This is a genomic window from Xanthomonas sp. WHRI 10204 (genome assembly GCF_040202875.1).
Lineage (GTDB): Bacteria > Pseudomonadota > Gammaproteobacteria > Xanthomonadales > Xanthomonadaceae > Xanthomonas.
On sequence record NZ_JBEGDW010000001.1, the window covers coordinates 145715 to 203385 of the forward strand.

Annotated in this window: 48 protein-coding genes, 3 other RNA genes and 3 pseudogenes (2 of these 54 running past the window's edge); 30 read left to right on the forward strand and 24 right to left on the reverse strand. The window is 64.3% G+C overall.

From position 1 onward, the window contains the following. Together ABQZ00_RS00675 and ABQZ00_RS00680 are read left to right on the forward strand one after the other, a co-directional pair. Positions 1–1336 carry the 3' portion of an ABC transporter permease gene (locus ABQZ00_RS00675; RefSeq protein ID WP_323537866.1) on the forward strand. It extends 101 nt beyond the left edge of the window, so the window shows 1336 of its 1437 coding nt (coding positions 102–1437); its start codon lies beyond the left edge, outside the window; the stop codon is at positions 1334–1336. Continuing rightward, positions 1336–2613, forward strand: coding sequence for a DUF3526 domain-containing protein (locus ABQZ00_RS00680; RefSeq protein WP_323537865.1), 1278 nt, complete (start codon positions 1336–1338; stop codon positions 2611–2613). Before ABQZ00_RS00675 ends, ABQZ00_RS00680 begins: the two co-directional genes overlap by 1 nt. Before the next feature lie 360 nt (positions 2614–2973). Here the strand turns inward: ABQZ00_RS00680 and ABQZ00_RS00685 are convergent, their stop codons facing one another. Genes ABQZ00_RS00685 through ABQZ00_RS00700 form a run of 4 tightly spaced genes read right to left on the reverse strand, consistent with a single transcriptional unit; the run spans position 2974 to position 7694 of the window. Further along, a complete protein-coding gene (locus ABQZ00_RS00685; protein ID WP_323537864.1) occupies positions 2974–3630 on the reverse strand; it encodes a DUF2894 domain-containing protein in 657 nt (218 codons plus the stop codon). Further along, entirely contained in the window at positions 3627–4292 is a 666-nt protein-coding gene (locus tag ABQZ00_RS00690) for an OmpA family protein (protein ID WP_323537863.1), read from the reverse strand. The genes ABQZ00_RS00685 and ABQZ00_RS00690 overlap by 4 nt, the downstream gene beginning before the upstream one ends. Next, on the reverse strand, positions 4289–6946 hold the full coding sequence (locus ABQZ00_RS00695; RefSeq protein WP_323537862.1) for a DUF802 domain-containing protein: 2658 nt from the start codon (positions 6944–6946) through the stop codon (positions 4289–4291). Before ABQZ00_RS00695 ends, ABQZ00_RS00690 begins: the two co-directional genes overlap by 4 nt. Positions 6947–6956: 10 nt before the next feature. After that, on the reverse strand, positions 6957–7694 hold the full coding sequence (locus ABQZ00_RS00700) for a DUF3348 domain-containing protein (RefSeq protein WP_323537861.1): 738 nt from the start codon (positions 7692–7694) through the stop codon (positions 6957–6959). Between the two features lie 461 nt (positions 7695–8155). Here ABQZ00_RS00700 and paoC point away from each other — a divergent pair, with 461 nt between their 5' ends. From paoC to ABQZ00_RS00720, 4 genes are all read left to right on the forward strand, one after another. Beyond that, complete coding sequence (gene paoC / locus ABQZ00_RS00705; RefSeq protein WP_323537860.1) at positions 8156–10369, forward strand: aldehyde oxidoreductase molybdenum-binding subunit PaoC; 2214 nt, start codon at positions 8156–8158, stop codon at positions 10367–10369. A 227-nt stretch (positions 10370–10596) separates the two neighbouring features. Then, positions 10597–10672, forward strand: a non-coding RNA gene (locus ABQZ00_RS00710) — sX9 sRNA. Positions 10673–10994: 322 nt separating this feature from the next. Then, positions 10995–11207: a hypothetical protein gene (locus ABQZ00_RS00715; RefSeq protein ID WP_055847794.1), complete on the forward strand. Its 213-nt coding sequence runs from the start codon at positions 10995–10997 to the stop codon at positions 11205–11207. Between the two features lie 317 nt (positions 11208–11524). Further along, positions 11525–11842: a hypothetical protein gene (locus ABQZ00_RS00720; RefSeq protein WP_323537859.1), complete on the forward strand. Its 318-nt coding sequence runs from the start codon at positions 11525–11527 to the stop codon at positions 11840–11842. A 243-nt stretch (positions 11843–12085) separates the two neighbouring features. On the opposite strand, the gene ABQZ00_RS00725 is transcribed toward ABQZ00_RS00720, so the two are convergent. Beyond that, complete coding sequence (locus ABQZ00_RS00725) at positions 12086–12301, reverse strand: hypothetical protein (protein ID WP_055847800.1); 216 nt, start codon at positions 12299–12301, stop codon at positions 12086–12088. A 9-nt stretch (positions 12302–12310) separates the two neighbouring features. Then, positions 12311–12562 carry a YkgJ family cysteine cluster protein gene (locus ABQZ00_RS00730; protein WP_055847802.1) on the reverse strand — a complete coding sequence of 84 codons (252 nt, stop codon included), beginning with the start codon at positions 12560–12562 and terminating at the stop codon, positions 12311–12313. A 473-nt stretch (positions 12563–13035) separates the two neighbouring features. On the opposite strand from ABQZ00_RS00730, the gene ABQZ00_RS00735 reads away from it, so the two are divergent. Further along, positions 13036–13203, forward strand: a complete 168-nt coding sequence (locus ABQZ00_RS00735) for a hypothetical protein (protein WP_323537858.1) — start codon at positions 13036–13038, stop codon at positions 13201–13203. A gap of 116 nt (positions 13204–13319) precedes the next feature. On the opposite strand, the gene ABQZ00_RS00740 is transcribed toward ABQZ00_RS00735, so the two are convergent. After that, a complete protein-coding gene (locus tag ABQZ00_RS00740; RefSeq protein ID WP_115562983.1) occupies positions 13320–14483 on the reverse strand; it encodes a zinc-dependent alcohol dehydrogenase in 1164 nt (387 codons plus the stop codon). Positions 14484–14738: 255 nt separating this feature from the next. On the opposite strand from ABQZ00_RS00740, the gene ABQZ00_RS00745 reads away from it, so the two are divergent. Next, positions 14739–15371 carry a DUF4142 domain-containing protein gene (locus ABQZ00_RS00745; RefSeq protein ID WP_323537857.1) on the forward strand — a complete coding sequence of 211 codons (633 nt, stop codon included), beginning with the start codon at positions 14739–14741 and terminating at the stop codon, positions 15369–15371. Positions 15372–15887: 516 nt separating this feature from the next. Here the strand turns inward: ABQZ00_RS00745 and ABQZ00_RS00750 are convergent. Continuing rightward, positions 15888–16754, reverse strand: a complete 867-nt coding sequence (locus tag ABQZ00_RS00750) for a glucose 1-dehydrogenase (protein WP_323537856.1) — start codon at positions 16752–16754, stop codon at positions 15888–15890. Positions 16755–17003: 249 nt separating this feature from the next. Here ABQZ00_RS00750 and ABQZ00_RS00755 point away from each other — a divergent pair, with 249 nt between their 5' ends. Together ABQZ00_RS00755 and ABQZ00_RS00760 are read left to right on the forward strand one after the other, a co-directional pair. Then, a complete protein-coding gene (locus tag ABQZ00_RS00755; RefSeq protein ID WP_323537855.1) occupies positions 17004–17645 on the forward strand; it encodes a DUF6766 family protein in 642 nt (213 codons plus the stop codon). A 136-nt stretch (positions 17646–17781) separates the two neighbouring features. Next, positions 17782–17967, forward strand: a complete 186-nt coding sequence (locus ABQZ00_RS00760) for a hypothetical protein (protein ID WP_161961694.1) — start codon at positions 17782–17784, stop codon at positions 17965–17967. Positions 17968–18075: 108 nt separating this feature from the next. Here the strand turns inward: ABQZ00_RS00760 and cydB are convergent, their stop codons facing one another. The 3 genes from cydB to ABQZ00_RS00775 all read right to left on the reverse strand — a co-directional run bounded on the left by cydB (position 18076) and on the right by ABQZ00_RS00775 (position 21070). Continuing rightward, positions 18076–19092, reverse strand: coding sequence for a cytochrome d ubiquinol oxidase subunit II (cydB, locus tag ABQZ00_RS00765; RefSeq protein ID WP_323516748.1), 1017 nt, complete (start codon positions 19090–19092; stop codon positions 18076–18078). Beyond that, the gene (locus ABQZ00_RS00770; protein WP_323537854.1) at positions 19083–20492 is read right to left on the reverse strand and encodes a cytochrome ubiquinol oxidase subunit I; all 1410 of its coding nucleotides are present in this window, start codon (positions 20490–20492) and stop codon (positions 19083–19085) included. The genes cydB and ABQZ00_RS00770 overlap by 10 nt, the downstream gene beginning before the upstream one ends. A gap of 296 nt (positions 20493–20788) precedes the next feature. After that, complete coding sequence (locus ABQZ00_RS00775; RefSeq protein WP_323537853.1) at positions 20789–21070, reverse strand: hypothetical protein; 282 nt, start codon at positions 21068–21070, stop codon at positions 20789–20791. A gap of 537 nt (positions 21071–21607) precedes the next feature. Between ABQZ00_RS00775 and ABQZ00_RS00780 the strand changes: the two genes are divergently transcribed. After that, positions 21608–22888: a sigma-54-dependent transcriptional regulator gene (locus ABQZ00_RS00780; protein WP_115529002.1), complete on the forward strand. Its 1281-nt coding sequence runs from the start codon at positions 21608–21610 to the stop codon at positions 22886–22888. Further along, positions 22888–23136, forward strand: coding sequence for a hypothetical protein (locus ABQZ00_RS00785; RefSeq protein WP_503064231.1), 249 nt, complete (start codon positions 22888–22890; stop codon positions 23134–23136). Before ABQZ00_RS00780 ends, ABQZ00_RS00785 begins: the two co-directional genes overlap by 1 nt. A 574-nt stretch (positions 23137–23710) precedes the next feature. On the opposite strand, the gene ABQZ00_RS00790 is transcribed toward ABQZ00_RS00785, so the two are convergent. Further along, complete coding sequence (locus tag ABQZ00_RS00790; protein ID WP_323537852.1) at positions 23711–24217, reverse strand: YciE/YciF ferroxidase family protein; 507 nt, start codon at positions 24215–24217, stop codon at positions 23711–23713. Positions 24218–24727: 510 nt separating this feature from the next. Here ABQZ00_RS00790 and ABQZ00_RS00795 point away from each other — a divergent pair. Then, positions 24728–24923: pseudogene (locus ABQZ00_RS00795) on the forward strand (hypothetical protein). Between the two features lie 44 nt (positions 24924–24967). Here ABQZ00_RS00795 and ABQZ00_RS00800 read toward each other — a convergent pair. Continuing rightward, positions 24968–26176, reverse strand: coding sequence for an FAD-dependent oxidoreductase (locus ABQZ00_RS00800; protein ID WP_323537851.1), 1209 nt, complete (start codon positions 26174–26176; stop codon positions 24968–24970). Positions 26177–26515: 339 nt separating this feature from the next. On the opposite strand from ABQZ00_RS00800, the gene ABQZ00_RS00805 reads away from it, so the two are divergent. From ABQZ00_RS00805 to ABQZ00_RS00820, 4 genes are all read left to right on the forward strand, one after another. Further along, positions 26516–27808, forward strand: coding sequence for a sensor histidine kinase (locus ABQZ00_RS00805; RefSeq protein WP_323537850.1), 1293 nt, complete (start codon positions 26516–26518; stop codon positions 27806–27808). Next, a complete protein-coding gene (locus ABQZ00_RS00810) occupies positions 27805–28581 on the forward strand; it encodes a LytR/AlgR family response regulator transcription factor (RefSeq protein WP_323537849.1) in 777 nt (258 codons plus the stop codon). Before ABQZ00_RS00805 ends, ABQZ00_RS00810 begins: the two co-directional genes overlap by 4 nt. 45 nt (positions 28582–28626) lie before the next feature. Next, positions 28627–29010, forward strand: a complete 384-nt coding sequence (locus ABQZ00_RS00815; protein WP_115562972.1) for a hypothetical protein — start codon at positions 28627–28629, stop codon at positions 29008–29010. 187 nt (positions 29011–29197) lie between these two features. Then, entirely contained in the window at positions 29198–30793 is a 1596-nt protein-coding gene (locus ABQZ00_RS00820; protein ID WP_323537848.1) for an APC family permease, read from the forward strand. Positions 30794–31040: 247 nt separating this feature from the next. Here the strand turns inward: ABQZ00_RS00820 and ABQZ00_RS00825 are convergent. Then, positions 31041–31730, reverse strand: a pseudogene (locus ABQZ00_RS00825) (hypothetical protein). 507 nt (positions 31731–32237) lie between these two features. On the opposite strand from ABQZ00_RS00825, the gene ABQZ00_RS00830 reads away from it, so the two are divergent. Further along, the gene (locus tag ABQZ00_RS00830) at positions 32238–33158 is read left to right on the forward strand and encodes an oxygenase MpaB family protein (RefSeq protein ID WP_323537847.1); all 921 of its coding nucleotides are present in this window, start codon (positions 32238–32240) and stop codon (positions 33156–33158) included. Positions 33159–33772: 614 nt separating this feature from the next. On the opposite strand, the gene ABQZ00_RS00835 is transcribed toward ABQZ00_RS00830, so the two are convergent. From ABQZ00_RS00835 to ABQZ00_RS00855, 5 genes are all read right to left on the reverse strand, one after another. Beyond that, positions 33773–35842 (reverse strand): M13 family metallopeptidase, encoded by a 2070-nt coding sequence (locus ABQZ00_RS00835; RefSeq protein WP_323537929.1) that lies wholly within the window; start codon positions 35840–35842, stop codon positions 33773–33775. A gap of 149 nt (positions 35843–35991) precedes the next feature. Beyond that, entirely contained in the window at positions 35992–36687 is a 696-nt protein-coding gene (locus ABQZ00_RS00840) for a glycosyltransferase (RefSeq protein ID WP_323537846.1), read from the reverse strand. Between the two features lie 223 nt (positions 36688–36910). Further along, positions 36911–37906 carry an aldo/keto reductase gene (locus ABQZ00_RS00845; RefSeq protein ID WP_323537845.1) on the reverse strand — a complete coding sequence of 332 codons (996 nt, stop codon included), beginning with the start codon at positions 37904–37906 and terminating at the stop codon, positions 36911–36913. A gap of 632 nt (positions 37907–38538) precedes the next feature. Beyond that, entirely contained in the window at positions 38539–39108 is a 570-nt protein-coding gene (locus tag ABQZ00_RS00850) for a flavodoxin family protein (protein ID WP_323537844.1), read from the reverse strand. A 309-nt stretch (positions 39109–39417) separates the two neighbouring features. Beyond that, entirely contained in the window at positions 39418–40314 is an 897-nt protein-coding gene (locus ABQZ00_RS00855) for a LysR family transcriptional regulator (protein ID WP_055847865.1), read from the reverse strand. A 106-nt stretch (positions 40315–40420) separates the two neighbouring features. Between ABQZ00_RS00855 and ABQZ00_RS00860 the strand changes: the two are divergent. From ABQZ00_RS00860 to ABQZ00_RS00875, 4 genes and pseudogenes are all read left to right on the forward strand, one after another. Beyond that, positions 40421–40831, forward strand: a pseudogene (locus tag ABQZ00_RS00860) (DoxX family protein). Between the two features lie 39 nt (positions 40832–40870). Beyond that, complete coding sequence (locus tag ABQZ00_RS00865; protein ID WP_323537843.1) at positions 40871–41677, forward strand: DODA-type extradiol aromatic ring-opening family dioxygenase; 807 nt, start codon at positions 40871–40873, stop codon at positions 41675–41677. A 360-nt stretch (positions 41678–42037) separates the two neighbouring features. After that, positions 42038–43282, forward strand: a complete 1245-nt coding sequence (locus ABQZ00_RS00870; RefSeq protein WP_055847872.1) for a putative DNA modification/repair radical SAM protein — start codon at positions 42038–42040, stop codon at positions 43280–43282. Positions 43283–43605: 323 nt separating this feature from the next. Continuing rightward, the gene (locus ABQZ00_RS00875) at positions 43606–45045 is read left to right on the forward strand and encodes a UdgX family uracil-DNA binding protein (RefSeq protein ID WP_323537842.1); all 1440 of its coding nucleotides are present in this window, start codon (positions 43606–43608) and stop codon (positions 45043–45045) included. A 300-nt stretch (positions 45046–45345) separates the two neighbouring features. On the opposite strand, the gene ABQZ00_RS00880 is transcribed toward ABQZ00_RS00875, so the two are convergent. Further along, entirely contained in the window at positions 45346–45903 is a 558-nt protein-coding gene (locus tag ABQZ00_RS00880; protein ID WP_161963141.1) for a fasciclin domain-containing protein, read from the reverse strand. A 322-nt stretch (positions 45904–46225) separates the two neighbouring features. Here ABQZ00_RS00880 and ABQZ00_RS00885 point away from each other — a divergent pair. The 7 genes from ABQZ00_RS00885 to ABQZ00_RS00915 all read left to right on the forward strand — a co-directional run bounded on the left by ABQZ00_RS00885 (position 46226) and on the right by ABQZ00_RS00915 (position 53918). Continuing rightward, positions 46226–46301: non-coding RNA, sX9 sRNA (locus ABQZ00_RS00885), on the forward strand. 141 nt (positions 46302–46442) lie between these two features. Beyond that, a complete protein-coding gene (locus tag ABQZ00_RS00890) occupies positions 46443–47084 on the forward strand; it encodes a hypothetical protein (RefSeq protein WP_323537841.1) in 642 nt (213 codons plus the stop codon). A gap of 478 nt (positions 47085–47562) precedes the next feature. Next, a complete protein-coding gene (locus ABQZ00_RS00895; RefSeq protein WP_323537840.1) occupies positions 47563–49200 on the forward strand; it encodes a Na+/H+ antiporter in 1638 nt (545 codons plus the stop codon). Between the two features lie 364 nt (positions 49201–49564). Next, positions 49565–50509 (forward strand): ABC transporter ATP-binding protein, encoded by a 945-nt coding sequence (locus ABQZ00_RS00900; RefSeq protein WP_323537839.1) that lies wholly within the window; start codon positions 49565–49567, stop codon positions 50507–50509. After that, entirely contained in the window at positions 50506–51267 is a 762-nt protein-coding gene (locus tag ABQZ00_RS00905; protein WP_115513985.1) for an ABC transporter permease, read from the forward strand. Before ABQZ00_RS00900 ends, ABQZ00_RS00905 begins: the two co-directional genes overlap by 4 nt. 637 nt (positions 51268–51904) lie before the next feature. Then, positions 51905–52504 (forward strand): hypothetical protein, encoded by a 600-nt coding sequence (locus ABQZ00_RS00910; protein WP_238691842.1) that lies wholly within the window; start codon positions 51905–51907, stop codon positions 52502–52504. Beyond that, positions 52497–53918 (forward strand): XVIPCD domain-containing protein, encoded by a 1422-nt coding sequence (locus tag ABQZ00_RS00915; protein WP_323537838.1) that lies wholly within the window; start codon positions 52497–52499, stop codon positions 53916–53918. The genes ABQZ00_RS00910 and ABQZ00_RS00915 overlap by 8 nt, the downstream gene beginning before the upstream one ends. 355 nt (positions 53919–54273) lie before the next feature. Here ABQZ00_RS00915 and ABQZ00_RS00920 read toward each other — a convergent pair whose 3' ends face one another. Next, entirely contained in the window at positions 54274–54537 is a 264-nt protein-coding gene (locus ABQZ00_RS00920) for a DUF3297 family protein (protein WP_323537837.1), read from the reverse strand. Between the two features lie 164 nt (positions 54538–54701). On the opposite strand from ABQZ00_RS00920, the gene ABQZ00_RS00925 reads away from it, so the two are divergent. Beyond that, on the forward strand, positions 54702–55253 hold the full coding sequence (locus tag ABQZ00_RS00925; protein WP_055847893.1) for a DUF6630 family protein: 552 nt from the start codon (positions 54702–54704) through the stop codon (positions 55251–55253). Positions 55254–55257: 4 nt separating this feature from the next. Here the strand turns inward: ABQZ00_RS00925 and ABQZ00_RS00930 are convergent. The 3 genes from ABQZ00_RS00930 to ABQZ00_RS00940 all read right to left on the reverse strand — a co-directional run. Then, positions 55258–55333: non-coding RNA, sX9 sRNA (locus ABQZ00_RS00930), on the reverse strand. Between the two features lie 136 nt (positions 55334–55469). Beyond that, positions 55470–57374, reverse strand: coding sequence for a S8 family peptidase (locus ABQZ00_RS00935; protein WP_323537836.1), 1905 nt, complete (start codon positions 57372–57374; stop codon positions 55470–55472). Positions 57375–57436: 62 nt separating this feature from the next. Continuing rightward, positions 57437–57671, reverse strand: the end of a protein-coding gene (locus tag ABQZ00_RS00940; RefSeq protein ID WP_323537835.1) for a YadA family autotransporter adhesin. The gene runs 2213 nt beyond the window's last position; only the last 235 of its 2448 coding nucleotides appear in the window; its start codon lies off the right edge, out of view; its stop codon occupies positions 57437–57439.

The following is a 57671-nucleotide window of genomic DNA, read 5'->3' on the forward strand; positions in this document are numbered from 1 at the left end:
GGCGGCTTTGACCGCCGCGCATCACCAGCGTGAGGTCACCGAATTCCGTGCGCGTCAGCAACAGGCTGCGCAGCAGGCCTTCGACGCGCAGCCGGACCGTCACCCACATCGGGTGGTGCACTACGGTCATTTCATCTATCGCCCGTTGCCGGCCCTGGCCGCGTTCGATTCGGGCGTGGATGCCTTCACCGGCAACAGCATGTTTCTCGAAGGCCATCGTCAGAACACCGCCAACTTTGGCGATGTGCGTCAGAGCTCGCTGCTGGTGCGCTTCGGTCAACTGACACCGGCCTTCGTACTGCAGGTGCTGGCACCGTTGATGCTGGTGTTTCTGGGGTATGGCGCGGTGGCTCGCGAACAGGAGACCGGCACGCTGCGCGTGTTGCTGCTGCAGGGCGCCACGCGCCGGCAACTGCTCGGTGGCAAATATCTCGCGCTGGCCGCCGTGGCCGGCGTCTGTCTGTTGCCGGCCTTGGTCGGCCTGATACCGATCGCGTTGCTGCCGGGCCAGGCGGTGCTGGTCGCGCTGCTGGTGCTGGCCTATGGCGTGTATCTGCTGGTGTGGTGTGGCCTGGTGTTGGCGGTGTCGATGCTGTGCCGGCGCGGCCGCGATGCGCTGCTGGTGTCGCTGGCGCTGTGGGTGTGGCTGGCCCTGCTGGTGCCACGCGTGGCGCCGGATGTGGCCAGTGCAGCGTACCGGTTGCCCACGCGGTTGGAGACCGATGTGGCGATCCAGCGCGACCTGCGCACGCTCGGCGACAGCCACAACCCGGACGACCCGCACTTTGCGCAGTTCAAACAACAGGTGCTGGCGCGTTACGGCGTACAACGGGTGGAAGACCTGCCGGTCAATTACAAAGGGTTGCTGGCACTGGAAGGCGAGCGGCTCACCGCCAGCCTGTTCGAACGCTACGCGGCGCGCGATGCACGCATCCAGCAACAGCAGAATCTGCTGGTGCGCACGTTTGCCTTGCTGAGCCCGACGGTGGCGTTGCGCGAGGTCTCGATGACCCTGGCGGAAACGGATCTGCGCGCGCACGAACGCTTTCTCGCACAGGCCGAGCGGTACCGATACACGCTGGTACAACAGCTCAATCAGCTGCAGGCCGATGCGGTGAGCATGGCCGACGACACCGCGCAGGATGCCGGTGCCGATCAACGCAAGCGCATTGCGTCGGCGCATTGGCAGCGCATTCCGGTCTTTACCTTTACCCCGGCGTCCAATGCCGACGTCGTAGGCGTGGCAGCTGCGCCGCTGGGTCTGATTGCAGCGTGGATGCTGGCTGCCTTGTGCATATTGCTGGCCGCCGGACGGCGCGTGGGAGTGGCACGCTGATGGTGCTGTGGAAATACGAAGCGCTGTTGTTGCTACGCGCGCGCGCGGCCGTGGCCGGATTGCTGCTGCTCACCCTGCTGACGGTATGCAGCCTGCTCTCCGGGCAGCACGTCATCGATGCGCAACGCGCCAACATCGCACGCATCGAACCGCTGCAACAGGAAGACAGCGCGGCAGTGGAAGCGTATGTCGCGCGCTCCAACGATGCCGGCAGCGCGGCGTACTACAGTTTCCACCCGACCTGGGACACGCCATCGCCATTGGCCTTCGCCGCAGTGGGTATGCGCGATGTGTCGCCGTACATCTTGCGGATACGCGCGCTGGGTCTGGAAGCGCAGATCTACGATGGCGACAGCTATAACCCCGAGCTGGCGCTGGCCGGGCGTTTCGATTACGCCTTTGTACTGGTGTTTCTGTTGCCGCTGTTCGTGATTGCGTTGCTGTTCGATCTGCGCTCCGGCGAGCGCGAGGCCGGGCGTGCGCGCATGTTGGCCGCATTGCCAGGCGCGGGCACCGCCTTGCTGGTGCGCCGGGTGGTGGTGCGTGCGGTGGCGGTGCTGGCGTGTTTGTGCGTGCCGTTCGCGATCGCTGCAAGCTTCAATGCGGTGCCGTTGCTGCAGCAACTGGCAGTACTGGCGCTGACCTGCGCCTATCTGCTGTTCTGGGTGCTGCTGGCGGTGGTGGTGGGTCGCATCCGTTGGCGGCCGGCCGCGCATGCGACAGCGCTGGCCACCTGTTGGGTGGTGCTGGCGCTGGTGGCGCCGGCCTTGGCGCATGTGGCGATCAATCAGGCAGTGCCGGTCAATCAGGGCACCGAAATTGCGCGGCTGCAACGCGAGGCGGTGAACCATGCCTGGGATATTCCTCGCCAGGCCACGTTGCAGCGGTTCTACGCAGGCAATCCACAGTGGGCGGATTCGCCGCCGTTGACCGATGCGTTTCACTACAAGTGGTATTTCGCCTTCCACGAAAACGGCGATCAGCAGGTCGCCCCGCAGGTCGCCGCCTATCGTCAGGGCTTGCTGCGCCGCGAAGCGCTCGCGCGGCGCGTGGCCAGTGTGTTGCCGCCGGTGGCAATGCAGGCCGCGCTCACGCGCTTGGCGCACACCGATCTGCAGGCGCAACTGGCCTATCAGGATCGCATTCGCGCCTATCACCAGGCATTGCGTACGTTCTATTACGGGTATCTGTTCCGCGACCGGCCGTTTACACGCGACGACTTCCCGCGTGCGCCGCGTTTCGACGCTGCCGCCAAGCCGGCGCCGCAGGGCAGCTAGGCGCGGCTAACGAAACAATTGCGCTCCGCGCCAGGCGTGCGCGGTCGATGCCCGGTGTGGCTCGCGCAACTCGCAGGCTCCGGTTCCACGCGCGCCGTCCACACTCACCCAACGATGGCTCGATCAGTTTTTTACCCGCTCCCAGTAGTCGCCAGGACGTGCGCCTGCGTTGCGCGTCGTGGAAGGTATGCCGGGGCCTAACGATACAGCTCGATGCGATCTCTCGATCGATCGGGGTCTTCTATCAGCCGCGTAGACGATGCAGCGTCGGCGGCTCGATCACTATGCTTTGACGCTAGCGCCGCATGACGTGTGGTGGTCGGTAAATACCTTGCACAGTGAATGACGCAAGCACCGCAATCACCCAGTGCTGCGCCGCTTCGAGGTGCCACTACGGCTGCGCTTCTTGCCGGCGGCCAGCGGTGCGGCGGTTTCGTCGGCCAGCACGCCGCCGTGTTGCATCTGCTCCAGCCACGACAACGCATCGACATAGCCGAGGAAGTGCTGCAGATAGCCGGGCGAGCGTTCGCGCATCAGGGTGATGCAGCGATGCACCAGCACGCTGGAATTGAGCGGGCCGGCATCCTTGGGGGCGTCCTGCAGCGATTGACGCACCTGGCTGGCAGTACGCAACGTGGTCCAGGTGCGGCGGAAATCGTCCAGCGCCGGCAGCTCCGGAAACAGCTGCGTATCGGCGGCCGCGGTCTTTCTGCTGTCCACCTCCATCAACGCGGCGTGACCTGCCAGCTGGTCGGTCAGGGCACCGAGCGGGCTACGCTGCGTTGGCTGCGACGCAACGCTGGGCTTCGTGCCGCGCGCAGTTTTTTTGATGGTGGCCGCATACGCATCGACCAGGCCGGCAAGCGTTTGTTCCAGTACCGCACGCACTGCATCGGCCTGCGTTTCCGCACGCGTCGCCAGGGTCTGCATCAAATGGAAGCGCACCGGGTCCAGCCGATCGGTGCCCTGACTGCGCCACCGCTCCAGGCGCGCGCGTGCGGATGCCGGCGTGCTCATCGTGTAGCGGCGGCCTGCGTGGGCGCGGCGCGCTGCGCACCGGACGGGCGCGCGATCGGGGCGATCTCCACGCGGCGATTCTTGGCGCGGCGCGCCTCGTCGGCGTTGGAGTCCACCGGTTGCTGCGCGCCGAACGCCGCAGCGAACACCGATGCGGCCGGCACGCCTTCGGCGATCAGTGCACGGGTCACGGTGAGCGCGCGTTGCGCGGACAATTCCCAGTTGTCGGCATAGCGGCGATTGCCGCCCAGTACCGGGCGGTCGTCGGTAAAGCCGCTGACCATCAGCAGTTCCTCGCGCGTGCTCAGGTACTGCGCCAATGGCGCCGCAAGCGACTTCAACACTTCGCGTCCTTCCGGCTGCAGTTGATCGGAGTTGAACGCAAACAGCACGTTGCCGCGAATGCCGATGCGGCCATCGACCAGCGTGACGCGGCCGGCAGCCAGCGGTGCGGCCAGCGCCTGTTCCAGGGTCTTGCGGCGCTGCGCTTCGGCCTGGCGCTGTTTGACCTCCTGATCGAGACGGCTGGACAACTGCAGCTGCACGCCGATCACCCCGACCAGGATCAGCACGAACGCGCCCAGCAGCACCGACATCAGGTCGCCGAATGCGGCCCAGATCGGAGTGCCCGATTCGCCGTCGCTTTCGATCTCGTCGCTCATGCCGGCTCCGTTGCGCCGGCATCGCTGCGGCGGCCCTCAAGCTGGCGCAGTTCTTCGATGATCTGCTTCTGCGACAGCATGCTGAGGTCGACCACCTCACGCGCCTGCGCCACGTAATACGCCAGCTGGTCGTCGCTGCGCGCCAACGAAGCATCCAGTGCGGTGGCCACATGTTGCAGACGTTCGTTGAGCTCGCCGGTGGAGCTGCTGAACAACTGCACCGCCATGCCGAAGGCTTCGCCCAGGCTGGCCACTTCCACCGCGCTGCCGCTGACGTGCGCGGCCACCGCACCGAGCTTGCCGGTTTCGCTGCCGATCTGTTCGGTGAGTTGGCTACCCACGCGCTGCAGCAGATCGGCCGAGGTGGTGACCAGCGCATCGACGGCTTCGCGTTGTTCGGTGGAGGCGTGATTGACCGCATTGAGCAAGGTGTCCAGCGTGGCCAACAGGCGGCTGCGTTCTTCCAGCATGGCGGTGTCGCGCACCATGCTTTCCGACAGGTTCTGGCGCAGCTCGGCCACCACATCGGCCGCGGCCTTGGGCGCTTCGGAGGCGATCTGCATCAGGCGCGAGACCTCGGCAATCGTGGCGCTGGTTTGCGCCTGCGCCTGCGTGGACAGTTCGCTGGCGGTGCTGGCCAGGGTGTCGCAGATGGCCTGCTGTTGCTGGGTGACGCGCTCGCCGGTCTGTTCCCACTGCGTGGCCAAGGTGGCGCTCATCGCGGTGAAGCGCTCGCTCCACACTGCAAGACGCTGCGCATCGCGCGCTTCCAGCGCGGCCTGCAGCTCGGTGTGCGAGTGCTGCAAGGTGCCGACCAGGTCTGCGGCATGCGTATCGAAGCTGGCGGTTGCGGCGGCCAGCGCGTTCTGGTGCTGGGTGGCCAACGCGGCGCTGGCGTCTTGCTGTTGTGCCAGCGCGTCGCTCCAGGCAGTGGCGGTCTCGCTGCTGGACTGCTCCATGCGCTTGGACACCGCATCCACCAGCGCGGTCGAACGCGCATCGAAGGTGCTGGCGAACTGCGTCAGTGCGTTCTGCAAGTCGTGCGTGAGCGTGTGATTGGCGCGCTGCTGTTCGGCCACCGCAGCGATCCAGGTGGCTGCCGTGGCGGCGGTGCTGGTCTCAAAGCCGCTGGTCAACCCGTCCAGCTGCTGCTGCACCGCCTGCTGCACGCCGTGCTGCAAGGTGGTGGTCTGCTCGGCAAGCTGTTCCAGCGTAGCCTGCAACTGCGTGCCGAGCGACTGGGTGGTGCGTTGTTGTTCGGCAAGCACCGACGCCCAGGTGTCGGCATTGGCGGCGGTGCTGCGCGCAAAGCCGTCATCGAGTGCGCGCAACTGTTGCTGCACGGCGGAGCCGACGCTGTCCTGCAGGGCGGTGCTGCGTTGCTCGACCTGTGCCAGCATGGCCTGCATCTGCTCGACGAGCGCCTGCTGCGTACGCTCCTGCGCGGCCAGTGCCGCCTGCCAGTGCTCGGCCGCAGTGCGTGCGCTGTCCTTGAAGCCGGCGTCGAGGCCATGCAGTTGCTGCTGCACCGCTGTGCTCACGCCTTCCTGCAATGCAGTGGTGTGCTGGGCGATCTGCGTAAGCGTGGTCTGCAGCTGCGTGTCGAGCGCCAGCTGTGCGTGTTCCTGCGCGGCAAGCGCGGTGGTCCACTGTTGCGCGGCGCTGCTGGCACTACGATCGAATCCGCTGCTGATGCCGTCCAGCTGCTGTTGCACAGCCTGGGTAAGCTGCGCGTGCAGCGCGGCGGTGTCGCGCGCGATGCTGGCCATGGTGGTCTCCATCGCCGGCTGCAACGCCGCGCCAACCGCGCGCGCGCTGTCTGCAACGCCGGCCTGCAGCGATTGCTCCATCGAGGTGGCCAGCCGCGTGTAGGCGGCTTCGGTTCTGGCATGGAACTCGGCCTGCTGTGCGGCCAGACGTTCGTCGGCGGCAATGCTCTGCTGCTCGATGCTGCCCATCAATGCCTGCAGGCGATCGATCAATGCCGGCATCAACGCGCTTTGTTGCTGCTGCAGCTTGAACACTTCACCGCGCTGGTGCGCGTCCGAATGCGGATGCAATTCGGACGCGATCTTCAGATCCAGTCGCTGCACGGCCTGCAGCCGCTCGCGGCGGCACAGCGCCGACAACAGACCCAGCATGGCCGAGGTGGCAACACCGGCGATGGAGGTGCCGAAGGCGAATGCCAGGCCTTCCACCGGTGCCGCCAGCGACCCGCGAATGGCCTGCAGGTCGGTGGCGCTTTGCAGCGCAAACCCGGTGCCCTTGAGCGTGGCCATCATGCCGAGCAGGGTACCGAGCATGCCCAGCAACACCAGCAGACCGACCAGATACGACGTCAGCACCGGCGCCGGCAACGCCACACGCGCACCCTGGATGCGCAGACGCACCGCATTGCGCAGGCTCGGGTGCAGCTGCTCCAGCCACGCGTCCAGCGCCGACGGCGCGGCGGTGAGCCCGGTCACTGCGGTATCCAGCGTGGCGCTGGCCTGACGATAGCGATACAGCTCCAGCGCACCGGCGAGATAACACGCGCCGATCAGCGCCGCGACGCAGGCGCCCAACGGGTTGTTACCCAGATAGCCGAACCCGACCCAACAAACCGCCAACAGGCCGACAAGAAACACACACACGTGTACAAAATTTTTGAACATGACGTCCCAGTTAGCGGGTACGAAGCGCTGCAAGCAGGCCTTCGATCGGGTGAAAACGAACATCCAGTTCGGCGAGCAACACGCTCTGCATGTCTTTACGAAATACATCCAGCCAGCCATCGGACACCGCGCGCGGCGCGATCTCCTGATCGGTTGGCGCGCTGTGCGCGTACGCGGCCTCGCGCAGGCGGTCGAAATGCGTGCCCAGCAGGCCCGGCACGGTGTTCAACAAGGTCTGCTCGCGCGGGCTCAAGGTCAGCTCCATCACCGCATCCACTTCGGCCAGCCGTGCCATGTCGCTGGACACCAGCGCCAGCAGGTCGCGCAGCCGCCCACGCAGATCGCCGGTGGCGGTGCGCATGGCACGCTGCATCGCCAGGTAGTGCTGCCGGAACGGCGCGTAGTCGGGCACCGGCGGCGCTGCCTCCGTGTCCGTCGTAGCGCGCGCTTCGCTGCGCAACCGCGCGACCAGCGCATCCAGATCGGCCACGCTGCTGGTCGCCAGGCCAGCGCGCACGCGAGCGCAGGCGTCGGCATCGAGCGGACGCGGTTCGGGCAGGTCGTCGATGTCGGGCAGCTTGCCATCCAGCGCCTTGGACACGGCCACTGCGCGTGTCCAGTCGATCCACTGGCTCAGCCGGTCGGCCAGCGCATGGTTGGACTGGGCGACGCGGACATCGCTGAGGCGTGCGAGCAGGCGAATGAACGCCGGGCCCGAGAGGGGCGCCCGTGGAGCAGCTTTCGCCATTGTTCCGGTCAAAGACCGCGCATTTTACACGGGAATGACAGCGGGTCGGCCGGCGGCACCGGGCGTGCGCTGCGGTGGCTGGTGACGTTCATGGTTGGGCAGAACTGCGGTCAGGGTGGTATTCGGGAGTCGGGCTGTGGCGGCAGGTGACTGGCCGGAGCGTCGTCAGCGCAGACGCCCGCTGCAATCGGTCGAGCCGGCAGCATCAGGTGAGACGGTTGCGGCGCCTGCGCTTGCGCCGATTCATGAACGATATTCATGACCGCATGCCGCCTACATGGCATCGCGCGGCGCGCGGGTTTGCTACAACCACAGCAGAGCAGCCGGCGCCCGCCATGCAAGGCTGGCGTCGCGCGTCAGGCACTAGCCATCGCGTCCAGGCACTCGCCATCGCCGGATCTGGCGCCATCGCAGACCTGCCGCTGCGGCGCAGGCCGCCCGCACCCCTCAGGAGCATCCGCATGAAGTTCGACACTCCCGCAGGACCCAACCCCAGCGACCAACTCAAGGTGCTGGGCCAGCCGGTCGACCGCGTGGACGGGCCGCTCAAGGTGACCGGGCAGGCCCGCTACGCCTATGAATGGCACGACCAGCCCGGGCAGATGGCGTACGGCTACATCGTCGGCGCGGCGATCGGCAAGGGCCGTATCACCGAGATGGACACCGCCGCCGCACGGGCGGCGGCCGGGGTGATCGCCGTGCTCACCTACCAGAACGTGCCCACATTGGGCACCGGCGAGTTCTACGTGCAGCGGTTTCTGGCAGCGCCGCAGGTGGACCACTACCACCAGGCGGTGGCCGTGGTGGTGGCCGACACCTTCGAGCAGGCCCGTGCGGGTGCGGCGCTGGTGCGGGTGCGTTACGCGCGCGAGCGCGGGCAGTACGACCTGGCCGCCCAGCAGGCCAGCGCCCCGGTGGCGCCGCAGGCCCCGTTCGGTGGGCCGCCACAGACCGCACAAGGCGATTTCGCCGCCGCCTATGCCGCCGCGCCGTTCACCGTGGATGCCACCTACCGCACCCCCGACCAGGCACACGCGATGCTGGAACCGCACGCCACCATCGCGCGCTGGGAAGGCGAGCAGCTGATCTGCCACACCGCCATCCAGCAGATGAACTGGGGCACGCGCGATCTGGGCAAGGTACTGGGCGTGCCGAAGGAGCGCATCCGGCTGCTGTCGCCGTTCATTGGCGGTGGCTTCGGCGGCAAGGGCACGGCGCAGGCGGATCTGGTGCTGGCCGCGCTGGCCGCGCGTATCACTGCACGGCCGGTCAAGCTGGCCCTGCAGCGTCCGCTGATGTTCAACAGCACCATCCACCGGCCCGCCACCATCCAACGCCTGCGCCTGGGCGCCACCGCCGACGGCCGGCTGACCGCGATCGGGCATGAGAGCTGGTCGGGCAATCTGCGCGGCGGTCGCAGCGAGCCGGCCACCTTGTCCACCCGCGCGCTGTATGCCGGTGCCAACCGGATGACTGCGGTTCGGCTGGCGGTGCTGGATCTGGCCGAAGGCAACGCCATGCGCGCACCCGGCGAGGCGCCGGGGATGATGGCGCTGGAAGTGGCGATGGATGAACTGGCCGAGCGCGTGGGCATGGATCCGGTGCAGCTGCGCATCGTCAACGACACCCAGGTGGACCCGGAACAGCCGCAGCGCCCGTTCTCCACGCGGCCGTTCGTGGCCTGCATGCGCAGCGGCGCGCAACGCTTCGGCTGGTCGCAACGCAATCCCACCCCCGCCAGCGTGCGCGATGGCCGGTGGCTGATCGGCATGGGCATGGCCAGCGCCATTCGCGGCGCGCCGATCTCCAAGGCAGGCGCGCGTGCGCGACTGGATCGCAGTGGCACGCTGACCATCGAAACCGACATGACCGATATCGGCACCGGCAGTTACACCATCGTGGCGCAGACCGCGGCCGAACTGCTCGGCGTGCCGCTGCAGCAGGTGGTGGTGCGGCTGGGCGATTCGAGCTTTCCGGAAACGCCCGGTTCGGGCGGGCAGCAGGGCGCTGCCTCGGTCACTGCTGGCGTCTATGCCGCCTGCATGCAGCTGCGCGAGACAGTGGTGCAGCGCCTGGGCATTGCCGCAGACCAGGCCCGGTTTGCCGATTGCATGGTGCATGTGGGCGGCCGCGCCATCCCGCTGGCGCAGGCCGCCGAGCATGGCGAGCTGGTGGCCGAGGACGCCATGGAATACGGCACGCTCAAGCAGCAGTACGCGCAGCAGACCTTCGGCGCGCACTTTGCGCAGGTGGCGGTGGATGCCGACACCGGCGAAATCCGCGTACGCCGGCTGCTGGCGGTCTGCGCGGCCGGACGCATCCTCAATCCCAAGACCGCGCGCAGCCAGGTGATCGGCGGCATGGTGATGGGCGTGGGCGCGGCGTTGATGGAAGAAATGGCGGTGGATACGCGGCTGGGCCTGTTCGTCAATCACGACCTGGCCGGCTACGAAGTGCCGGTGCATGCGGATATTCCGCATCTGGAGGCGCATTTCATCGACGAGGTGGACCCCACCATGTCGCCATTGAAGGCCAAGGGCGTGGGCGAGTTGGGCTTGACCGGCGTGGCGCCGGCGCTGGCCAATGCGATCTACAACGCCACCGGTATCCGCGTGCGCGACTATCCGATCACGCTGGACAAGCTGCTGGCGCAGCTGCCGCGCAGAGCGGGGTAAGTGCAGAAGGAAAAAAGCGGTGTGGCGCCGGCCGATGTATGCACCGGCGCCAGTGCCGTCAGCGAGCACTCGCGCGTTGGGTTGGCGATGGAGGCGATGCATCAAGCCGCGGACGATGCATCCATGCGGTAGCTGCTATGCGTGCGATTGAGCGCACCTGACACTGCGCGCTGCTAACAAAACCAAGGTGCTCATCGCCAGGTGTGCGCGGCCGGTGCTCGATGCGCATGTGCCCTTCGTACACTGCGGTTCTGAGCACACCAGCCGCACCCACCTCACGACTGCTCGCGCCGTGGTGTAGTCGCTCTGATTGGAAGTTTTCCGCATCGATACCAATGCAGGTCGGGCAGCGCCAGATCACCTGCCATGTGCGTCTCTGACGACCGTGTGCCGGTGATCGCCCACTGACAAGCACGACCGTGCAGTTGAGCTGTGCATTGCTCTACGCAGCATAAAAACCGTGCCGTTGGGCGAGCCTGGGCGCGATAGACACACCGTTCCAGCTGCCTCTGTACCCGTCTCTCTAACCAATTCAGGTTGTCGCGCACCGTCGCCGAATTACTTCTGTTTTGTAAGGTGAACGGGTATAAGCTGCCGGCCGGGGAACACCCCAACGAGGAACGCAATGGACCACTCCGACATGCAAGTGTCCGATCTGCTGGTCTTGGAGCTGCAAGGGTTCCACGACGCCTATGGCAGTGGACCGGACTTCTGGGACGCCTATCAACGCATCATGGGCGTGGCGGCGCAGGCCGGCGGCAACATGATCAATCTGGCCAACGAAATGGCCTCACTGGCACAAGGGCTCGGCGCAATCGATCGCGCGCAGCTGCTGTAACTGCCTCTCGCGGTCTGGTGCTGGCGTGCGGCTGCCGCCACTGCACCGTGCACGTTGTGCCACCGTCGCATGCGTGAGGATCCGCGTGCTCACCTCATCTTTCTGTCGTTTTCACGCACGCCTGCTGTGCGCATTTTTACGGTTTGCACATCGATGGCACGTTCGTGATCTTCGCCGGTCACGCAGTGTCGGTCGGGGCGCTATCGCAATGCGCTGGGCAGTGGAGATGCGACGCGCCTGCGTTGCCCGCCAATGCAGCGGCGCCCCCAACCCCGTGCCGGATGCGGTGATCCGGCACCTCGTTGAGGAGCTAAGGTGTGAGCGAAACAGTCGAAGGCGTGCGTGTGCATCTGGTCGGTGGCCCGCACGATGGGCAGATGCTATGTGGCACGTCATTGCCGGGCGTGATGCTGCCGGCGGCGTATCGCATGACGCCCTGGCCGGGCGGCCAATCCGGCATTCATTGGCACCGTGAGCTCAATCTGGCTTGCGTGCATGGGGCGCTGGCGGCAGATGAAGTGTGTGCAGCGCTGGGTGCGCAATGGCGTCGCTATCTGGCGACACGGCGGCAGCAAGCCGCTGCAGGCAAGGGCGCCGACGTGGCCAACGGGTGCGCGAAGACGGCGCTGGCGTGATGACGGTGGCGCCGGCCGAGTGCGCTGCTTTCTGCGTAGGACACGCATTGTTGGCGACGCCGAGGACGCGTAGCGTGTTCGCTGTGGAGCGGTCGCGTGCATACGGCAGCCGGGCGCTAGACAAGGCGAGGTCGATTCACTGACTCAATGATTCGCGGGTCTGCATGTGGTGCGACATCCGCAGCGAATGCGCGGCGTCAAAGGCAAACGCAAGCGCAATGCCGTGCGCTTGGCGGGTGAGGCTTACTCCGCGTCGGCGGGCGCCTTGGCCGGTGTGACCACGGCGTTGTCTGGCGCGCCGCGCTTCTTCTCACGGCGCAGCGGCGTGTCGCCCAGGCGCTCAATCGCGCCACCGGATTGCTGAAACGCTTCCAGGTCGGCAGCCAGACGCTGTTCGGACAAACGCGGCTTGCCCGGTTGGTTGCTCACGGTCATCGACTGGCGGCGGGAGTTATTCATCGCGAATCCTCATGCGTTGTAGAGCGTCAAGGGGATGCCCCGCCGGCGCTGATCGTCGTAGGTGGCACGCACGTCGCGGCAGTACGGGCCGGACATGACAAAACGCCGACAGATCGCCGGGCGCGTTTCATAGATCGAGCAGCACATGCGCGCGGAATCGATCGCCACGCACCAACCTTCCTCATCGCGCGCCATCACGTGCCAGCCTTGCGGTGTCACGCTGGTCAGATGCTCGGGGATACGGTCGGTTGGATCGACCATGACGGTGAGCCGGCAACAGACGGCATCGCAGCGTTCGCAGAGATTCTTGATGGAAAAGGCCAGATTGAAGTGAAGGCGACACCGGGCTCCGGCCGCAGTTGCACCATACACCCTGCAAGCGGCCGGATGTGAACCGGCGCCCGCAGGGCCCGCTATGACCGCGCACCAAGCGACGTGCGGGCTGAGCGGCGCGTCTCGGCGAGTTGCCCGCCGGCAGCAACGCACGCCGGCGACTCGGCAAAGCGCGGATGCACCGAGATGACGGGCGGCATTGGCGCCTGGACGCGCCGCTTGATCGATGCAGGTGACTCGCTGTGCTGACCTTGGTCGTCACGGTCGCTGAGCAACTGGCCTGAAGAATAGGCCCGCGCCGCGTTGCCTTTGTCACGCCGGTGCGAAGACGGGTTTCACCCCTGCCATTGATGGCGCGCCGTAGCGTGGTGGTGTCCGTAGCACGCATCAGGAGCACTGCCATGAACACATCCAAGCAGCCTCCATCCGCGCACGACCAGCCCGCAGGTCACGACCAGGACCACAGCGCCAAGCAGAAGCAGGACGCGCTGCAGGACGAGGCGGTGGAAGAAACCTTCCCGGCCAGCGACCCGGTATCGCCGTTCGTGCCGGCCAAACCGCTGGACTGAGCGCGGCGATTACGACCACTCAGCTGCCGAGGAGTGATAAACGCTGGCGGCGATCACAACCAGGAAGGTCCGGTCACTGACCGGGCCTTCCTGGTTCATGTAGTTGGATGCGACGCTTACGGCGTCAGGACCACCTTGCGGCAGTCGTCCTGCTTCTTGTCGAACAACGCGTAGCCCTGCGCTGCATCGGCCAAAGGCATGCGGTGCGAAATGATGGCATTGGGCTTGAGCTCACCGTTGCCGATACGCTCCAGCAGGTACGGCATGTGTTTTTGCACGTGCGTCTGGCCCATCTTGAAGCTCAGCCCCTTGTCGAAGGCATCGCCCAGCATAAAAGCGTGAATGAATCCGGCATACACGCCGGGCACGCTGACCACGCCGCAGCGCCGCGTAGCCGCGATGCATTGGCGGATCGCCACGCCGCTGCTGCCTTCCAGCTTGAGGTTGGTGAGCGCGGTTTCGATTGCGCTGCCTTCGGCCTCAAAGCCCACCGCCTCGATGCTGGCATCCACGCCACGGCCGTCGGTCTGCGACACGATCACATCTGCCGGGTCGTCGATCTCGTCGAAGTTGATCGGGATCACGCCGTAGGCCTTGGATGCAAAGTCCAGACGGTACGCATGCCGGTCGACCATGAAGATGCGTTCTGCGCCCAGCATGCGGCAGCACGCCGCAGCCATCAGGCCCACCGGGCCGGCGCCGAAGATCGCCACCGTGGAGCCCTGCTTGACGCCCGCATCGACGACAGCCTGATACCCGGTGGGCAAGATGTCGGACAGGAACAACACCTGCTCATCATGCAGCGCATCCGGCACCACCAGCGGCCCGACGTTGGCCTTGGGCACGCGGACAAATTCGGCCTGCCCGCCAGACAAGCCGCCGTAGAGGTGGCTGAAACCAAACAAGGCCGCAGGCGGGCGCATGTCCTTGTGATTCAGCGCGGCGCCCTTGCCGGTATTGGTAGTTTCGCACGCAGAAAATTCTTGCAGCATGCAGTGGAAGCAGCGCCCACACGCCACCACGAACGGAATCACTACGCGGTCGCCTGGCGTGACTGCGGTAACGTCCGGGCCGACCTCTTCAACGATGCCCATGAACTCGTGGCCGAGAATATCGCCATGGCGCAGGTCCGGAATCTTGCCGCGGTACAGATGCAGATCCGAGCCGCAGATTGCCGTGGCGGTGACGCGCAAGATCAAATCATCGCGTTCGACCAAAACCGGATCCGGTACGGTTTCGACCCGCACATCGCGTGAGCCGTGGTAGTTGAGGGCAAGCATGTGGATCTCCTGAAGGCCGACGGGGCGCGGCAACGCAGAGCAGTGTTTGCATCCGGTCGTTAAGCCAGTCAGCACGGTGCGTGCGCACGGTGTGCACGCGCTTGCTCGACGACATCGCGTTGATGCGCATGTCACGTCTGGATAACCCGCGCGCTCGCAGGCTGATTTCACGCGCAGCACTGCGTTGCAACGCAACTGTGGTGATGCAACCCCGACAATTCATGATCGCCACGTGCGATCACTCAGGAGACAGGCATGGGACTTTTCAAGATGGTGACGGCCGGCGCTGTGGGTTATGTGGCATATAAAGCTTGGCAGCGTAGTCAGGGCCTCGCAGCAGACACGCAACTCGAGCAGGGCGCACGGGAGGATCGCCAAACCGCGCAATCTGCCATCGGGACCACGCCGCCGCACGGCGACCCGCTGCGTGCCAGTGTTGGTGATGCACGCGACCGCCAGCAGGCGCTGGGCGCGTTGGCCATCTTCAACGAGCAGGAGCGCACGCTAGCGCAGCTGGCCGTGGTCAAGGGCGTCGAAGGCGAACTGCTGGATTTCGCACGCAAGATGGATGAAGCGCATAGCGCTGCACTGACCGACCTCAGCCGTTTCGCACCAGACCGCAGCGGTCCGCTGGGGCAGGCCGCATCCGCGCGTTCGAAGAGCGCACGCGACCAGCTGCAAGCGTTGCACGGGCAGGCATTCGAAACCCAGTATCTGCAAACCGCTGTGCGCAGCCACGCGCAGGCACTGGAACTGCTGGACAAACAATTGAGCAGCGAGCCGGGATCCAGCGATCTGGGCAAGGAGCTGCAGCGCACGCGTGAAACCATCGCCGAGCATTTGGACCATGCCAAGGCACTCAGCGCGAAGCAGACCCAGCCGCACTGAGATCAGCTAGCAGTACTGCAGAGTAGCTAGGAAACGGCTGCGCCGCCGCCAGGTGGACGTGATCGCCACTCAGTGAGGCATGTACCACTCGTACAACCGATTCTGAAAGTATCTTCCACGCCCATCTGGCAGAAGTCCGTGACACTCTATTAGCCGATCTAGAGCCAGCAACATCGTGACGTTCGACCAGGGTCATAGGCGGGTGGTTTGTGGGTCAAGTGACCGTCGGACGCGAGTATTGAACTCCAAGGTGATCATCGCGCAGCGTAGATAAGACAGGCAGCCAAAGCTGCCTGTCTTTTTGACTGAAGCATAGTGAGCGACTGCGCCTTGTGGTCACCTGGCGCAACTGAAGCAGTGCGGTCTTGCATTGGATTGAATCGGTAAGCCGAACAATGTGCTTCTCATGCTGTCGCGCAGGTGCCGGCATGATTCGAAGCCAGCGGCAACCCTATCTCGGTCGAACAAACCCGCATCCCCTACGGGTGACGCGGGCGCGATCACATCACGCGCGCGTTAAAGCGTGACAGCGCCGCCGGAGATCGTCAGTAGCGTGCCCGAGGTGTAGCTGGCTGTGTCGGCTGCGAGCATGACGTAGGCCGAGGCCAGTTCCACCGGCTGCCCAGGACGTCCCATCGGTGTCTGCGCTCCGAAATTCTGCACAGATTCTTCGTCCATGCCGGCGGGAATGAATGGCGTCCAGATCGGGCCGGGCAGCACTGCGTTGACGCGAATCTTCTTCTCGGCAAGCACGCCGGCTAGGCCGATGGTGAGATTGGCCAAGGCACCCTTGGTGGCCGCGTAAGGCAGGATGTTGGGGGTCGGCTTCTTCGATTGCACCGATGCAGTGTTGATGATGGAACCACCATCTTTCATCAAGGGCACAGACAGCTGCACCAGGTTGAAGACCGCGTGTACGTTGGTGTCGAAGGTCTTGCGCCACTCGTCCAACGTAATGTCTTCGAAGTTTTGGAAATATTTCTGATAGCCGGCATTGTTGACCAGGATATCCAGACCGCCGAAGGTGCTGTTGACCTTGTCGATTAATGCGGCTGCCTGGCTAGGGTCGCTGATGTCGCATCCCACCAACAGCGCCTTGACGCCGGCTTTCTCGATCAGTGCTCCGATCTTGTCTGCATCTTCCTGCTCGTCGGGCAGAAATGCGATGGCCACATCGGCGCCTTCACGTGCATAGGCGATCGCAACGGCCGCACCGATGCCGCTGTCGCCACCTGTGATCAATGCACGCTTGCCCTTCAGCTGCCCATGGCCGACGTAACTGTCTTCGCCGTGGTCCGGGCGCGGGTTCATCTTTTCGGTGCGGCCCGGGAAGCTTTGCTGCTGGGGCTTGAATGGCGGGCGCGGGTAATTGGGTACGGGCATGATCGTCTCCTGACGGTGGATTCGCTGACGTGCAACGCGTGAGTGCTGCGCTGAAAGCCAGTGTGGGCATGCAAACGTAAACATCAGGACTAGGCGATGTCGGCAGCGCGTGTGCTGGCGACCCACGCGTGGGTGGCGCAGCTGTCTGTTCGGTTACGGTATTGCGTTGATCGGCGTGCGCGTCGTTGCGAACTTCATGTGTTCTTGCTCACTGCATTCGATACTGAGCGCATTGTCAGGAGATCCACCATGTTTTTGCGCCGTAACGGGCTGTCGTTGTGTCTGCTTGCGCTGACCTTGTTTTTCATCGGCTGCCAGATCTATGCCGGGCTCCACGCCTACAACACGGAGCTACGCGAGCATGGATTGCCGACGCTGCAGCTGGCTGCCTATCTGCACAGCCCGCACTTCATGTCTGCGTTGTTCGAGAATTGGGAAAGCGAATTTTTGCAGATGGGCATGTACGTGTTGCTGACGGTCAAGTTGCGTCAGGTGGGGTCCGCGGAATCGCGCCCTCTCGACCCCGATGAAGAGCACACGTCGATCAAGCCAGGCTCTGCGCCGTGGCCGGTACGTGCCGGTGGGCTGTGGCTGCGCCTGTACCAGCATTCGCTGGCGATCACGTTTGGCATCCTGGTCCTGATGAGTTTTGTGTTGCATCTGATCGGCAGCTGGCGGCTGGAGCTGCTGGAACGTGCACAGAAGGGCCTGTCACCGATCAGCATGCTCGACCATTTCACCGATGCCGGGTTCTGGTTCGAGTCGATGCAAAACTGGCAAAGCGAATTTCTAGCGGTGTTTTCACTGGTGGTCTTGACGATCTGGCTGCGCCAGAAGGACTCGCCACAATCCAAACCAGTCGAGGCGCCACATTCGCAAACCGGCGGATGATGGTGGTGGCAAGCCCGCTGCGCAGACACTAGACGGACCCGCTAGAGAGCACTTCACGCCATCACACAGCGTCGTTCACCGCACTGCAATGTGCCTTTGCCTAGCGTGACATCACACCGTGACGCAGGAGATGCAGATGGGGACCGAACCGAAAAAACCATGGGGCCCTGACGCCGATCAGAGCAAGCCATTTACGCCGCAGGAAAGGCGCAACGAAGATGCGGACTGGAAAGTGCACGACATGCCCGACGAGGACCGTGACGTGAACAAGGCCGACCCGGAGCACGATTACGAACGACCGGACGGATCGGAAAAGCGCTGAGATCTTCTCGCAATTCGATAGCACAGCGCCCGCAAATGCTGACGTTGTGCTATCTGCCGCGTTGCGATGTCATGCCCGCACTCCACGCCGCGCAGCGCTGGAGCAGGCTCAATGGTGATAGCCCACATCGGCGGCGATCTTGCCGCGGAACACGCGATACGACCACACCGTATACCCCAACACCAGCGGCAACAGCACGACCAGGCCAACCATCGGAAAGATCTGCGACGACGGTGGCGCGGCCGCCTGCCAGATGGTGTAGCTCGGCGGTACCAGATACGGCCACATGCCCAGCACCAGCCCGATAAAGCCCAGCACGAAGATCGCCAGCGTCAGCAAGAACGGCGAGGCATCGCTGCGTGAGCTGTCGCTGCTGCGCCACAGCGCCAGTGCCACTGCCGCGGTCACTACCGGAATGGGCGACAACCACCAGAAGTTGCCATCCGCAAACCAGCGCGCCATCACGTGCGAACTCAGGAACGGCAGCCACGCGCTGACCAGCACCAAAAAAGTCACCACCACACCGACCAGCGGCTTGGTCAGCTGACGCGCCAGGGTATGCGTGCGCCCCTCGGTCTTGAGGATCAGCCAGGTGCTGCCGAGCAGCGCATAGCCGAACACCAAGGCCGCACCGGTGAGCATGGTGAAGGGGCTGAACCAGCCGAATACCCCGCCGATATAGCGCCCATTCTCCAACGCCATGCCTTCCACCAGCGCGCCCAGAATGATGCCTTGCGCGAATGCAGTGAGGATCGAGCCCGCGATGAACGACAGCGTCCACAGCCGCCGCGAGCGCTGCGCCTTGAAGCGGAACTCGAAGGCCACACCGCGGAACACCAGCGCCATCACCATCAATAGCACCGGCAGATACAGCCCGGACAGGATCACCGCGTACGCGGCTGGAAATGCCGCGAACAAGCCTGCGCCACCGAGCACCAGCCAGGTCTCGTTGCCGTCCCAGATCGGCGCGGCAGTGTTCATCATCAGATCTACTTCCTGCTCGTCGCGTGCGAACGGCGCCAACATGCCCAACCCCAGCACAAAGCCATCGAGCACCACGTACATCAGCACGCCAAAGCCGATGACGCCAAACCACGCCACCGGTAACCAATAACTCAGTTCCACGGTGCGTTCTCCTGCTCCAACGCGGTGTCTGCTGCCGACAACGGACGTGCTGGGGTGTGTTCGCCACCGGCCACGTCCGGGCCGTCGTGACTGGGGTGCGGGCCGGCGCGGACCAGCTTGGTCAGATAGAAGATGCCGAAACCGAACACGAACGCGTAGCCCAGCACGTACACCAGCAGCGACACCGCCACGGTGGCGGTCGATTGCGGGCCCACCGCGTCGGCGGTGCGCAGCAGTCCATACACCACCCACGGCTGTCGCCCGATCTCGGTGACGAACCAGCCGGCGACCAGGGCGATGAAGCCGGCCGGAAGCATCACGTTCCAGGCCAGGATCAGCGCTTTTGCATGCAGCCGGCCGCGCCACCAGGCAATGGCGGAAATCCACGACAGCAACAGCATCGCCATGCCCAGGCCGACCATGATGCGAAACGCAAAGAACACCGGCGCCACCGGTGGCCGCTGATCGCGTGGCACCGAGGTCAGCGGGGTGATCTCGCCATCGGTGCTGTGGGTCAGGATCAGGCTGCCCAGACGCGGAATAGCGACTTCATAGTCGTTGCGCTCGGCCTCGGCATTGGGCATCGCAAACACCACCAACGGCACGCCTGCGCCGGCTTTTTCGTTATGCCAGTGCGCTTCCATCGCCGCCACCTTGAGCGGCTGATGTTCGAGCGTGTTGAGGCCGTGCTGGTCGCCGACCATCACCTGGATAGGCAGCACGATGGCCGCAAACGCCACCGACAGCCGCAACATGCGCGCCGCCTCGGTCAGATGCACGCCCTTGCGCAAGTAATACGCCGCCACACCGCCCACCACGAAGCAGGTGGTGATGAACGAGCCCAGCGCCATATGCGCAAGCCGATACGGAAACGATGGGTTGAAGATGATCTGCATCCAGCTCACCGGATGCACGATGCCGTTGACCATCGCGTAGCCCTGCGGCGTATGCAGCCAGCTGTTGGACGACAGGATCCAGAAGGTGGACACCAGCGTACCGATCGCCACCATGCAGGTCGCAAAGAAGTGCAGCTTCTCCGACACGCGACCCCAGCCGAACAGCATCACGCCAAGAAAGCTCGCTTCCAGAAAAAACGCGGTGAGCACTTCATAGCTCAGCAGCGGCCCGATCACGCTGCCGGCAATGCGGCTGAGCTCCGGCCAGTTGGCGCCGAACTGGAACGCCATCACGATGCCGCTGACCACGCCCATGCCGAAGGAGACGGCGAAGATGCGCAACCAGAAAAAGTACAGCCGCTTCCAGCCCTCGTCGTGCGTGCGTAGCCAACGCCATTCCAGAAAGCCCAGCAGATTCGCAAGGCCAATGGTGAAGGCGGGGAACAACACATGGAACGAAATGACGAAGGCGAACTGGATGCGGGACAACAACAGCGCTTCCACAGGGATCTCCCTAGTGCCGGACGAGCGTGGGTACGTTCACGGCGACACTGGCGTGGCAAAGATGATGGTCATTGGTGATCGTGATCGTGGGATCGGGGCTGACGTACAACGTCAGCATCTCGGGAAAGCGCTGCGCTATCGCGTTGCGCCTCGTCATGCTGCGGACCGCAAGCGTGTGCGCATACGGCACTAAAGGGTGATCCGGCGTAGCGAGCGCAACTGCAAGGTGGCAGTACCGCGTTGCCGCGCCCGTTATCCGCGTGCCTGCCGTAGGCTTGCCTGCAACGGCGCGCCGACTACGCGCTGCGTAAATGCCGCAGGCAGCGTGGTGCCAGCCAGTCGGCAAGGGCCGCATTGGTCGAACCCGGGGTCAGACACAGTGCGTCGCGCACTGCCTTGATCGCCTGATGTTCGGTCAGCTCCGGCTGCGCGTTGTAGGCATCGCAGACGGCGCGCACAGTGCTTTCGGGGATGCCATCGAAGGAGTGATAGCCAAGCTGGCCACGCCGATGCTGGTCCCGCCAATACGTCAATTCGTTTTGCACATCGGCGTGGCGATGTACCGACACTGCATGCATGAGACACCTCGCTCGGCTAGGTCAGGGAGCAATGTTTGCGCGTTGAAAGTACGTTGCTGTGAGGATGGCCTGCACGCCGTCTCCACACGGCACGCGCCGCAGTGGATCACGTCTCAGGCCACTACGTTCACTGGCCGACTGGTTTAATACAGCTGTCGGCATCAGGTCACGTCACTTCCGGCCACACCACCGGTTGCGATGCAACAGCACAAGCGAACTGATCTATTGAGTTCAGCCCGGCTGCGCACTCCAAGAATGCGCGGCAACCATGCTGGCAAACCTTGCACTGTTTGGCGTTTCGGCATGCCCGGCGCGGCGACCGACCCCGACCATGACGCTTGGCACTGGCAAATTCAGGCCCGGCCGTGCGTACTTCGCGTATGACGCGGCGAGCTCGACTTAGGGGGAAGGGTGCCGTTCGATCACGATGGTCGTGACTGCAGCGTGCAATCTCGTGGTGATACGCAGGCGCACTCTTCGCGCCGCCGTCACAATTCTCAACTGAACATGTACTAGTCATTGCGGACAGAAGCGCTCATGGACCGTCTTTCCTGCGCCATCATCGACGACGACGTGGAGTTCTGCGATCAGGTGGTGGAGTTAGCCACCGATAGCGGCTTCCGTGCCAAGGGCATTCACACTCTTGGCGAAGCCAGCCGTTGGTTGGACAGCAATTTCCCCGATCTACTGGTCGTGGACGTTGGCCTGCCCGACGGCAGCGGTTTCGATCTCATCGAACGGTTGGACCCGGACCACACACCGAAGATCGTGGTGGTGTCGGGCGATTACGCCTATGAAACCCAAGGCCGCGCGCAGCAGTTCGGCGTCAGCGAGTTCTTGACCAAGCCGTTCGCGCCGGAGCGCCTGGAGCGCGTGCTGGGTGGCCTGCGTGAGGCGCAGCAGGGCAATCTGGGCATCATTGGCAATAGCGACAGCATCGTGCTGTTGCGCAAGGACATCGTGCGCGTGGCGCCGACCGATTTGAATGTGCTGGTGACCGGCGAGACCGGCACCGGCAAGGATCTGGTCGCCCGTGCCATCCACCGGGTGTCCGGCCGTCGCGGTCGCTTCGTGCCGGTCAACTGCGGTGCGATTCCGGAAGAGTTGCTGGCCAGCCAGCTGTTCGGCCACGAGCGCGGCAGCTTCACCGGCGCCGACCGTCGTCACGCCGGATTCCTGGAACAGGCCGCCGATGGCACGCTATTTCTGGATGAGATCGGCGAAATGCCCAAGCGGTTGCAGGTCTATCTGCTGCGGGCGATCGAATCGCGCAGTTTCATGCGTATTGGTGGCAACGAAGAGATTGCGCTGGATGCCCGCGTGGTTGCGGCCACGCATCAGCATGTGCAGCGCGAGCACGCGGTGCTGCGCGAGGATTTGTTCTACCGCCTCAACGAGTACCCGATTCAGGTGCCGGCGCTGCGCGAACGCCGCGGCGATGCGCGGGTGCTGGGGCTGCGCGTGATTAACGAACTCAACGTCAAATACGGCAAGCGCAAGCTGCCGACCAAGTCGCTGCTGCGCTACCTGGCGTATCACACCTGGCCGGGCAACGTGCGCGAGCTGCGCTCGTTCATCCACTATCTGTATCTGCGCTCGGACGGCGATCTGCTGACTGCGCCGGATGTGGAGCAGACCGTACCGCAGGCCGACGAAGACGGGCTGCTGATTCCGGCCGGCTGGACCATGCGTCAGGCCGAGGACGCCATGATCGAATCGGCCCTGGCGCGTACGCGTTTCAACAAGAAGGCGGCGGCACGCGAGTTGGGGATCAGCGTGCGGACGCTGCACAACCGGTTGAGCGACAAGGACGCGTAGTGACGGACGCTGCATTGCAGGGACGGCAGCGTGAGCTGCTGCATCAATTGCGTAACCGTCTCAACGTGATGGGCTTTGCGTTGTACTCCTTGCGCAGCGACACCTCCAAGCCAATGGAGACGCTGCGTAACGCGCATCAGTCCGCGACTGAATTGCTCAACCAGCTGGGCGAGCAAGAGCGTGCCCAGCAGCTGGCCGACGACCCGCACCCCGAGGCATCGCCGACAGCGCCACCCGACGACAACTGATCGGTAGTGCTCGTCTGACTGGGTGTGCTGGGTCTGCGATCTGGTAATGGTTAGCAGTCGTGTCGATGCGGAGGCGCTGCGCGTGCAGATGCAAGTGCATCCAGAGGTACAAGCCCATCGATGCTTCAGCGGTGGCCCTACTCGTATAACCGCCCTTCGGAGTCGAAGGTTTCGCGTGGCGAGGTGGTGCTGTGTCAGGACATGGAAGCACCCTTCGTGCGGAAGCTCGCCTGTCCGCGCTATGCATTGGTAGATAGTGACTTTGTGCAGATACTGGAAACGAGCTGGGTATGGTCCACGGACGTTTGCAGTCAATCTCAAAGAGCTGAGTGACGCCGACCAAACGATTGAATCGTCCAGTAAAGAGTTTCTATCGCCAAACTGAAGAGCGATGGACGCCGAACGATCCGCGCCGTGACCGTGCTAAGCCGCCAAGTGGCGAACCCGGCCACGGCATGCGCGCTGAAAAGCGTGCGTGCCGTGGTACCGAGCGCGGGCCGATTCCACTGGCGGTACGGCGCTTTCCTTGATCCACAGCGCCGCCCCTGCCAATAGCGCCTCCCCGCATGGTCGATCAGGCCGCCTTGCTGGTCCTGGCTACTTTCTGGTTGCCGCCTTGTTCGGCAAGCAGGGTCAGCTTTTCGTCGGTGGCCTTTTCTTCTTCCAGCGTGGCCAGCAGCAGCGGCAGCGCATCGCTATAGCCGAGTTGCTTGGCCATTGCCGCAATGGTGCCGTACGAAGCGATCTCGTAATGCTCCACTTTCTGTGCGCCACCGATCAGCGCGGCGTCGCGCACGGGGCCGGCTTCGATTTCATCGATCACCTCGCGGCTTTCTTCCACCAGGCCTTCCATCGCCGCGCACTTGATGCGCTTGAGCTTGATGCCCAGCACCTCGACCACCTGGTCAATGCGCTCGATCTGACCCTGGGTTTCTTCCAGATGGGTTTCGAACGCGTCTTTCAATTTTGGCTCGGTCGCAGCACGTGCCAAACGCGGTAGCGATTTGGTGAGTTGTTTTTCGGCGCTATAGATGTCCGACAGCTCGTGGATGAAAAGTTCTTCGATCGTCTTGATTGCCATGGGTGGCTCCCGTTGTTGGTCAGAGGTTTGAAATGTCGCGTTCGCCGCCTGGCGGTAACGCGGTTTGGTTGCTCGCGTTCGACAAACGCGAGCACGATGGTTTTCAGATACATGATTAGCCAGTCGGCCAAGGCGTCTGGCCTCAGGCCATATCGCGTGATCGCTAAGCTAGTCTTGCGAGTGTTAGCGCGATTGGTGGAAACGGTGATCCCGATGCGATGGCGGCCTGTGCCGTAACGAGTGCGTGCACGCATCGCTCACGTGGGCGCGCGTTAGAGCACGCCAAGAGCTGGCGGACAGGTGTTTCTACGTGAGCGTGCGTGCATCGCGGTCGCCTGCATCGGGCTGTACAGATGCGACGCGGCATTACTACGAATGCCGTCTTACTGAGATAACGACAGGCCATGCGCAGGCAACATATCGGCGATGGCATGCATGTGGGTGGCGTGTGTGCATGCGGCATAGACGGATGCGCTACAACGCAGTTCACACGCCTGCACGAGATGTCCTATGACCCCGCTGGATAAACCGTTACGTCGTGAGCTACAGATCGGCGACCAGGCATATACGTTGATCATCGACCCCGACGGGTTGAAGCTGGTCGAGAAAAGAAAAACGCAAGGGCGTGCGCTTGCGCTGGGACGCGCTGATCAATGGCGATGCCGCACTGGCCATCGCCTTGAATGCCTCACTCGGCGATGGGTGAGGCGTTCAAGGCGCCGTGCATAGCACCGCGACGACCCGCTTGGCTCAGGTCGTCGGAAACAACTGCGCCAGCGTGCGTACTGCCGCTTCGGTTGCGGCCCGGTCGGGAGTTGCATCGGCATTATTGAAGTCGTTGGCGCCCTGCGCCTGTACCAGCAGCCCGTCGCGACGCGGCACCACATTGAGATTGTGGCCGCGCCAGACCAGACCGTAGGTGACCTCCGGCTGCGGGATCAGCCGTGCGGTCTGGCCACGCACCGGAATCACACTGTCGTCGCCCAGCAGTGCACGCGCGCCGTAACCGGTGGCGTTGATCACGATTTTTTCGCGCAGGTCGGCAAACTGACGCGGATCGTCGAAGCTGCGCGTGTAAAGCTCGCCGCCCGCCTGCAGAAAATCCTGCAGCAACAGCCGCGCATATGCGCTGATGTTGAAGGTCAGCTGGCTGTAGCGCCGCACGAACGGCACCGGGAACGGGTGGTTGCCGGCAGTCAGTGCTTGCGAGCGCGGGCCAAGGTCGTGCAGCAGCGTGCGCTCCAGTGGCGGGTAGTCTGGTTCGTGCGCCTCGGCCGAGGTGACCGGTTGATCGAACGGCACATCCGACAAGGCATAGCCATCGCGCCATTCGATCGGCTCGCCGGGCAGGCCGAGCAGGGTCTGATATCGGCGAAACGAGATCCGCGCCATCTCTTCCCAGCGCGTCTTGAAATCGGCTGTGGCGTGCTCGCTGGTGCAGACGCGCGAATCCGGCGACCACACGCCGGTGGCATAGAACGAGCGCACGTCCGGCAGCCGCTCGCGGGCATAAATGCGCACGCGCAGGCCGGCGCGTTGCGCTGCCACCGCCGTGGTCAGCCCAATCGCGCCACAGCCGATCACTGCCAGCTCGCGCACGTTTGCATCGGCCGCGCGCACCAGTCGCAATGTGTGTTCGGCCGCGCCCCACGACAACGACCAACCGCTGCCGCCGTGCCCGTAGTTGTGCACCACCGTCTTGCGCCCGATGCGTTCTGCCTCGATGCGCGGACCCTGCGCACGGAACGGCCGCGTGCAGCCGTCGATGGCGATGATGCGATCGACCGATGCGCGCATCGGCGTCAGTGCGGGCGTGGCAGCAAAGGGAATCGGCAATGCATCGGGCGGCGGCAGCGGTGTGGACGGCGCAATGGCCGCCTTGCCGGTGGCGGCCCAACTGCCGGTCGAAGCGGCCGCAAGCGCAAGGCCTGCGCTGTGCAGAAAATGACGGCGGTGCATGCGACTCCTGCGCGGTGGTGTGGAGGGTGGTCGACCGACTGCGATGTAAGACGCGCCGGCGTCCCGCAGCAACACAGCGGGGCCACCCGATGGCAACGCACGCCGACCTGGCACGACAGCGTGCTAGGCCGCATGCCTTACGGCAACCAGGCAAGCGGTCTGTTGCTTGCCTGTGTCGAGCATACCGCGCAGGCCTTGGCCTGCCGACCAGCCAGGTCGGGTTTCGTCCTGCGATCCCGGCACTTGAGGTGGCGCTGACGGCCATTCGTCGCCCAGGGCTTTCGCAGCGGCACGTGCCGGCTATGCTCGCTCCCGTCCCATCTCCGACGAGTCCCTGCCGTGTCTGCCAGCGTCTTTCTGATCGTGCGTATCGTATTCGCCTGGGCTGCCGCGCTGGTGGTGGCGGGCAGCATGTGGGCGCAGCTGTTCGGCTCTACCGGCGCGTTCTTCGGCCTGATCTGCATGGTGCTGTTGACGCTGGCATTGATGAGCGCGATTACCCATGTGCGGCGCGTCCGCCTGATCGCCGGACGGTTGGACCACGACACCTTGTCCACGCGGCAGCGCCGCCAGATCGAAGTGCCGCTGGAGGCGCAGGCCAGCTTTGCGGTCGTGGAAGAGGCGGTGCGTGCGCTGCCTCGCGTGCAGGATGTCGAATGCGCGCCGGGCAGCCTGCTGATCCGTGCCAAGATCCGCCGCTTCGACCCATACGCAGGCCGCAAGCCTTCGCGCTGGAATCTGTTTGCGCGCTTTGCCATCACCCACAACCAGGTGCTGGTGACGATTGCGCCGGGGCAGGGCACCAGCAGCGTCACCGTGTTGTGCGAGCCCGATGCCGGCGCCTGGGTGGACCTGTTTGCGGTGGACGAAGGCAGTAACTTCGAGAACGCCGAAGCGATGAATCGCGCGGTGGTGCGCCGGGTCGGCGAGCAGCGTCGCGACGAGCAGGCCGCCGCCGAGCAATCGGTGATGGAAAAGGAACTGGCCGTGGCGCGCTTGAACCTGCTGCATGCGCAGGTGGAGCCGCACTTTCTCTACAACACGCTGGCCAGCGCGCAGGTATTGGCGCGCACCGACCCGCCGCGCGCCGACATCATGATCGGCCACTTGATCCAGTACCTGCGCCGCTCGCTGCCCAGCGCGGACGATGCCACTTCCACATTGGGCGAAGAACTCGAACGTACCCAGGCCTACCTGGAAATCCTGCGCATCCGCATGGGCACGCGGCTGGCGCTGCAGGTGGAAGTGCCATACGAGCTGCGCGCCCTGCAGGTGCCGTCGATGATGTTGCAGACGCTGGTGGAAAACGCCATCAAACATGGACTGGAACCCAAGTCCGGCGGCGGTACCGTGTGGATCCTGGCGCGCCGCCTGGACGAGCACCAGGCCACGCTGACCGTGGCCGACGATGGCCAGGGGTTCAACACCCATAGCCACGGCACCGGCATCGGGCTGAAGAATCTGCGCGAGCGGCTGCAGCTGATCTACGCCGGCACCGCCAGCTTTGCCATCGTGTCCAATTTCCCCAGCGGCGTGGCGGCCACGCTCACGCTGCCCTTGCCGGCGCAACCGGCCGCGCCGCGCCCGCCGCCGCTGCCTGACGCCGCCACGACCGAGCAGGTGCAGGCGTGAGCGCGCTACGTGCGGTGATTGCCGAAGACGAAGCGCTGCTGCGGCAATCCTTGCTCGCGCTGCTGGCCGAGGTGTGTCCGCAACTGCAGGTGGTTGGTGAATGCGAAGACGGCGCCAGCGCGCTGGAGACCATCGCCACTCAGCAGCCGGATGTTGTGTTTCTGGATATCCGCATGCCCGGCCTCACCGGCATCGAGGTGGCACGCGCGATGCGCGAGGTCAGCCCGCGCACGCAGGTGGTGTTCGTCACCGCCTACGATCAGTACGCCATCGATGCGTTCGAACACGGCGCGGTGGACTACCTGCTCAAGCCGATCAACCGCGAACGCCTGCAGGCCACCTGGCAACGCGTGCAGCAACGCGCCGCCGCCGGGCAGCCGGACGGCAGCCTGCTGGAAGCGCTCTTGCAGCGCCTGTCGGCACGCCCAGCAACGCCCGGCGTCGCGCCACCACTGGCCTGGCTCACTGCCACCAGCGGCCGCGAGACGCGTTTGATCGCACTGGATGAGGTGGCGTATTTCCAGGCCGATCAGAAATACACCACGGTGATGACGGCCGGCGCTGAGGCGCTGCTGCGCACCCCGCTGCGCGAGTTGCTCGATGTGCTCGACCCGCAGGTGTTCAAGCAGATCCACCGCTCCACCATCGTCAACATGAAGGCGGTGGCTTCGGTAGTGCGCGATGACACCGGCAAGGGCCGGCTGGCGCTGCGCGGGCGCAGCGAAACGCTCACCGTCAGCCAGCCGTTCATGACCCTGTTCCGCGGCATGTAATCCCCCGTCTCCCCCATACCGCATCGACAAGAAAGGATTGCTTCCATGCGCCTGATCGCCTCCCTGGTGTATTGCCTGCTCGCCCTGGCCGGCTGCCACGAACGCAACGGCACCACTTCGATCACCCGCGCCACCAGCGATGGCCGCGACGTGCTTTTCAGCAAGACCTTGGTCACCGACGCCGAGACCAATGTGCATTGCCTGGCCAGCAGCAGCGGCCAGTGCCATTACCTGATCTATGAAGAGCAGTGCCCGGCTGCCACGACCGCCGCCACGGCCAGCGGCGGCACACCGGCGCCGGTGTGTGCGCGCAAGACGCTGGACAGCTTTGCGCTGCTGCCCGGGCAGGTCCGCGCGCTACGCGGTCTTCCGGCGGCAGCCCACACCTGCGTGGACCGCAACGTGCCCGCTGCCGAGTGCCACGGGTAAGCCGCAGCACGTGGCAGCGCGGCAGTGTTGCGTAGTGCAAGCAACAGCTGCGAAGGGCGCACGGATGCGCGCGCCGTCGCATCGCTGTGTCGCGTAGAGCCTGAATACGCACTGACGACAAGCGGCCGCTTCTGCGATCATTGTCGGCTTGTTGCCGGTTTGCGGCGCCCTCACTGCCAGGCTTTTCATGTCCGAACATTCGTTGCGCCGCGACGTCGGCCCTTTTGCGCTCATGCTCACCGGGCTGGGCTCGATCATTGGTTCCGGCTGGTTGTTCGGCGCCTGGCGCGCGGCTGGGCTGGCCGGTCCGGGCGCCGTCTGGGCCTGGATTCTGGGTGCGGCGATCATCACCACCATCGCGCTGTCCTACGCCGAACTGGGCGCGATGTTCCCCGAATCCGGCGGCATGGTGCGTTACAGCCATTACTCGCACGGCTCGTTGGTGGGCTTCATCGCCGGCTGGGCGAACTGGATCGCGATCGTTTCGGTCATCCCGGTCGAAGCCGAAGCCTCGGTGCAGTACATGGCCTCCTGGCCGTGGGCCTGGGCGCAGGGTCTGTATGTGCAGGCACCTGGCGGAGCTGGCGAGTTGTCGGTGCCCGGGCTGCTGATTTCGGCGGTGCTGGTGCTGGTGTATTTCTTCCTCAATTTCTGGAGCGTCAAGCTGTTTGCGCGCTCCAACACCTTGATCACCGTGTTCAAGCTGGTGGTGCCGGCGGCGACCGGCGTGGCCTTGATCGCCAGCGGCTTCCACAGCGAAAACTTCAGCGTCGGCATCCATGGCGATGCCCACGTGATCGACCTGGCGGCAGTGCTCACTGCGGTAGCCACCGCAGGCATCGTCTTCAGCTTCAACGGCTTCCAGAGCCCGGTGAATCTGGCCGGCGAGGCACGTAATCCGGGCCGCAGCATTCCGTTCGCGGTGCTCGGTTCGATCGCGCTGGCCACGGTGGTCTACGTGATCCTGCAGGTGGCCTATATCGGCGCGGTGCCGCCGGATCTGCTGGCCAAGGCCGGCTGGCACGGTATCGATTTCCGCTCGCCGTTCGCCGAGCTGGCCATCATCGTCAACCTGCATTGGCTGGCGATGCTGCTGTACATCGATGCGTTCGTCAGCCCCAGCGGCACCGGCATCACCTACACCGCCACCACCGCGCGCATGGTGTACGGCATGGAAAAGAACGGCACCATGCCGGCCGCGCTTGGCAAGCTGCACCCGGTGTGGGGCGTGCCACGCATGGCGATGTTCTTCAACCTGGCGGTGTCGTTCGTGTTCCTGTTCTTCTTCCGCGGCTGGGGCACGCTGGCGGCGGTGATCTCGGTGGCGACGATCATTTCCTATCTCACCGGGCCGATCAGTGCGATGGCGCTGCGTCGCCACGCGCCGGAACTGCATCGCCCGCTGCGCATCGCTGCTTTGCCGGTGCTGGCCGGCGTCGCGTTCGTGATGGCGACCGAGCTGCTGTACTGGGCGCGCTGGCCGCTGACCGGCGAGATCATCCTGCTGATGGTCGTGGCGCTGCCGGTGTACTGCTACTACCAGGCCAAGCAGGGCTGGCCGGATCTGCGCCGCAATCTCAAGGGCGCGGCCTGGATGATCTGCTACCTGCCGATCATTGCGCTGCTGTCCTGGGCCGGCAGCAGCGATTTCGGCGGCCATGGCTACCTCAGCTACGGTAGCGACCTGGCGGTGGTCGCCGCAGTCGGTGTGGTGTTCTACATCTGGGGCGTCCGCAGCGGCTGGCGCACCCCGTCGGTGGAACAGGCGGTGGCGCGGGCTTGAGTTGGCGTGTCAGCGGATGCGGGTTGGAGACCGCTGCGCCCAGCAGACCGTGCAGATGGAGCTTGATCGTAGCGGGGTTCCCGCCTACGATGGCGTTGCAAGCAGATCGCACTGGAACATTCGCCGCGATCCAATGACATAAAAAACGGCCGGTGCACTGCGCACCGGCCGTTCTTGTTTGGAGTAGTCACCGTCTACTTACGACGTGCTGCAGCGACATCCATCGCTGCAGCGGTGCGCTGGTCGCTTAGGCGTTGACGACCAACCGTGGCGCGCCATCGAAGCGGTCCAGGTCGCGCAGCAATTCGGTGTAGCGACGCAGGCGGCCCATCTCACGCATGTTGACGATGTCCTCGTGGCGCAGTTCGCGCTTGGAGGTCACTTCCTGCTTGTAGTGCAGCACTTCCGGGTAGCGACGCGTCATGTCCAGCGCGTCGGCAACGCACTCGACCGAGTCTGCATCCGGCGCCACCCGCGCGCGGCTGTTGAAGGCGCGCAACCAGCGTTCGAAACCGGCGCTGTGATCGAACAGATCGGCGATGTACCACATGATGAACAGGATCGACGCCCACGAGGTAAAGATGATCACCACGCGGCTGAAGGTCAGGTGGTAGTCGTTCTGCCACAGCTGATGCGTGATCACGCCCAGCAACACCAGCGAAATCGCCTGCCAGCCGATGATCGAGGCGATCACCCATTGTTTCTTGGCCACCTTGAGCAGATCGAGCTCTTCGTCGAGCTGCGTGTCGGTCTTGTCGCGCCAGTAGACGACCTGCTCGTCGAAGGAGCGTCGATGGAGTGCGTTGTCCTGCAATAGCAGGCCTAAACCCTGAAACAAAGCGATCATGACAAGCTCCTAACGGATGACTGGTACGAACGACTTGCTGCACCGGCGGTTGCCGGTGCCCTGGAGCGACCGACGCGCCTTGCGCTGCATGACAAGGTCGGACGGCTCTAGTTCTAGCACTTTCGCTGTGCATGGCAATGCCTGCGGCGAACCTGCGGCCGCGCAAAGTTGCGCACTTGCGCACAAAACGCTGAATTCAGGCGGTTTGTCTGCAGTGCCATGGCATCGCGCGCGCGTTGCATCGCCACTCTTGTTGCACTGCACACTTGCTAATGCGGCGATCCCGCGCGTGATTGGCTTGGGCAGGCTGGGGATTTGCAGGCTGGGGATTGGGACGCGTCGGCGGGGGGGGCGAGCGCGGCTATCAAAACGACGGCGCCGCCTCGGGGTGGGCGCGGCCGGTGCTCGTCATCGGCACTGCACCACCTGACGACTGCGCTATTAGGTGATGGTCGCTCCAAGCGCGGGCGCTGCGCCCACGCAGCCGGCTAAACAAAAACGACGGCGCGTGGCTGTGGCTGACCGGTGGATGAGGCAGCTGTGGCAGGGTAGCCGCGCACTGACGTGATCATGCAGGCGCATCCGTATCATGGCGGCATGTCAGCCGTCCTGCGTACCCTCACTGCTCCCGCCGCCGAACAGATCCGCCGCTGGGTGCTGGGCGCGTTTCCGCGTGGCCAGAGCACCATCGAATACGACCAGCCGCTCGGCGATCCCGGCATCTTCGGGCCCGACAGCGTCACCTGGCGCGTGCACTCCGAATTTCCCGGCATGTTGTCTGGCGGGTTATGCGCATTGATGCTGCAACTGTTGCATCCGCGCGCGCTGGCCGGGGTCTACGACCACTCCAACTTCCGCGCCGATCTGGTCGGTCGGCTGCGGCGCACCACCAACTTCGTTGCCGGCACGACCTACGCGCCGCAGGCCGAAGCCGAGCAGCTGATCGCGCGCGTGCGCCGTATCCATTCGCATATCCGCGGCCACACCGCCGACGGCGTGCCGTACGAAGCCAACGACCCTGCGCTGCTGACCTGGGTGCATGTCACCGAAGCCTACGGATTTCTGCAGGGCTGCCGGCGCTATTGCCGTGATGTGCCGAGTGCCATTGCCGACCGCTATTACGACGAAGCGCGACGCGTGGCCGAAGCCCTGGGCGCCACCGACGTGCCCGCCAGCGAGGCCGAGGTGGAGGCGTATTTTGCTTCGGTGCGCAGCGAGCTGCGCATGGACGCACGCTCGCGCGAGGTGCTCGACATCCTCACCAGCATCCAGCTGCCGGTGCCTGCGGCAGGGCTGTCGCGGGGCGTGTTCCTCGGTGCCGGCACTGCGTTATTGCCGGTCTGGGCCAGCGACATGCTGGGCCGCACCACCACCCAGCGCGCACAGGCACGCGCATCTGCCCGCCTGCTGCGTAGCCTGTCGCCGTTGTTCCGCACCGCGTTGCGCGACGGCTTATCGGCCCGTGCCTGCCGGCGCATGCAGTTGGAACCGGCGACGTTGCTGCAGTGGCCTGAGTAGCGGTTTGGCAGGTGGGAGTTGTGTGTGGCTTGCGTGCTGGTTTGGTGCTGCATGGTGCTGCGTGTGCGGTTACATCGCCGCGACTACCGACCCTCACCCCAACCCCTCTCCCGGTGGGAGAGGGGCTTGTCTGCGGCGTCTTCTCGCAAGGCTGCAATAACCGATCAATCCTGCAGTGAATGACCTGCGGTGTGCCTGCGCATCCGGCACCAAGTTTGTCTCACGCAGCGATTTAACCTGCGGCGTGCCCGAGCGAGCGGCCTGCAACGTCCTCTCTCGCGGTGATTGAGCTGCATGTAAAGAGCAATCGGCAGCCAAGACCCTCTCCCCCGAGAGATGCGTTTGGGTGAGGCAACAGCGCGCGTGGGGCGACAACGCCAGTAAAGAGCAATCGGCAGCGAAGACCCTCTCCCCACGAGAGATACGTTTGGGTTAGGCAACAGCGCGCGTGGAGCGACAACGCCAGACATGTCTGGCCGACATCAGGCCGACACTGCAACCTACTGCACTGACCCCGCTGCGAGCGATGGACGAGTGAGCAGCATGACCGTCCGATGATGGCAGGCACGCCTACAGTCGCGGTTACATCGCCGCTTCACGACCAACGCCGGCACTTACCAGATCTTGACCCGCTGCTCGGGCGCCAGATACAGCTGTTGATCCTGCGTCACATCAAAGGCCGGGTACCAGGCGTCCAGATTGCGCACGGTCTGCGCGCGGAAGCGTCCGGGCGCGTGTACATCGGTGAGCACCGCATTACGCAGTGCAGCGTCGCGGTACTTGCCACGCCAGGCTTGCGCAAAGCCGAGGAAGAAGCGCTGATCCGGGCTGAAGCCATCGATAGTCTGCGGCTGCTTGCCCTGCAGCGACAACTGGTAGGCATCGTACGCGGTGGCCAGGCCGGCGACGTCGGCGATGTTTTCGCCTAGCGTCAGCTTGCCGTTGACCGCCAGATCGTCAAACGGCTTGTACGCGCCGAATTGCGCGGCCAGCGCATTGCCGGCGGTCTCGAATTTCTTCAGATCCTGCGGCGTCCACCAGTTGTGCAGCTCGCCGTGTTCGTCGAACAGTGCGCCCGTGTTGTCGAAGCTGTGGCTGATCTCATGCCCGATCACCGCGCCGATCGCGCCGTAGTTCACCGCATCGTCGGCGGCCGGGTCGAAGAACGGCGGTTGCAGAATCGCGGCCGGGAAGAGCAGGCGATTTTCCAGCGGCACATTCAGCGCGTTGACCTCCTGCGGCAGCATGTACCACTCGCGATGATCGACCGCCTTGCCCAGCTTGGCGATGTTGCGGCGATACTCGAACAGGCCGGCGCGTTCCACGTTGCCCAGCGCATCGTCGCGACGCACGTCGAGCGCGCTGTAGTCGCGCCAGCTGTCCGGGTAGCCCACCGCCACGGTCAATCCGGCGATCTTGGCCTTGGCGTGCTGTTTGGTCTCCGGCGTCATCCACTCCAGCGCATCGATGCGCTTACCGAATGCAGCGATCAGGTTCTTGACCATCTCTTCGACGCGGGTCTTGGTTTGCGCACTGACGTACTTTTGCACGTAGCGCTTGCCGACCGCTTCGCCCAATGCGGCATTGGTGGCATCGATCCCACGCTTCCAGCGTTGGCGTTGTTGCGGCGTGTCTTCCAGGGTGGTGCCGTAGAACGCAAACTGCTCATCGGCAAACGCCTTGGACAGATACGGCGATGCACGATCCAGCGCACGAAAACGCAGATAGTCCTTCCAGGTCTGCAGCGGCTCGGACTGCACCAACGCCGACAAGCCGCGCACGGCCTGCGGCTGCCACACAATGAAGTCCTGCTGCGCCTTCAGACCGGCGGCATCGAAGAACAGCGGCCAGTCCAGGCCGGGAGCGTTCCGCGCGAAATCGGCCTGTTTCCAGGCATTTGCGCCCGCCTGCACGTTGTTGGTCTGCTCGGGCGTGGCGTGCACGCGCGCGATTGCGACTTCCAGGGCCAGGATGCGCTCGGCCTTGGCCGGGGCATCGTCGATGCTGGCCAGTTCCAGCAGCTTGACGATGTGGGCGCGGTAGGCATCGCGCAGCCGCGCCATGCGCCCGCCGTCCAGGTAGAAACTGCGCTCGGGCATGCCCAGGCCGCCTTGCACCAGGTACGGCGCGTAGCGGCCGGGGTTGTGCAGATCCTGCGAGACCCACAGGCCGAACAGACGGTCGGTGTAGAAATTCGTCGAGTTGAGCAGGTCCACATCGGCGCGTAGCTGCCCACCGAGGGTGCGTGCCAGCGCCTGCTTGTCTTCCAGCTGCGCGATGGCGTCGAGCTCCGGCTGCACCGGCCGCACGCCCTTGGTCTCGATGCTGGCTTCGTCCATATAGGCGGCGTAATAGTCGCCGATCTGCTTGTCCTCACCGGTGACGCGGTCGTTGGCGGCAGCGCCTTCGATGATGTCGCGGCTGTGGCGCTCGGTGTCGATGGCGATGCTGACGAAGCTGTTCAAGCTGGAGCGGTCGTCGGGAATCTGCGTGGTCTTGACCCAGTTGCCGCTGGCGTAGCTGAAGAAATCGTTGCCCGGCGCCACGCTGCGATCCATGCCTGCCATATCGAAGCCGAAATCACCGAGCTTGGGCGTGCTGGGGGCGGGCGTGGTGCGGGTGTCGGCCGCTGGCGCCGCGCCATCGCGGTGACAGGCTGCAGTGGTCAATGCCGCAGCAGCCATGGCAGCGATCAGGACAGGGCGGTGCAAAGAAGCCATGCGGCGCAACTCGGAAACAGGAACAAGGACCGCAGTGTAAGTGGCATGCGGTGCCACGTCCCGATTTGAGGGCAGGCGCCTATGCATCCTGGCGCGTTGTGGACACGCTCGGTTCAGCGCCGTCGCTGATACCAAAAACCCAGCGCGTCGCGGGTCTGCAGCATGCGGCGCCCGCGCCACAGGAAACGCAGCAGCAAGCCCAGGTGCTCGCGCTTGGAAAAACTGCGCAGCTTGCGGTCTGATGTGTGCACGGTCTGGCGCAGGATCACAAAGCGCCCGCACCGTGCCAGCGCACGGCTCAAGGCCACATCTTCGCCGGCGTAGTAGCGCGTATCGAAGCCGCCCGCGCTGACGAAGGCCACGCGCGAGCAGAACAGAAAGCAGCCGGGCGCGATGCCGGCAACGCGGAAAAACCAGCCGAACGCGGCTTGCGCTGCACGTTCGAACCACACCCGGTCGCCCTGCAGATGCACCTGCGCACCGCCGCCCACCGCGCCGGCCTCCAGTGCAGCCAGTGCGGCGCCGACCACCTGCGGGTTGATCAAGGTATCTGCGTCCAGAAACAGCAGGCGCTCGCCTTGTGCGGCCTGCGCGCCTGCATTGCGGGTCGCAGCGATATGCCGCAGCTCGACCTCCAGCACTTGTGCGCCGTTGTCGCGCGCAATGCGTGCGGTGTCGTCCTCGCAGGCATCGGCCACCACGATCGCTTCATAGTCCAGCTGCATCACCTGTGCGCAGGCACGCAGGCACTGCAGCGTTTCGCCGATCAGTGCAGCCTCGTTATGCGCGGGAATCACGAAGGACAGCATGGGACGTGGTGTGAGCGATGATGCGCTGAGTGTGCAAGCAGCGGTGGTGCGATGGCGTGAGTGCATGCGATCGGCACAGCCATAGCGTGCTCGGCCGGACGTGGCCGTCGGGGCGAGGTACGCATGTCTGCCGCCTGTGTTTCTTCGTGCCGGCGCTGTGCACAGACGCTTTCAGCAGTCCAGCGCGAAACCGCAGCGATTGCTGCGGTTTCGCGATCATGGCTCAGCGGTTGACCGCGCCCATCATCGCTTCGGGGTAACGCGTGCCGGCCGCAGCCTGCGCCGGGAAAATCGCATCGATGCGCGCCAGTTCGTCGGGCATCAGTGCCACATCCAGCGCGGCGATGTTCTCGTCCAGATATGCCGCACGCTTGGTGCCGGGGATCGGGATCAGGTCCTGGCCCTGCGCCAGCACCCAGGCCAATGCCAGTTGCCCGGGTGTGATGCCCTTGTCGGTGGCGATCGCCTTGACCTGCTCCACCAACTGCAAATTGCGGGTGAAGTTGTCGCCCTGAAAACGCGGCGAATGCCGGCGGTAATCGTCCGCGTCGAAGTCGTCGGGCGATGAGAACGCGCCGGTGAGAAAACCGCGGCCCAGCGGCGAGTACGGCACGAAGCCGATGCCGAGCTCACGCACGGTGGCGAACACGCCGTTGTCTTCCGGCTCGCGCGACCACAGCGAGTATTCGGTCTGCACCGCGGTGATCGGGTGCACGGCATGTGCGCGGCGGATGGTGGCTGCGGCCGCTTCCGACAGCCCGAGAAAGCGCACCTTGCCCTGTTCGACCAGACGCGCCATCGCCCCGACGGTGTCTTCGATCGGCACGTTGGGATCCACGCGATGCTGGTAATACAGATCGATGTGCTCCACGCCAAGACGGCGCAGGCTGGCCTCGCAGGCGGACTGCACGTAGGCCGGGCTGCCATCGATGCCGCGCACCGACGGGTCGTTGGGATCGAGCTTGATGCCGAATTTGGTGGCCAGAAACACTTCGTGCCGGCGGGATGCGATCGCCTTGCCCACCAGCACTTCATTGGTGTGCGGGCCATACATGTCGGCGGTGTCGAGCAGGCTGATGCCGCGGTCGAGCGCGCGATGGATCACCGCGATCGAGGCAGCCTCATCGCTGCGGTCGCCATAGAACGCGCTCATGCCCATGCAGCCAAGGCCGAGTGCGGAAACGGTGGGGCCGGAACGGCCAAGTGTGCGGGTTTGCATGGTGGGGGAAGCTCCGTGCAGCGAGGTAGGCGGGGAGAGTGGCGTGGCGTGCGTTAGCGCGATGTGGCCCACGCGCGAATGCTTGAGGCCGGTGAGTGGAGGGGAGATGCCTTTTTGCTTGGGAATTGCAGCGACGTGCAGTTTCCAAGGGTTTAACGGCGGATGCGCTGAGCAAGGGTCCATTTGTTGAAGGCGCTGATTGCAAGGCAGCTTCGCGTAGTGAACAGCGTTTGCTGCAGCATTCGATGACCTGTGGCGACACACAGCGTCTGCGTCTCGTTGCGCTTGCCGTATCGCCCACCACGCGCGACGTGTTGCCGACGCCGCCATCGGCACCCTGGCCTGGCCTGGTGCCGAACACTGCGCTCGCGATGTTGCAGAACATCATGCTGTCGTCGACGCACGGCACGATCTCGCATTGCCACGCGATTTAGGTATCACTGAGTGCAGTGCGCGCAGCCGCAGCGATCCGCCAGCGCGGTCACACGACGCAGTCAATGCCAACGACATCGGCCAAGCTGCACGCCTGCTCTCGGCGCCACGGCAGCAACCGCACCGTCAAACAAACCAACGCCCGCGCGTATCGAGCCGCCTCAAGCCGGCCCAAACGCGCGGGCGCTGCGATGATGGCCTTAGTCCTTGAGCTTGTTGGCAAACTCAGCGACGCGCTTGCCGAGCAGCTTTGCGGTTTCCAGATCGCCGCTGCGCGGGGCTTCGTCCGGCGAGGCATCGGAGGGCGAGATTGCCAGCGCGCCGCCCCAACCGGCGGTCCAGTTGATGTCCTGCGGACCGTGCGCCTTGGTGTTGGACGGCGGCAGACCGGTGCCGACCCAGACCTGCCCGTGCTGCTGCGACAAGGTCCAGAAATACTGGATGGTGGCGTACTTGTCGCCGTTCACCGAGGCCGAGTTGGTGAAGCCGGCGGCCACCTTGTCCTTCCATGCCTGCGCAAACCACGGCTTGGAGCTGTCGTCGGCAAACCTCTTGAACTGCCAGGCCGGCCCGCCCATGTAGGTGGGGCTGCCGTAGATGATCGCGTCGGCTGCGCCGATCGCCTCCCAGGCGTCGTCGGGCAGTTTGCCGTCCTGGTCGATGCGGTACAGCGTGGCCTCGCCGACACTGGCGGCCCCTGCATGCACGGCTTCGGCCTGCTTGACGGTGTGGCCGTAGCCGCTGAAATACACGATGGCGATCTTGCTCATGGACGCTCCTGCTGAATGAGGGAGGCCGATTGTGCGCACACCAGTCGCGACGGAAGAATGACCACGTGCGGGACGAACTGTTGCCGCGGCCGCTTGGGGCGGCCAATACAGCCACTACACCGCCACCGGACAGGCGCAGCCGGCGTTCTGTGCTCACATATTCCGGTTCTGAGCGCGCCACCCACACCAACGTAGGATTGCTGACGCGTGTTGTCAGCCGCTTTAGCCAGCCGGCGGCGTCAGGTGCGGCGTGTGCCAGGCGCGCTGCCACACCAACGACGATGACTGATCGCGTGTTGCCAACCGCGCTTAGCCGGCCGCCGGCTCGGCCAGGCATTCGAGCAGGTAGTCGATGAAGCTGCGCACCTTCGGCGCTAGGTGGCTGCGGCTGGCGTACACCGCAAAGATGCCGATCTCGCCGAGTTGGTAGTCGGGCAGGATGCGCAACAGGCGGCCGCTGGCGATATGCGCATCGGCCAGGAAGTCCGGCTGCATCACGATGCCCTGGCCGGCCAGCGCGGCCGCATTGAGCACGTGGCCGTTGTTGGCGCGCAGCCCGCCGTGGATGCGTACATCGACATCGCCGTCCGGGCCATGGAAGCGCAGCTCGTCGCCGCTGGGCGAGTATTGGTACAGCAGACATTCGTGGCCGGCCAGGTCGGACGGGTGCTTCGGCGTGCCGGCGCGCGCCAGATAGGCCGGCGCTGCGCAGGGCAGCAGCCGAACCTTGCCCAGTTGCCGCGCGATCAGCATCGGCGCCGGCTGGCGGGTGATGCGGATGGCCACATCGAAGCCTTCTTCGACCATATCGACCAGGCGATCGGTCAGCGACAGGTCCAGCTCCACCTGCGGGTAGCGTGCGCGAAAGCCGGGCAGCAGCGCGCCCAGACGCTCGATCCCATAGCTCACCGGCGCATTGACTCGCAGCACACCGGACGGCTCCAGCGCCTGCGCGCCGATGGTGGCTTCCAGGTCGTCCAGATCGGCCAGCAACTGCAGGCAACGCTGGTAGTACGCCGTGCCGGCGCTGGTCAGGCTGACCCGGCGCGTGGTGCGGTTGAGCAGGCGCGTGCCCAGGCGTTGTTCGAGCGCGGCGACCTGGCGGGTGACGTTGGCGGTGGAACGGTCCAGCGCATCGGCGGCGGCGCTGAAGCCGCTGCGTTCGGCCACCGCGGTAAACACGCGCATCGCATCGAGGGTATCCATGGCCGTTCCGATTGTTTCTTTGGTTGCAATAAATTATTCGAATCCGATGTATTTATCAGATTTTAGTAAGTAATAGGCTGTGTGGGTCCTCAACGGAGTGCCCGTCATGTCCACCCACCTCGCACCGCCTGGGACTGCTGCCTACGGCGCAGCGCTGCTGCGTATCAGCCTGGGCGCCCTGTTCCTGGTGCATGGTCTGACCAAGCTGTTGGTGTTCACCCCGGCCGGCACCGTGGGCTACTTCCAGTCGCTTGGCCTGCCCGCCGCGCTGGCCTACCTCAGCATGGCGCTGGAACTCGGCCTGGGCCTGGCGTTGCTGTTGGGCCTTTACGCGCGCTGGGTGGCGCTGCTGGGCGTGCCGTTGCTGTTGGGCACCATCGTCAGCGTGCATGGCGCCAACGGGTTCGGTTTCTCAAACCCGGGTGGCGGTTGAGAATATCCGGCGCTGTGGGCGGTGTTGCTGGTCGTGCAATCGCTGCTGGGCGATGGCGCGCTTGCGCTGAAGCCGGCGCGCTGAAGCCTGTCATTTTGAAGTCTGTCATTTAAGGAGCCACGCATGAGCCGCATGCCATCGTTGTACATCTCGCATGGATCGCCGATGACGGCGTTGCAGCCTGGCCAGGTCGGGCTGCGTTTGGAAGAACTGCGGCATCTGCTGCCACGGCCGCGCGCGATCGTCGTCGCCACCGCGCACTGGCTTGGCCGTCGCCCGCTGGTCAGCGCTGCCGCGCGGCCGGCGACCATTCACGACTTCGGCGGTTTTCCTGCGCCGTTGTACGAGTTGGAGTATCCCGCGCCCGGGGAGCCCGCGCTGGCGCAGCAGATCACCCGCCGCCTGGAACAGGCCGGCCTGCATCCGCAGCTGGACTCGCAACGCGGCTTCGATCACGGCGTGTGGGTGCCGCTGCGCTTGCTGTACCCGGCGGCCGACATCCCGGTGGTATCGGTGTCGATCCAGCCCGAACTCGGCCCTGCCCACCAGTTTGCGGTGGGGCGCGCGCTGGCACCGCTGCGCGACGACGGCGTGCTGGTGATCGGCTCGGGCAGCATCACCCACAACCTGCACGATTTTCGCCACGGCTATAGCGTTGAGCGCGAGGCGCCATATGTGCGCCCCTTCATCGAATGGACCGAGCGCAAACTGTTGGAAAACGACATCCCCGCGCTGCTCGACTATCGCCGACAGGCGCCGTATGCCGAGCGCGCACATCCCAGCGACGAGCACCTGTTGCCGCTCTATGTCGCGATGGGTGCGGCCGGTGGCGACCACCTCGGCGCGCAGCGGATTGATGCCGGGATCGATCTGGGCTTTCTGGCGATGGATCTATATCGCTTCGACGGCGATGCCGCGATTGCCGCTTGATCGGGGTGTGAAGGCAGTGCCGCTGCCGCGGCGGCACTGGAGCACTCACGGCAGCACTTTGGCCCACGGCGGTAACGGCGTGACTGCCGTGCCGCAGCATCGAGTGCATCACTGCGACGCCGCAGCGATAAGGGCATTCGGCGGTTGCGTAGCGCTGACGACATCACCGCGGCACCGCAGTGTTGAGGCATGACCACAACACAGAAGCGTTGAGGCATGACTGCAGCCCCGCAGTGTTGTGGCATGACCACAACACCGCAGCGTTGAGGCATCACCGCAGCCCCGCAGCGCTCTGAAGCATTCACGATCTGCTGCGGTGCAGTCTCATAGGCTGAGACGCCCTGGCTGCATGCTGCCCGCGTGAAAATCCTCGACAAGCTCGCCGTCCTCGCCGACGCCGCCAAATACGATGCCTCGTGCGCCTCCAGTGGGGCGAACAAGCGCAATTCGCTCGGTACCGGCGGGATCGGCAGTACCGAAGGCATGGGCATCTGCCACTCGTACACGCCCGATGGCCGCTGCGTGTCGCTGCTGAAGATATTGCTGACCAACTTCTGCATCTTCGACTGCGCGTACTGCGTCAATCGCGTGTCCAGCAATGTGCGCCGCGCGCGCTTCACGCCGGAAGAAGTGGTCACGCTGACGCTGGACTTCTACAAGCGCAACTACATCGAAGGCCTGTTCCTGTCCAGCGGCATCATCCGCAACTCCGACTACACCATGGAACAGCTGGTGGAAGTGGCACGGCAGTTGCGCGAGGTGCATCGTTTTGCCGGCTACATCCATCTCAAGACCATTCCCGACGCCGCGCCCGAGCTACTGGCCGCGGCTGGCCGCTATGCGGACCGTCTAAGCATCAATGTGGAGTTGCCGACCGAGCAGGGCCTGACCCTGCTGGCGCCGGAAAAAAGCGTTGGCGGCATTCGGTCGGCGATGGGCGAGCTACGTTGGCGCATCGAAGAAAACCAGCTGGAGCGCAAGGCCGAAAAGGTGCGCCGGGCCAAGCCGCCGCGCTTTGCGCCGGCAGGCCAGAGCACGCAGATGATCGTTGGCGCCGACGATGCCAACGACCGCGCCATTTTGGACACCAGCCATAACTTGTACGGAAATTACCGCATGCGGCGGGTGTATTACTCGGCCTTCAGCCCGATCCCGGATGCATCGTCCAAGCTGCCGCTGCAGGCGCCACCGTTGCAGCGCGAGCATCGGCTGTATCAGGCCGATTGGTTGCTGCGGTTCTACGAATTTTCGGTAGAGGAAATCGCGCCTGCACAATCCAGCGGCATGCTGGACCTGGATGTGGACCCCAAGCTGGCCTGGGCGCTGCGTAACCCGGAGCGGTTTCCGGTGGATCTGAATGTGGCGCCGCGTGAAATGTTGTTGCGGGTTCCGGGGCTGGGCACCCGCAATGTGGAGCGGCTGCTGTTGTCGCGCCGGCATGCACGGTTGCGGGTGGGCGATCTTGCGCGGTTGCGTGTGCCGATGAAGAAGCTGCTGCCGTTTGTGAGTGTGCTGGACCATCATCCGCGCCAGCGCCTGGACGATCCGGCGCGGTTACGTGCGCAGTTGGCGCCCGCACCGCGGCAGGCAAGTTTGTTCGATTGATGCTCCTGCCTTCTCCCATCGGGAGAAGGTGCCCGAAGGGCGGATGAGGGTGCGCCCGCAGGTATGAGCTGGACGTTCCTGATTGCTGCTACGAATCCCCAACTTCGGTCGCCGAATTCCTGCTCCAAGCGCTTGGGCGCCTTGCGGCGCGGGTGATGTGTCTTGGCAAACGTCACCAAAACCGCCATCGCCTGATGCGATCCTGCGCCGGAGCGACAAAGCGATACCAACTGCAAAAAGCAGCAATACAGATGCAAGACACAACCAGAGTGCCGGCGACGAAGCGACAGCCGGATCGGAAATCTTGAGGTCAGGTGTACGTAATGTTCAGCGCTGAGGTCGAACCACCGTGGAGTTTCGAGGCGTGGCGTGCGTTGGCGCGGGCCGGGTGGTGTGCGCAAGTAGAACCGGACGATGTGGCATGGAACGGTGGGGCGCAGGGTGGGTTGTTGGTGGGGCAGGGGTTGCTGGAGTTGCCGTTGACCGTGCCGCCGCCGCGGGTGTCGGCGGACTTCATGCAGCTGGCTGCATCGGTGTTGTGTCATCGCGATCCACAGCGGCACGCGGTGCTGTACCGGTTGTTGTGGCGAATCGCTTCTGGCGAAAAGGCGCTGCTGGAGCGCGCCACCGATGTGGATGTACACCGGCTTCGACAATGGCAAAAGGCGGTGCAGCGCGATACGCACAAGATGAAGGCATTCGTGCGCTTTCGGCGGTTGCCTGGAGAAGAGGAAGATTTCGTGGCCTGGTTCGAACCCGAGCATTGCATCGTGGATCGGGTGGCGCCGTTCTTCGCGCGGCGGTTTGCCGGCATGCAGTGGGCGATCCTCACGCCATACCGCAGCGTGCGCTGGGATGGTGAGGCGTTGTCGTTTGGCGATGCGGCGGTACGGTCGCAGGTGCCGGCCGACGACGCGCAGGAAACCTTGTGGCGCACGTACTACGCGCACATCTTCAATCCTGCGCGGCTCAACCCCACCATGATGCGGCAGGAAATGCCGCAGAAATACTGGAAAAACCTGCCCGAAGCGGCGCTGTTGCCGGAGTTGATCCGCGAGGCGGGTGTGCGCGTACGCGAGATGGCCGAGCGTGCGCCCGAGCCGGTGCGGCGGCGCGTGCCAGCGGCGCCCGCGCCCGCCGTGGAAGTTGCAACGCAAAGTCTGGCGCAGTTACGCACGGCCGCGCGCGACTGTCGCCGCTGCGAGCTGTGGCAACCGGCGACGCAAACGGTGTTCGGCGAAGGGCCGGACGATGCATCGGTGATGGTCATCGGTGAACAACCCGGCGACGAAGAGGATCTCAGCGGGCGTCCGTTCGTGGGCCCGGCCGGGCGTCTGTTCACCATGGCGCTCGGCGAACTGGGCGTGGATCGCCAGGCCTTCTACGTGACCAATGCGGTCAAGCATTTTCGTTTCGAGCAACGCGGCAAACGGCGCCTGCATCGCAATCCGGAACGTGCGCATGTGCAGGCATGCAGTGGCTGGCTGCAGGCCGAGCGCGCGCAGCTACGGCCCGCACACATCGTTTGTCTGGGAGCGACTGCGGCACAGGCAGTACTGGGGCCGGGCTTTCGTTTGATGCAGCAGCGTGGGCAGTGGCAACGGCTGGACGACGGCACGCCGGTACTGGCGACGGTGCATCCGTCCTGGGTGCTGCGACAAGGCTCCGAGGCGGCGCGCGAGGAAGGTTATCGCGGCTTTGTGGAGGACCTGCGGCTATTGTTGGCGCCGCCGAGTGCGGCAAGCGATCTGGCCGAGGCATAAAAAAAACGCGTGCAAATGCACGCGCATGGTGTCGGAGAACAAGACACCAAGTGAGGTCGCCGGCATGCCGACGACCTCGTTACCGCCGCTTCGCGGTTGGGTCGCGCGTCTTGCAACTGCACGCGCATGAATCGAAGCATCGATGGGCCAATGGATACGACCAGGTCGTACCCACAACGACTGCCCATCGATGCCATGCAATCACGCACTAGCGCATGTAACGCTGCGTACCCACCGACAAACATTCAATCCGTTCGCATCGGTGGGAGATAGCGGCATGCGCCAGCGACGTGCCTGCAGTTACGGCATCAGCACCTTGTCGATCACATGGATCACGCCATTGCTCTGGTTGACGTCGGCAATGGTGACGGTGGCGGTGTTGCCCTTGACGTCGGTGAGTGTGACCTTCTTGCCATTGAGCTTTGCGGTCAGCGGCTCGCCCTGCACGGTGGTCAGCGTGGCGCTACCACCACCGGCCTTGATCTTGGCGATCAACGAGGCCGCGTCCACCTTGCCCGGTACCACGTGGTAGGTAAGCACCTTGGTCAGCATCGGCTTGGATTCGGGCTTCAGCAGCGTGTCCACCGTGCCGGCCGGTAGTGCGGCAAACGCAGCATTGGTCGGGGCGAAGACGGTGAACGGGCCGGGGCCCTTCAGGGTGTCGACCAGGCCAGCCGCTTTGACGGCTGCCACCAGGGTGGTGTGATCCTTGGAGTTGACCGCGTTGTCGACGATGTCCTTGGTCGCCAGCATCGGCGCGCCACCCACCATCGGATTGGACGCAGCGTAAGCGGGAGCCATCGCGCTGGTGAGGGCAATAGCGGTGGCAATGGCAAGCGACTTGAATGAGGTCTTCATGAGGCATCGATCCTTTGGGTGAGCGATTACCTGGATGGCAATCGTGGATCTTGATACGCGGCCAGATGCGGCGCGGATGCATCACGTGGTTTTTACATAAAGATGCTGCGCTGCACCGTTGTCATAATCCCCAGTAGCGAAACGCGATCGCGTGGCCCGTGGTTGAGTCTGTTCGATCAGCAATGCCCGCACATTCCGACCGACGGTTGAAAAACGCCAAGGCGAAACTGCAATACAGGACGCGCAATCAGGCTGTCACTAACAGCAGCTAACCAACCAATTGTGCAGCTGCCAGACGGACGCGGCCGGTGCTCGGTGCGGCATGTGCCACGCGCACACTGCGGTTTGTTCGCGCCGTCCATACCCACCTGACAACTACTCGCTCCGTGTTGTCAGGCGCTGTAAGTCCAGCGTCGTCGTCGCTATCGCATGACCTCCCTAATGCTGCACGAATGTTCGCGATTGGAAAAAGCGACATCGGTCAGTGCGATTAGTCTTGACGCCCTTGCGTGATAATCCTTTCTAAGGCGCTGTAGACCATGAAGTCCAAAAAAAGAGAATCCAATCGACTGGTGCTGCCGACAGTGTGGGTGGCTGGCGCGCTGGCGTTATTCGGCATTGCACACGCTTCAGCCGTCATGCCAACGCCTGCGCCATCAGCGACCGCTGCTGTCTCTGCGAGTGACAGTTATCGACCAGGGCAGAAATGGATTGTGCCGGGGGAGTGGGAATTCACGGTTGATTCTGCGCGCGTGGCCAAGGTGAAGATTCCCAACCACGGCGGCGGCTCGTGGCTTCCCACGCAAGTGATCCTGCTGACCTATAGCTACAAGAACATCGGATTCGACGATAGCGCCAACTACAAGGACAGTGGCCCGTCGACGCTGGCGTTTTCGAAAGCGCATATCGACGTGTCCGATGCCAACGATGCGGACAACGGCGGCGCAGGCAATTACCCCGTGCGCATCAAGCTCGTCGGAGACGCTGACGGTCAGACGCCCGGGCAGGAGATGCTGGGCGCGCAGTGGCCGTATGCTTTCAAGAAAAAGGTCACGGCGGTCAAGGTGACGGTGAGTCACTACGACTCCAAGCTGAAATTGCATGAAGCGACCTTCCTGGTCCCGGTCGAGGGCGCTCGGCAATCGACGCCGCACGCGAACAGGCACGTGCACCACAGCTGATCCTCGGTCGGCCAATCCGCGCGGGCATGCCATCGGCATCCGCGACGTCGCGAGCGATCATGTGCCGGTCGCTTTCTACGGCACCGCGTTCTAAGCGACCGAGCGACTGTTGGCGTTGGCAATGGATCGATCGCCTGCCCGCTGCCCGCAACGCGCAGGCGCAGGTGCATTGCGGGCCTGTTGCAGTGCCACGATGGCGCAGCGGTTCATCGTGCTACAGGCCATCTGTCTTGACGAAGCACCGCCGCATCGTTGTGTCGGCCTGTCCTTCCGGCAGCCACAGTGGCTGATCGATGCACACCCGCCACAGCGCTGCAGCACCACACCCCTGTGGCGGCCATGCACAGGACCACGCCCAGGCCCAGGCGGTGCAGTGGTTTCATCACCGGTTGCAAACCGGTATGGTCCCGTCAGTACGTGGTTGTGCGTCGCAATATGACGATGCCGCACGTGCGGCCGTTTCTTCTTCCGGGTTTTTATGCATTCGATCGATGTCGTCCTCGCCATGTTGCTGGCGGTCGCGGCCAGCGGTTATCTGATCCGCATCCTGCCGTTCTCGCTGCCGTTGCCGCTGGTCCAGATCGCGCTAGGCGCGGTGGTCTCCGGCGTGTTCGATGCGGGGCACGAGCTGGAACCGGAGCTGTTCTTCCTGTTGTTCCTGCCGCCGCTGCTGTTCCTGGACGGCTGGCGCATTCCCAAACAAGGCCTGTTCCGCGACAAAGCGGCGATCCTGGAACTGGCGCTGGGCCTGGTGGTGTTCACGGTGGTCGGGGCGGGGTTGCTGATCCATTGGCTGATCCCGGCGATGCCGTTGGCGGTGGCGTTTGCATTGGCGGCGATCATCTCGCCGACCGACCCGGTAGCGGTGTCGTCGATCGCCTCCAAGGTGCCGATCCCCAAGCGCCTGATGCACATCCTGGAAGGCGAGTCGCTGCTCAACGATGCTTCGGGCCTGGTGTGCTTCCAGTTCGCGGTGGCTGCGGTGCTCACCGGCACCTTCTCGGTGGCGACCGCTTCGCTGACCTTCCTGTGGGTGGCGTTGGCCGGGCTGGCGCTGGGTGTGGCCACTACCTTCGGGCTGAGCCGGATCCAGGCCTGGATCTGGCGCCACTTCGGCGAAGAACCCGGTTCGGCGATCCTGGTCAACCTGCTCACGCCGTTTGCCGCCTACCTGCTGGCCGAAGCCTTCCACGCCTCCGGCATCCTGGCTGCGGTCGCGGCCGGCATCACCATGAGCTACGTGGAAATGGCCGGCAACGCACCGGGGAACATGCGCCTGCAGCGCTCGGCGGTGTGGGACACGGTGCAGTTCACCTTCAACGGCATCATCTTCGTGCTGCTGGGCGAGCAGTTGCCGGGCATCCTGGATGGCGCGGTGCGCAGCGTGCAGGAAGCCGGACACCTCAATCCCTGGTGGCTGGCGGTGTATGTGGCCACCATCAGCACCAGCCTGATGGCGTTGCGCTTTGTGTGGGTGTTTTTGTCGCTGCGCTGGAACATCTTCAAGGCGCAGCGGCGCGGCGAGCAGCATGTCAGCCCGCCGTGGCGGATTGTGGTGGCGGTGTCGCTGGCGGGCGTACGCGGCGCGATCACCCTGGCCGGCGTGCTGACGCTACCGTTGATGCTGGAAGATGGCTCGCCATTTCCGGCCCGCCAGCTGGCGATCTTCCTGGCCGCCTCGGTGATCCTGGTGTCGTTGCTGGTGGCCAGCGTGGCACTGCCGCCCCTGCTGCGCGGACTGGAATTGCCGGAAGAAGAAGACGAGCAGCAGAAAGAAGACCTGGCGGTGAAGGCGGCCTCGCAGGCAGCGCTGGAGGCAGTGGAAAGGCTGCGTCAGCGACTGGTGGAAGACAGCGCCCATGCCGAGCGCTACAACGCCGCCGCCAACCAGGTCAGCCAACGCTACCAACGCAAGCTAGGTGCAGTAGACATGGCCGAAACCGACCCGGAAGAAGCCGGTGCTTACGAGCAGGCCTTGCGCCAGTTCCGGCACGCGGCCTTGGTGGCCGAACGCAACGAGTTGTTCAAGCTTGCGCGCCGTCGCGAGATCTCCGACGACCTGTCGCGCAGGCTGGTGCGCAATCTGGATCTGATCGAGTCGCGTAAGCGGGCTTGAGGGACGGGACTAGCGGGTCGGGAGTGGGGATTCGCAAGAGCCGGGCAACGGCACGCCGGTCGTAGGGGCGCACCTGGGCGCGACGGGGCGGTACGTCGGGTGCGCGCTCATGCGCGCAGGGAATCGGGAATCGCAAGAGCCAGGCCGGTAGCCACGATCTTTCGTAGGAGCGCACCTGGGCGCGACGAGGCCTTACGTGTGATGCGCGCTCTCACCCTCTGGTGAAGCGGGAATCGTACAAGCACCCGTACCCGTACCCACACCCGCCATCACGGCGCCTCGGGAGACACCATCCCATCTGACCCCCTCCCATCGTCACGGCGCACCGCCTACCCTGGGCGCTTATCGTTCCCGTGCAAAACCCATGACGCCCATCGTTTCCATCCAGGGATTGAGCAAGACCTACGCCGGCGGTTTCCAGGCCCTCAAACAGGTGGATCTGGAGATCCAGCGCGGCGAAATCTTCGCGCTGCTCGGCCCCAACGGTGCCGGCAAGACCACCTTGATCAGCATCATCTGCGGGCTGATCAACCCCAGCACCGGCAGCGTACTGGCCGATGGCCACGACATCGTGCGCGACTATCGCGCCGCGCGTGCCAGCATCGGGCTGGTGCCGCAGGAACTGGCCACCGATGCATTCGAAACGGTGTGGGCCACGGTGCGTTTCAGTCGCGGCCTGTTCGGCAAGCCGGCAAATCCGCAGTACCTGGAAACCGTGTTGCGCGAGCTCTCGCTGTGGGACAAGCGCAACAACAAGATTTCCACGCTGTCCGGCGGCATGAAGCGGCGCGTGTTGATCGCCAAGGCGCTGGCGCATGAGCCGCGCATTCTGTTTCTGGACGAGCCCACCGCCGGTGTGGACGTGGAACTGCGTCACGACATGTGGCAGATGGTGCGGCGCCTGCGCGAGCAGGGCACCACCATCATCCTGACCACCCACTACATCGAGGAGGCCGAAGACATGGCCGACCGTGTCGGCGTCATCAATCGCGGCGAGCTGGTGCTGGTGGAAGACAAACACACGCTGATGCGCAAGCTCGGCAAAAAGCAGCTCACGCTCAGCCTGCAATCGCCATTGCACACGCTGCCCGCTGCGTTGGCAGACTTGCCGCTGGAACTGTCGGCCGATGGCAACAGCCTGATCTACACCTTCGACACCCAGGCCGAGCAGACCGGCATCGGTGCGTTGCTGCGCCGACTCAACGAGCACGGCATCGACTTCAAGGACCTGCATTCCAGCGAGAGTTCGCTGGAAGAAATCTTCGTCAACCTGGTGCATGGCGCTCGCAACGCGGAGGTGCGCGCATGAACCGGCATGCGATTGCAGCGATCTATCGTTTCGAAATGGCGCGCGCCTTCCGCACGCTCACTCAGTCGATCGCCTCGCCGGTGCTCTCGACCTCGCTGTATTTCGTGGTCTTCGGCGCGGCCATCGGCTCGCGCATGGGCGACATCGACGGCATCAGCTATGGCGCTTTCATCATTCCCGGGCTGGTGATGCTGTCCTTGCTCAACGAGAGCATTTCCAACGCCTCCTTCGGCATCTACATGCCGCGTTGGGCCGGCACCATCTACGAGGTGTTGTCCGCGCCGGTGGCGTGGTGGGAAATCGTGATCGGCTACGTGGGCGCTGCGGCGACCAAGTCGGTGATGCTGGGTTTGTTGATCCTGCTCACCGCGCGCCTGTTCGTACCGTATGAGATCGCCCACCCGGTATGGATGCTGGGCTTTCTGGTGCTCACCGCGCTGACTTTCAGCCTGTTCGGTTTCATCATCGGCATCTGGGCCAACGGCTTCGAAAAGCTGCAGGTGATCCCGCTGATGGTGGTGACGCCGCTGACCTTCCTGGGCGGCAGTTTCTATTCGATCAACATGCTGCCGCCGTTGTGGCAGAAGGTCACCTTGTTCAACCCGGTGGTGTATCTGATCAGCGGTTTCCGCTGGAGCTTTTACGGCAAGGCTGACGTGCACATCGCGGTGAGCACCGGCATGACGTTCTTGTTTCTGGTGGTGTGCCTAGGCGTGGTGGCGGCGATCTTCCGTAGCGGCTACCGGCTCAAGGCGTGAGCACGTTGCGGTTTCGGTACTGCCGGAATCGCGGCGCGACAGCACTGGCTGTCAAAAGCTGCATGCGACGAGCTAGATGGAGCTCATCGAGATGGCGAGTACGCGACTCCGTTACAGCGCCGTGCGTTGCGATACGTGTATCGCGACGGCTTCAGCACCGTGGACGGAGCAACTGCCCGGCATCGCAGCACAGCGGTATGACAGAAATAAACCGGAAATCGACTGCGCAGCCTCTGTGAAGCGCACATTAGCGTTCATCGCTTCGTTTTTAACCTGATCACTATGTAGGCTGGGGGTACGTCGAATAGATAGCGCGGTTAGCTTTAGATACGAGCGCATCAATGAAAGCATTTCGCACAATGTAGCTCAGCGATCAAAACGTGGCCCACGAGTGACATCCTGTGGGAGAAAGTTGTCACACAAACATGTGATGTGTTCGACAACGCTGAGGTTTGACTTGCTGGGCCACTGTGCGGATAGACTGAGCCTCCCAACTCTTCATATGAGCTGGCTTATGGACTTCAGTCGCAACGGACGCCCCCTCTCCTGTGCCTTGGCCATGACATTGGCCGCAGGGGTTTTGACTTCGGGACTGGTGGCGTGCGCTCAACCTTCGGCCTTGCCCCAGGAGACCACTGTGCCAAACCCCCCAAGCCAGGCCGCGATTGAGGCCGAACAGAACAAAGCTGCCGCGGCATCTGATATTGCGGCGGACGCGGCGGCAAGGGTCACGCCTCGGCTTGTCGATGAAGGCGCTTACCCCGAGTTGCAGGCTGGTCCCGCGTTGACCGCCCCCACGCTGACCAACGCGCTGGCTCAGTTGGCGCGGGCTCTTCGCTCCCAAGCCGACACGGCTCCAGCAGCTGTTGAGCAGGCCATGGAATTGAAGTTACCTCCTGATAGCAAGGGGCGGCGCTATGGGGTCAAGGGCACATTAGGGCAGGGTGTCTACGAGTTGGCGGTCTGGAAGCCTTACGCCAGGCACCCTGGACACTTGATAGAAGTGTCTGTCGGTCCGCCTGGCTCATGCGAACTCACCATGGACGCGGTGCAGGCTCCCTTGGTGTCGGCGGGCTTTCGAATGACCAAGCCGGGTTTTGGTGACGACCATCGAATCATGTTCGACAAGCAGGCCGGCCAGAACCTTGGGGTCTACATCGCCGTCAAGACAGACAACCGCAACGATCCGCACTGTGTTTCGAGAGTGACCTTCGAGTTGGAGCCAATCGATGGTTGATCCACGTGTCGAGCAGCTGCTCAACGAGGTAGAGAAGCAGCCCGGGTTGCCGCCTTCGGCTGCTCGGGACTTTCGCGAGGCTGTCGAAACCTCTCCCTATCTTGCGTCTGCGATGGCCCAGGCCATCGAGAGCGGCAGTTTGCGTCACCTGTCGGTGTCAACCCGGCCGAACGAGGGCGGGCACTACGACGCGAGCACGGGCACGGTCAACGTCAGTGCGGATGTATTCCAGAGGACCAAGCAATCGGATCGCGTGGATTTGCTGGCTGGTGTGTTGGGTCACGAGACCGGACATGCGTTGATGGCCAAGTCGGCTGAGCACTCGCGATACAAGCTTGCCTACGGCATTGATCAAGCCCTCAAGGAGGGAGCCCAATACGGTGAGCCGGTGGTGGATGTCACTCCTATAGCCAAGGAATATCTTGCCTCTGCTCGCCGGGACGAGGGCCTGGCAGAGTTGATGAGCATGAACTCTGTGGCGAGCCGGGTAGCCACGACCACCGGCGAAGTCAACCAAAAAGTTCTGCTTCGTCGGCTGGACCCCACGACCGCCTGCGTCACCAACGACCAGTTGGAGCCCGGCGTCCGGCTGGATAAGCATGGATTGCAGCTTACGCAGGGCCGCATCGCGAGTCCTGCCGTGGAGGCGGTGGCTGAGTGCCATTTTGACAAGGGCGGCAGCACCTTGGGGCACAAGGGCACCTCGGCCTATCAGGCCTACTACACCGCTTACGCTATTGGTGCTGGCGCCGACATCTGGAAAGATCGTGCGAATGTCACGGCGCAGCCGATGCCTAAGTTGGGCTACAACCTGCAGGAGCTGGGGGTGAGTGCTCAGCAAGCCGAAGATGCGGGTATTGACCTGGGTGGGGTGGGCAAGACGTTCGGATTTGCAGACACCTCTCGGGGACAAGTGCGTCCAGTGGAGGTGCGGCAGCTGGGCGCAGGCAACAGCAATCGCCCGGAGTTGATGTCATACAACGAGGTCCAGCCGCAACGGATTTTGGCCGACAACCCGACACACCCGGACCACTCCACTTATCAACAGATCCATTCCTGGGTGCGTGGCACGGGAAACTGGAACGACGAGGAAAGCAGAAATGTCTCGGCTGCGCTTTACAAGCAGCAGGTGGACGACCCCCTCATTAAACGGGTAGATGGGGTCACCGGGGGGCTGGGGAAGGATGGGGCCCACAACGTTTTTGCGGTTTACGCCCCACATGGAATGGAGGTCGCGCCAATGTTCCATACCCATGTCGATGGCCGTCAAGCCGCGCAAGAACCGGCACAACAGAACCTTCAGCAGGCCGAAACCATCAAGCAGGATCAGGTCCGCCAGCAGGCGTTGGAACAGACGCAGCAGCAAAGTGCCCAACAAGAGCAAGGACAGCGGATGACCATGGGCGGTCCTTGAAAGTGCTTACCGATTTGGCCGCCTTTAATTGCAAGGGCTCTAGTGAAATGAGTTAGCGCGATTTTTCATTTTGCTGGTTAGCAGTGCCTCCAGCTCGGCGTCATCCAGCACGTGGGCACCTGTGGAAACGAACGAGGTTGACCACTCGCTGCCTTCGTTTCGCCTCTTTCCGCCTTGCGGTTTTCTTGGCTTTTGCTTCTCGTCGCTGGTTGGCTAAGGGCGGCTAACAAACCAAGCGCGCAGTCGTCAGGAGCTGCGCACGGCGCGCTCAACATTGCGGGTACGATTGGCCAATGCCGCACCGAACCCCGACCGCGCTCACCAGGCGGTGAGCGCAGGAATCGGTTAGCTGTGCTTATTCGGCAGGCGCAGCGTCGGGCTTGGTATCCAGGTAATACGCCACCACCTCACCCTTGACCTTCATCGTCATCGGGTTACCGCGACGGTCGCGCGCCTTGCCGACCTGCACCTTGATCCAGCCTTCGCTCATCGAGTATTCCTCCACGTTGTCGCGTTCGACCCCGTTGAAGCGCACGCCGATACCGTGATTGAGGACGTCGGCATCGTGGAACGGGCTGCGTGGGTCGATGGCCAGATGATCGGGAGGGGTATCGCTCATGGGGAAGGCGTCATGACGGACCGGGATAGCCGTCTTCGGCCGCACAGGATACGGGCCTGTGCCGGGAAGACCAGCCCTGATGCCACAGACGCGCTCGCCCGCCGGTTTGCTTGCGCCGCGTGAGGCGTCACACTTCGCACCTGCAATCCTTGAGCGAGACCGCCATGCCCGACAACAGTGCCGATTACGAAGACGACGAAGGCCTGCCGCCCGAGACCGACGAAGACGATGTCGACGACCATCCGGCGCGGGTCTGGAATTTGCTTGTGCTGATCAACCCGGGCGACGAAGACACCGCACTGGGGCAGTTCGACGCCTGGCGCGAAACGCAAGCCGAGGCGGACGACGATGAGGGCGACGATGCCTGGCTGTGGGCGCTGAAGGACGCGATCGACTGGCGCTCGGGGTTTTATGTCGACTGGAAGGATACCGATTCGTTCATTGCCGCCATCGACGAACTGAGCGCGCGCTGGAACTTGCGCATCGCGTGGGGCGGCGATCTGGACGACGAAGACTTCGCCAACGGCCTTGGCGTGCCCGACCTGATGGCGGTGGCGTTCGACCGTCTGCGCGAGCACGGCTATTCGCTGTGGAACTGGAACACCGGCGGCGATGCCTATGCCGGCTGGATCGCGCTGAGTCGCGACGACGAGGCGATGCTGGCACTGACCTCGCTGCTGGACGTGGAAGTGCGGCTGGGCAACGAGGCGTTCTAAGAGCGGCGAACACAACGTAGCGAATAGTCGTCAGATGGGTGTGGACGGCGTGGAGGAACCGGAGCCTACGCGTGGTCCATGCTGCACCGAGCACCGAGCACCGAGCACCGACCGCGCCCGCCTGGCGGTGAGCACGGTCCTCTTGCTTAGCTGCTCCAAGCCAGCCGCACGCCTGGTGCCGGAGGTGGCGTGCACCACCTCCGGCACGCTTGCCGATTACTGCCGCGCCATCAGCGACACGTTGTTGAACCCCCCTGTGCCGCCGACCAACTTGATGTAGTAGGTGCCGGTCTGCGGTGCGGTCAGCCGTAGCGTCTGCGCGCTGCCGGTGCGTGCGGATTTCAACTGGTAGCTGCTGGTGGTCGGCTCGACGTCGTAGCTGAGATACAGCGCGACGTTGCCGCCGCCACCGAAGCTGAGCACATTCAAGGCGCTGCCGGCGTTGGCGGTAAAGCGGTAGGTCTTTTCCTCGCTTTGACCGCCGCTCTGGCCGGTCAGGGCATCGCGGTTGGTCAGGCTCACGGTGACCGGTATGCAGGCGCTGCCGCTGCAGCTGTTCTGCACATAGTCCAGTGCCGCGGTGGCATCGACAATCCCGGTGCCGATCGGGCGACCGGTCGGTGGTCTGACCGGGAAGGCGCGCGCAGTCTGGCGCAGCATGGCTTCCATCTGCGCAGCGGCCAGCGGGGTCTTGCCGGAGGCGGCCAGCGCGCTCTGTACCAGGGCGGCCACCGCGGCCACATGCGGCGTGGCCATCGAGGTGCCAGCAAAGCCGATGTATTCGTACTCGCCGGAGGTCGGCGTGGTCTTGCCGCTATAGCCGGTCGACAGCACCACCCCGTCCCAGCCGCCGTTGCCGGTGTCGTCGGTGGCACCGCCGCCGGGGCCGGACAGGTCCACGCTGCTGCCGAAATTGGAGTAGAACGCGATCCCGCCGGTGATGCGGGTGGCGCCCACCGTGATCACGTTGCCGCAGCTCGACGGGCTGAACTGCGAGGCGTTACTGGCCTCGTTGCCAGCCGCCACCACCACCACAGCACCATTGGCCACTGCGGTGTCGATGGCGCTCTGGGTAGTGCTGTCGCATGTGCCCGGGCCGCCCAGGCTCAGGCTGATGACCTCGGCCGGATGGAGATTGTCCGGGACGCCGTCGATATGGCCGCCGGAGGCCCACACCATGGCATCGGCGATGTCCGAGCTGGTACCGCCACATTGGCCGAGTACGCGTACCGGCAGGATCTGCGCGTCGTAGGCAGCACCGGCGCCGCCGATCGTATTGTTGGTGAGTTCGCCGACCGTGCCCGCGGTATGGGTACCGTGCCAGCTACTGGAGCGCGCCGGCAGTCCGCAGAAGTTGTCCTCTTCGGTCCAGTCGCCGTAGTCCAACGCGCCCGGCACGCGGGCGTCGCTGTCGCGCCGGGAGATCGCCGCGTTGCTGATGAAGTCGTAGCCCGGCAGGATGTGGTCGTTGTTCTTCAGGTCCGGATGGTCGGGCAGGATGCCGGTGTCGAGCACCGCCACCACCACGCCGGCACCGGTGGAGCTCTCCCAGGCTTGTGGAGCGCGAATGCCGCCGATGCTGTCCTGCAGATGCCACTGGAACCCGGCATACAGGCGGTCGTTGGGGGTCACGGCAGTGGCGGTGGCCTGCGGCGTCGCTGCGACGGCACCGGCCTTGAGCCTGGGCCCGGCTACGTCATCGACCGCGCGCAGCATGCGATCGAACTCGGCGTATTGCACTTGTGGGTCGGCGCGCAGTTCGGTCAGCAACTTGGCCTGGTCGGCGCTGCTGAGCGTGCGCGCAAGGTCCAGCAGGCTGGCGCCGGTCCCGGTGCGCCGCAGCACGCGTGCGTTGAGCGGCGTGGCACGCGCGGCACCGCTGGCCGCGCGCAGGACACCGGCGCGGTTGGCGGCTGCAGACAGGATCGACAGGCGCGAGCTGTCGGACGGCACGCTGCTCTTGTATTTGACGATCAGCCGGGCGGGGAGTGCGGTGGGGGAAGTGGCCGTAGGCAGGCCGCGCAGGCTGAGTTGATCGGTGGCCGCATGGGCCTGAAACGTGGCCGTGGCCAGGATTGCGCTCAATAGCAGGGGCTTGAGCGGCAGCGAAGCGTTGTTCATGGGATGGCTCTCGCAAGAATCGATGGAGTTAAGGGGAAGACGTGCACGGCGCGGCGCAGGAGTTACAAGTCCACGCCGAAGCCCAGGCCTGCCGACGAGTCGCTGCCGCTGAACGCGCCGCCGAGGCTGAACGAGGCGCGCTCGCCCACCTTCTTGGCGTAGCCGATGGAGAGCGCGCGTTCGCCGCTCTGGAAGCCGGCGCCGACGGCTATGCGCCCGCGCGCACTCTGGGTGCCGGCAGCATTGATGCCCATGTTGAGCATCGCCGCGCTCATTGCGCCGATGCGGTCGATGCGG

Bases quoted from the DNA above. Each gene is read 5' to 3' on its own strand.
- ABQZ00_RS00895 (WP_323537840.1), top strand. From the start codon at position 47,563: ATGCATTCGATCGATGTCGTCCTCGCCATGTTGCTGGCGGTCGCGGCC.
- ABQZ00_RS00925 (WP_055847893.1), top strand. From the start codon at position 54,702: ATGCCCGACAACAGTGCCGATTACGAAGACGACGAAGGCCTGCCGCCC.
- ABQZ00_RS00690 (WP_323537863.1), bottom strand. From the start codon at position 4,292: ATGAGCGACGAGATCGAAAGCGACGGCGAATCGGGCACTCCGATCTGG.
- ABQZ00_RS00745 (WP_323537857.1), top strand. From the start codon at position 14,739: ATGGGACTTTTCAAGATGGTGACGGCCGGCGCTGTGGGTTATGTGGCA.
- ABQZ00_RS00880 (WP_161963141.1), bottom strand. From the start codon at position 45,903: ATGAAGACCTCATTCAAGTCGCTTGCCATTGCCACCGCTATTGCCCTC.
- ABQZ00_RS00780 (WP_115529002.1), top strand. From the start codon at position 21,608: ATGGACCGTCTTTCCTGCGCCATCATCGACGACGACGTGGAGTTCTGC.
- ABQZ00_RS00760 (WP_161961694.1), top strand. From the start codon at position 17,782: ATGGGGACCGAACCGAAAAAACCATGGGGCCCTGACGCCGATCAGAGC.
- ABQZ00_RS00715 (WP_055847794.1), top strand. From the start codon at position 10,995: ATGGACCACTCCGACATGCAAGTGTCCGATCTGCTGGTCTTGGAGCTG.
- ABQZ00_RS00740 (WP_115562983.1), bottom strand. From the start codon at position 14,483: ATGCTTGCCCTCAACTACCACGGCTCACGCGATGTGCGGGTCGAAACC.
- ABQZ00_RS00935 (WP_323537836.1), bottom strand. From the start codon at position 57,374: ATGAACAACGCTTCGCTGCCGCTCAAGCCCCTGCTATTGAGCGCAATC.
- ABQZ00_RS00865 (WP_323537843.1), top strand. From the start codon at position 40,871: ATGAGCCGCATGCCATCGTTGTACATCTCGCATGGATCGCCGATGACG.
- ABQZ00_RS00815 (WP_115562972.1), top strand. From the start codon at position 28,627: ATGCGCCTGATCGCCTCCCTGGTGTATTGCCTGCTCGCCCTGGCCGGC.
- ABQZ00_RS00755 (WP_323537855.1), top strand. From the start codon at position 17,004: ATGTTTTTGCGCCGTAACGGGCTGTCGTTGTGTCTGCTTGCGCTGACC.
- paoC (WP_323537860.1), top strand. From the start codon at position 8,156: ATGAAGTTCGACACTCCCGCAGGACCCAACCCCAGCGACCAACTCAAG.
- ABQZ00_RS00750 (WP_323537856.1), bottom strand. From the start codon at position 16,754: ATGCCCGTACCCAATTACCCGCGCCCGCCATTCAAGCCCCAGCAGCAA.
- ABQZ00_RS00800 (WP_323537851.1), bottom strand. From the start codon at position 26,176: ATGCACCGCCGTCATTTTCTGCACAGCGCAGGCCTTGCGCTTGCGGCC.
- ABQZ00_RS00850 (WP_323537844.1), bottom strand. From the start codon at position 39,108: ATGAGCAAGATCGCCATCGTGTATTTCAGCGGCTACGGCCACACCGTC.
- ABQZ00_RS00890 (WP_323537841.1), top strand. From the start codon at position 46,443: ATGAAGTCCAAAAAAAGAGAATCCAATCGACTGGTGCTGCCGACAGTG.
- ABQZ00_RS00900 (WP_323537839.1), top strand. From the start codon at position 49,565: ATGACGCCCATCGTTTCCATCCAGGGATTGAGCAAGACCTACGCCGGC.
- ABQZ00_RS00855 (WP_055847865.1), bottom strand. From the start codon at position 40,314: ATGGATACCCTCGATGCGATGCGCGTGTTTACCGCGGTGGCCGAACGC.
- ABQZ00_RS00820 (WP_323537848.1), top strand. From the start codon at position 29,198: ATGTCCGAACATTCGTTGCGCCGCGACGTCGGCCCTTTTGCGCTCATG.
- ABQZ00_RS00840 (WP_323537846.1), bottom strand. From the start codon at position 36,687: ATGCTGTCCTTCGTGATTCCCGCGCATAACGAGGCTGCACTGATCGGC.
- ABQZ00_RS00695 (WP_323537862.1), bottom strand. From the start codon at position 6,946: ATGTTCAAAAATTTTGTACACGTGTGTGTGTTTCTTGTCGGCCTGTTG.
- ABQZ00_RS00835 (WP_323537929.1), bottom strand. From the start codon at position 35,842: ATGGCTGCTGCGGCATTGACCACTGCAGCCTGTCACCGCGATGGCGCG.
- ABQZ00_RS00685 (WP_323537864.1), bottom strand. From the start codon at position 3,630: ATGAGCACGCCGGCATCCGCACGCGCGCGCCTGGAGCGGTGGCGCAGT.
- ABQZ00_RS00700 (WP_323537861.1), bottom strand. From the start codon at position 7,694: ATGGCGAAAGCTGCTCCACGGGCGCCCCTCTCGGGCCCGGCGTTCATT.
- ABQZ00_RS00775 (WP_323537853.1), bottom strand. From the start codon at position 21,070: ATGCATGCAGTGTCGGTACATCGCCACGCCGATGTGCAAAACGAATTG.
- ABQZ00_RS00905 (WP_115513985.1), top strand. From the start codon at position 50,506: ATGAACCGGCATGCGATTGCAGCGATCTATCGTTTCGAAATGGCGCGC.
- ABQZ00_RS00790 (WP_323537852.1), bottom strand. From the start codon at position 24,217: ATGGCAATCAAGACGATCGAAGAACTTTTCATCCACGAGCTGTCGGAC.
- ABQZ00_RS00915 (WP_323537838.1), top strand. From the start codon at position 52,497: ATGGTTGATCCACGTGTCGAGCAGCTGCTCAACGAGGTAGAGAAGCAG.
- ABQZ00_RS00725 (WP_055847800.1), bottom strand. From the start codon at position 12,301: ATGAATAACTCCCGCCGCCAGTCGATGACCGTGAGCAACCAACCGGGC.
- ABQZ00_RS00830 (WP_323537847.1), top strand. From the start codon at position 32,238: ATGTCAGCCGTCCTGCGTACCCTCACTGCTCCCGCCGCCGAACAGATC.
- ABQZ00_RS00875 (WP_323537842.1), top strand. From the start codon at position 43,606: ATGTTCAGCGCTGAGGTCGAACCACCGTGGAGTTTCGAGGCGTGGCGT.
- ABQZ00_RS00920 (WP_323537837.1), bottom strand. From the start codon at position 54,537: ATGAGCGATACCCCTCCCGATCATCTGGCCATCGACCCACGCAGCCCG.
- ABQZ00_RS00845 (WP_323537845.1), bottom strand. From the start codon at position 37,906: ATGCAAACCCGCACACTTGGCCGTTCCGGCCCCACCGTTTCCGCACTC.
- ABQZ00_RS00735 (WP_323537858.1), top strand. From the start codon at position 13,036: ATGAACACATCCAAGCAGCCTCCATCCGCGCACGACCAGCCCGCAGGT.
- ABQZ00_RS00730 (WP_055847802.1), bottom strand. From the start codon at position 12,562: ATGGTCGATCCAACCGACCGTATCCCCGAGCATCTGACCAGCGTGACA.
- ABQZ00_RS00680 (WP_323537865.1), top strand. From the start codon at position 1,336: ATGGTGCTGTGGAAATACGAAGCGCTGTTGTTGCTACGCGCGCGCGCG.